Annotated in this window: 47 protein-coding genes (1 of these 47 running past the window's edge); 26 read left to right on the forward strand and 21 right to left on the reverse strand. The window is 63.9% G+C overall.

Going from position 1 to position 57,671, the window contains the following annotated elements; genetic code table 11:
• Nucleotides 1-136: 136 nt before the first annotated feature.
• The 7 genes from KUO17_RS09325 to KUO17_RS09355 all read right to left on the reverse strand — a co-directional run bounded on the left by KUO17_RS09325 (nt 137) and on the right by KUO17_RS09355 (nt 7,619).
• Nucleotides 137-994 (reverse strand): replication protein RepA, encoded by an 858-nt coding sequence (locus KUO17_RS09325; protein ID WP_097085889.1) that lies wholly within the window; start codon nt 992-994, stop codon nt 137-139.
• Between the two features lie 3 nt (nt 995-997).
• Complete coding sequence (locus KUO17_RS09330) at nt 998-1,228, reverse strand: helix-turn-helix transcriptional regulator (protein ID WP_024777066.1); 231 nt, start codon at nt 1,226-1,228, stop codon at nt 998-1,000.
• 304 nt (nt 1,229-1,532) lie between these two features.
• Nucleotides 1,533-2,741, reverse strand: coding sequence for a tyrosine-type recombinase/integrase (locus tag KUO17_RS09335; RefSeq protein ID WP_217975278.1), 1,209 nt, complete (start codon nt 2,739-2,741; stop codon nt 1,533-1,535).
• A 308-nt stretch (nt 2,742-3,049) separates the two neighbouring features.
• Nucleotides 3,050-4,627 carry a glutamine-hydrolyzing GMP synthase gene (gene guaA / locus KUO17_RS09340; RefSeq protein ID WP_217975212.1) on the reverse strand — a complete coding sequence of 526 codons (1,578 nt, stop codon included), beginning with the start codon at nt 4,625-4,627 and terminating at the stop codon, nt 3,050-3,052.
• Nucleotides 4,628-4,706: 79 nt separating this feature from the next.
• Nucleotides 4,707-6,176: an IMP dehydrogenase gene (gene guaB / locus KUO17_RS09345; RefSeq protein ID WP_217975213.1), complete on the reverse strand. Its 1,470-nt coding sequence runs from the start codon at nt 6,174-6,176 to the stop codon at nt 4,707-4,709.
• Between the two features lie 85 nt (nt 6,177-6,261).
• Entirely contained in the window at nt 6,262-6,819 is a 558-nt protein-coding gene (locus KUO17_RS09350) for a sugar ABC transporter ATPase (RefSeq protein WP_217975214.1), read from the reverse strand.
• A 17-nt stretch (nt 6,820-6,836) separates the two neighbouring features.
• Nucleotides 6,837-7,619: a sulfite exporter TauE/SafE family protein gene (locus KUO17_RS09355; RefSeq protein WP_217975215.1), complete on the reverse strand. Its 783-nt coding sequence runs from the start codon at nt 7,617-7,619 to the stop codon at nt 6,837-6,839.
• Between the two features lie 102 nt (nt 7,620-7,721).
• On the opposite strand from KUO17_RS09355, the gene KUO17_RS09360 reads away from it, so the two are divergent.
• From KUO17_RS09360 to KUO17_RS26890, 8 genes are all read left to right on the forward strand, one after another.
• Nucleotides 7,722-8,603: a LysR family transcriptional regulator gene (locus KUO17_RS09360; protein WP_217975216.1), complete on the forward strand. Its 882-nt coding sequence runs from the start codon at nt 7,722-7,724 to the stop codon at nt 8,601-8,603.
• A gap of 132 nt (nt 8,604-8,735) precedes the next feature.
• Nucleotides 8,736-10,115 (forward strand): exodeoxyribonuclease VII large subunit, encoded by a 1,380-nt coding sequence (xseA, locus tag KUO17_RS09365; protein WP_217975217.1) that lies wholly within the window; start codon nt 8,736-8,738, stop codon nt 10,113-10,115.
• A 3-nt stretch (nt 10,116-10,118) separates the two neighbouring features.
• A complete protein-coding gene (locus KUO17_RS09370; protein WP_217975219.1) occupies nt 10,119-10,943 on the forward strand; it encodes a M23 family metallopeptidase in 825 nt (274 codons plus the stop codon).
• A 311-nt stretch (nt 10,944-11,254) separates the two neighbouring features.
• Complete coding sequence (leuA, locus tag KUO17_RS09375; RefSeq protein ID WP_217975222.1) at nt 11,255-12,928, forward strand: 2-isopropylmalate synthase; 1,674 nt, start codon at nt 11,255-11,257, stop codon at nt 12,926-12,928.
• Nucleotides 12,929-13,062: 134 nt separating this feature from the next.
• Complete coding sequence (locus KUO17_RS09380; protein WP_217975224.1) at nt 13,063-14,568, forward strand: coiled-coil domain-containing protein; 1,506 nt, start codon at nt 13,063-13,065, stop codon at nt 14,566-14,568.
• A 96-nt stretch (nt 14,569-14,664) separates the two neighbouring features.
• Nucleotides 14,665-15,804, forward strand: coding sequence for a merozoite surface protein 3b (locus KUO17_RS09385; protein ID WP_217975226.1), 1,140 nt, complete (start codon nt 14,665-14,667; stop codon nt 15,802-15,804).
• Nucleotides 15,804-17,240 carry a DUF6384 family protein gene (locus KUO17_RS09390; RefSeq protein WP_217975228.1) on the forward strand — a complete coding sequence of 479 codons (1,437 nt, stop codon included), beginning with the start codon at nt 15,804-15,806 and terminating at the stop codon, nt 17,238-17,240. The genes KUO17_RS09385 and KUO17_RS09390 overlap by 1 nt, the downstream gene beginning before the upstream one ends.
• A gap of 4 nt (nt 17,241-17,244) precedes the next feature.
• Nucleotides 17,245-18,624 carry a coiled-coil domain-containing protein gene (locus KUO17_RS26890; RefSeq protein WP_217975286.1) on the forward strand — a complete coding sequence of 460 codons (1,380 nt, stop codon included), beginning with the start codon at nt 17,245-17,247 and terminating at the stop codon, nt 18,622-18,624.
• Between the two features lie 133 nt (nt 18,625-18,757).
• Here the strand turns inward: KUO17_RS26890 and KUO17_RS09400 are convergent, their stop codons facing one another.
• Genes KUO17_RS09400 through zwf form a run of 3 tightly spaced genes read right to left on the reverse strand, consistent with a single transcriptional unit; the run spans nt 18,758 to nt 21,616 of the window.
• Complete coding sequence (locus KUO17_RS09400; RefSeq protein ID WP_217975229.1) at nt 18,758-19,432, reverse strand: bifunctional 4-hydroxy-2-oxoglutarate aldolase/2-dehydro-3-deoxy-phosphogluconate aldolase; 675 nt, start codon at nt 19,430-19,432, stop codon at nt 18,758-18,760.
• A 17-nt stretch (nt 19,433-19,449) separates the two neighbouring features.
• Nucleotides 19,450-20,163, reverse strand: a complete 714-nt coding sequence (gene pgl / locus KUO17_RS09405) for a 6-phosphogluconolactonase (protein ID WP_217975230.1) — start codon at nt 20,161-20,163, stop codon at nt 19,450-19,452.
• On the reverse strand, nt 20,150-21,616 hold the full coding sequence (zwf, locus tag KUO17_RS09410) for a glucose-6-phosphate dehydrogenase (protein WP_217975231.1): 1,467 nt from the start codon (nt 21,614-21,616) through the stop codon (nt 20,150-20,152). Before zwf ends, pgl begins: the two co-directional genes overlap by 14 nt.
• A gap of 213 nt (nt 21,617-21,829) precedes the next feature.
• Here zwf and hexR point away from each other — a divergent pair, with 213 nt between their 5' ends.
• Complete coding sequence (gene hexR, locus KUO17_RS09415; protein WP_217975280.1) at nt 21,830-22,690, forward strand: DNA-binding transcriptional regulator HexR; 861 nt, start codon at nt 21,830-21,832, stop codon at nt 22,688-22,690.
• Here hexR and KUO17_RS09420 read toward each other — a convergent pair.
• From KUO17_RS09420 to edd, 10 genes are all read right to left on the reverse strand, one after another.
• Nucleotides 22,683-23,537 carry a D-hexose-6-phosphate mutarotase gene (locus KUO17_RS09420; RefSeq protein ID WP_217975232.1) on the reverse strand — a complete coding sequence of 285 codons (855 nt, stop codon included), beginning with the start codon at nt 23,535-23,537 and terminating at the stop codon, nt 22,683-22,685. The genes hexR and KUO17_RS09420 overlap by 8 nt on opposite strands.
• 154 nt (nt 23,538-23,691) lie before the next feature.
• Nucleotides 23,692-25,002, reverse strand: coding sequence for a carbohydrate porin (locus KUO17_RS09425; RefSeq protein WP_255263502.1), 1,311 nt, complete (start codon nt 25,000-25,002; stop codon nt 23,692-23,694).
• A gap of 89 nt (nt 25,003-25,091) precedes the next feature.
• The gene (locus KUO17_RS09430; protein WP_217975234.1) at nt 25,092-26,252 is read right to left on the reverse strand and encodes an ABC transporter ATP-binding protein; all 1,161 of its coding nucleotides are present in this window, start codon (nt 26,250-26,252) and stop codon (nt 25,092-25,094) included.
• A 3-nt stretch (nt 26,253-26,255) separates the two neighbouring features.
• Nucleotides 26,256-27,101: a carbohydrate ABC transporter permease gene (locus tag KUO17_RS09435; RefSeq protein WP_217975236.1), complete on the reverse strand. Its 846-nt coding sequence runs from the start codon at nt 27,099-27,101 to the stop codon at nt 26,256-26,258.
• A complete protein-coding gene (locus tag KUO17_RS09440; RefSeq protein WP_217975238.1) occupies nt 27,094-28,002 on the reverse strand; it encodes a carbohydrate ABC transporter permease in 909 nt (302 codons plus the stop codon). The genes KUO17_RS09435 and KUO17_RS09440 overlap by 8 nt, the downstream gene beginning before the upstream one ends.
• A 119-nt stretch (nt 28,003-28,121) precedes the next feature.
• Nucleotides 28,122-29,384 carry an ABC transporter substrate-binding protein gene (locus KUO17_RS09445; protein WP_217975240.1) on the reverse strand — a complete coding sequence of 421 codons (1,263 nt, stop codon included), beginning with the start codon at nt 29,382-29,384 and terminating at the stop codon, nt 28,122-28,124.
• A gap of 128 nt (nt 29,385-29,512) precedes the next feature.
• Entirely contained in the window at nt 29,513-30,925 is a 1,413-nt protein-coding gene (locus KUO17_RS09450) for an ATP-binding protein (RefSeq protein WP_217975282.1), read from the reverse strand.
• 19 nt (nt 30,926-30,944) lie between these two features.
• Nucleotides 30,945-31,661, reverse strand: a complete 717-nt coding sequence (locus tag KUO17_RS09455; protein WP_217975242.1) for a response regulator — start codon at nt 31,659-31,661, stop codon at nt 30,945-30,947.
• A 136-nt stretch (nt 31,662-31,797) separates the two neighbouring features.
• Nucleotides 31,798-32,760 (reverse strand): glucokinase, encoded by a 963-nt coding sequence (locus tag KUO17_RS09460; protein ID WP_217975244.1) that lies wholly within the window; start codon nt 32,758-32,760, stop codon nt 31,798-31,800.
• Nucleotides 32,757-34,583 carry a phosphogluconate dehydratase gene (edd, locus tag KUO17_RS09465; RefSeq protein ID WP_217975246.1) on the reverse strand — a complete coding sequence of 609 codons (1,827 nt, stop codon included), beginning with the start codon at nt 34,581-34,583 and terminating at the stop codon, nt 32,757-32,759. The genes KUO17_RS09460 and edd overlap by 4 nt, the downstream gene beginning before the upstream one ends.
• Nucleotides 34,584-34,848: 265 nt before the next feature.
• Here edd and gap point away from each other — a divergent pair, with 265 nt between their 5' ends.
• From gap to KUO17_RS09500, 7 genes are all read left to right on the forward strand, one after another.
• Nucleotides 34,849-35,850 (forward strand): type I glyceraldehyde-3-phosphate dehydrogenase, encoded by a 1,002-nt coding sequence (gap, locus tag KUO17_RS09470; RefSeq protein ID WP_217975248.1) that lies wholly within the window; start codon nt 34,849-34,851, stop codon nt 35,848-35,850.
• Between the two features lie 133 nt (nt 35,851-35,983).
• On the forward strand, nt 35,984-36,502 hold the full coding sequence (locus KUO17_RS09475) for an RNA polymerase sigma factor (RefSeq protein WP_217975249.1): 519 nt from the start codon (nt 35,984-35,986) through the stop codon (nt 36,500-36,502).
• Nucleotides 36,503-36,567: 65 nt separating this feature from the next.
• Nucleotides 36,568-37,530, forward strand: a complete 963-nt coding sequence (locus KUO17_RS09480; RefSeq protein ID WP_425274843.1) for a FecR family protein — start codon at nt 36,568-36,570, stop codon at nt 37,528-37,530.
• Nucleotides 37,531-37,648: 118 nt separating this feature from the next.
• A complete protein-coding gene (locus KUO17_RS09485; RefSeq protein WP_217975250.1) occupies nt 37,649-40,243 on the forward strand; it encodes a TonB-dependent receptor in 2,595 nt (864 codons plus the stop codon).
• A gap of 113 nt (nt 40,244-40,356) precedes the next feature.
• Entirely contained in the window at nt 40,357-40,965 is a 609-nt protein-coding gene (locus KUO17_RS09490) for a biliverdin-producing heme oxygenase (protein WP_217975251.1), read from the forward strand.
• Between the two features lie 55 nt (nt 40,966-41,020).
• Nucleotides 41,021-41,434 carry a YbaN family protein gene (locus KUO17_RS09495; RefSeq protein ID WP_217975252.1) on the forward strand — a complete coding sequence of 138 codons (414 nt, stop codon included), beginning with the start codon at nt 41,021-41,023 and terminating at the stop codon, nt 41,432-41,434.
• A 35-nt stretch (nt 41,435-41,469) separates the two neighbouring features.
• A complete protein-coding gene (locus KUO17_RS09500; RefSeq protein WP_217975253.1) occupies nt 41,470-42,828 on the forward strand; it encodes a CoA transferase in 1,359 nt (452 codons plus the stop codon).
• A gap of 118 nt (nt 42,829-42,946) precedes the next feature.
• Here KUO17_RS09500 and arcD (KUO17_RS09505) read toward each other — a convergent pair whose 3' ends face one another.
• The gene (gene arcD, locus KUO17_RS09505) at nt 42,947-44,374 is read right to left on the reverse strand and encodes an arginine-ornithine antiporter (RefSeq protein ID WP_217975254.1); all 1,428 of its coding nucleotides are present in this window, start codon (nt 44,372-44,374) and stop codon (nt 42,947-42,949) included.
• A gap of 442 nt (nt 44,375-44,816) precedes the next feature.
• On the opposite strand from arcD (KUO17_RS09505), the gene arcD (KUO17_RS09510) reads away from it, so the two are divergent.
• The 10 genes from arcD (KUO17_RS09510) to gcvT all read left to right on the forward strand — a co-directional run.
• The gene (gene arcD, locus KUO17_RS09510) at nt 44,817-46,244 is read left to right on the forward strand and encodes an arginine-ornithine antiporter (protein ID WP_217975256.1); all 1,428 of its coding nucleotides are present in this window, start codon (nt 44,817-44,819) and stop codon (nt 46,242-46,244) included.
• A 32-nt stretch (nt 46,245-46,276) separates the two neighbouring features.
• Entirely contained in the window at nt 46,277-47,533 is a 1,257-nt protein-coding gene (arcA, locus tag KUO17_RS09515; RefSeq protein ID WP_217975258.1) for an arginine deiminase, read from the forward strand.
• 69 nt (nt 47,534-47,602) lie between these two features.
• Nucleotides 47,603-48,613: an ornithine carbamoyltransferase gene (locus KUO17_RS09520; RefSeq protein WP_217975259.1), complete on the forward strand. Its 1,011-nt coding sequence runs from the start codon at nt 47,603-47,605 to the stop codon at nt 48,611-48,613.
• Nucleotides 48,614-48,665: 52 nt separating this feature from the next.
• A complete protein-coding gene (gene arcC / locus KUO17_RS09525; protein WP_217975260.1) occupies nt 48,666-49,595 on the forward strand; it encodes a carbamate kinase in 930 nt (309 codons plus the stop codon).
• 57 nt (nt 49,596-49,652) lie between these two features.
• Entirely contained in the window at nt 49,653-50,012 is a 360-nt protein-coding gene (locus tag KUO17_RS09530) for a DUF5064 family protein (protein WP_217975261.1), read from the forward strand.
• Between the two features lie 178 nt (nt 50,013-50,190).
• Nucleotides 50,191-51,699 (forward strand): sigma-54-dependent transcriptional regulator, encoded by a 1,509-nt coding sequence (locus KUO17_RS09535; protein WP_217975262.1) that lies wholly within the window; start codon nt 50,191-50,193, stop codon nt 51,697-51,699.
• A 275-nt stretch (nt 51,700-51,974) separates the two neighbouring features.
• On the forward strand, nt 51,975-52,358 hold the full coding sequence (gene gcvH, locus KUO17_RS09540) for a glycine cleavage system protein GcvH (RefSeq protein WP_217975263.1): 384 nt from the start codon (nt 51,975-51,977) through the stop codon (nt 52,356-52,358).
• A 9-nt stretch (nt 52,359-52,367) separates the two neighbouring features.
• On the forward strand, nt 52,368-55,223 hold the full coding sequence (gene gcvP, locus KUO17_RS09545) for an aminomethyl-transferring glycine dehydrogenase (protein WP_217975264.1): 2,856 nt from the start codon (nt 52,368-52,370) through the stop codon (nt 55,221-55,223).
• 110 nt (nt 55,224-55,333) lie between these two features.
• Nucleotides 55,334-56,710, forward strand: coding sequence for an L-serine ammonia-lyase (locus KUO17_RS09550; RefSeq protein WP_217975265.1), 1,377 nt, complete (start codon nt 55,334-55,336; stop codon nt 56,708-56,710).
• A gap of 29 nt (nt 56,711-56,739) precedes the next feature.
• On the forward strand, nt 56,740-57,671 hold the 5' portion of the coding sequence (gene gcvT / locus KUO17_RS09555; protein WP_217975266.1) for a glycine cleavage system aminomethyltransferase GcvT. The gene runs 193 nt beyond the window's last position; only the first 932 of its 1,125 coding nucleotides appear in the window; the start codon lies at nt 56,740-56,742; its stop codon lies off the right edge, out of view.

Consider the following 57,671-nt stretch of genomic DNA (forward strand, 5'->3'; position numbering starts at 1 on the left):
ACTTCGGCGGACGCTTACTGCAGTTACGCTAGCAGCGTGGGTACGTAGAAAAAAAGGGGCTCAGCTGTGAGCGTGAATTGGCGGGGATCAAAGGGTCCGATTTCGCGAGACGATTGAGGGAAACATAGAGGCAGCATCATTTGAGCGGGCCACCCTTATAGGGGATCGGCGGCGGCGATCCGACGAGAAGAAAACCTCCCCTAATTTGACTAACCTTGGCTTGCGGGTATACCGCAAGCACCTTGCGTAACGCCGGAACGAATTTCTTCTTAAAATCCTTATCAGGGTCCTTTCCAGTGTATTCCTGCGCAAACTGCTCGCGCAGGGGCTTCCAGTATAGCTTTGTCCCCCTGCCCTCGATCCGATGCAACCGGTGAGCCAGCCAAGAATATATGTCCAAGGCCAGCGCTGAGCCCTTGAGGGCAATTAGAGCTCGGTTATCTAGAGGTACGGCGCTATCAATAAGGGAATTGAAATACCCCTCGGAAAGCACCATCTTGCCGGGCCATAGTAGCCGCTGTTTACTATTGCGGTTCGCTATCCAGGCGTCAAATTGCTCGATGGGCTGGCCATTGTAGGTACGCCCCTTGAATCCGAGTTGCAAGCGGCACGCTGCTAGTGCGTGCATCTGTTTACGGAGAGTGGAGTAACGGCGCCCGTCATCGCCCATCCCCATCAGACGCAGGAACTCGGCCGCACTATCGCCTATCCTGATTTCACGCTCTTTGTTGCGCACGGCGATGGTAGACACCCAAGCTAGCGCAAGGCGGGGCATAGCGCCATAAGGGATAGGCTGCAATATCGGACCGTTACCTTCGTCTAGGTAGCCAGACTGTATGTTGACCCATGCCGCGCCGCTCTGGCGCATGAAAACCTGTCCTTCCACCTTGGAGCGGGGCAAGCCAACTTGGCAAAGTACTGCATGGGTAAAGGCTATGTCTTCAGGCGGGAAAGCCGCAATGTTGGCTGCAATGTTCAATAAATCAGTCGCCACAACTCAAGCTCCCATTCCGGGACGCGTGGCCGGGCCGGATTGCCTGCACGTATCAATCCATGTCTCGACCTCTTCCAAATCCCAAACGACCTTCCGGCTGCTAACGGCAATACGACGAGGGAATTTCCCCTGCTTTTCGAAGTTATAAATCGTCCGCTCACACAAGGGGATCATTGCCAGCAATTGCTTTTTGCTAATGAGCACTTTGCTCGACTTCCTCGATTCTTTTTCCACACCGAACTCCTCGTTTTGTCGCATTTGAGGTTCGATTATTGCCCCATATTTCCAGAGCACTCCACCCATATTTATGAATTTATTCCTTTCAAAATCAGTATCTTACTGTCCGACAAACGTATAGTTCCGGACAAAAGAGACAACGCGATGTCATTGTTCTTTCAGGAGTTTTTTCCGCCAGAAACCTCAAAAAAAATGTGTCCCACAAACGGGTAGTTTCCGGACAGAAAAAAAAAACACGAATGTGGTTTTTTGATAGAGAAAAATAGATCAGCTTCCGCTTATCCCCTCACGAAAAACGGAATCAACTCTCTGAACGCGTTTTTTTCAGCGTCCACTCGTCAATCATATCCGCCCAATCCTGCAACATCGCCCGACGCTGATCGCGGTATTCAGCCTTGTTGTAAACGGCGCGTACGCCCTTCTGCTCGTGTGCAAGGCACTTCTCAATCCAGTCTGAGTTGTAACCCGCCTCATGCAGCAGCGTGCTTGCTGTGCGCCTCAAATCATGCGGTCCGAACTTACTCAGTGTCTGCCCTTCTTTTTGCGCAAGCCGATAGGTCAGCGTCAGCACCTGATTGATCGTCGCGGTGCTCATTGGCAAATCGGAATCGTACCGAGAGGGAAAGACGTAATCCGAACCACCGGCAAACGTCTTCAGAGCAATGAAAAAATCCAGCGCCTGCTGAGATAAGAACACCAAATGGGGATTGCGCCGCTTCATCCGCTCTTTCGGAATGGTCCACAAGGCTTCGCTGAAATTGATCTCGTTCCAGGTAGCGTTGGTCAACTCACTTTTGCGGACCATGGTCAGCAATAACAGCTTAGCGGCCACCCTAACGGAGGAGGCGGTGCCGATGCGGTCCAGGTACTGATACATCAACGCGATTTCGTCAGGCCCCAAAGCACGGTCACGTGGCTCGAATTTAGCGATGCTTGCAGGACGAACCAGATCAGCCGGATTCTCGACCTTCTGGCCACGCTCTATCGCCCATCGGAATACCTGCATCACAATCTCGCGGGAGTGAACGGCCGTGGCGGGAGCTCCACGCTCCACAATTGCATCAGTCAGCGTTCGCAGATCCTTATGATTAATTTCCACCAGTTTCTGATTACCGAAGTGCGGCTTTAGCTCGCGCTCGTAAACCGATCGGCGCATGTCGCGCGTCGAGTCAGCCATCTGATACCCACGCAGCCATTTCTCAGCCCACGCATCAAACGTCTCTGCCCCTTTGGTGCGTGCCTTGGCACGGGCTTTCTCTTTGGCAGGTGACTTACCCGCCGAAACCATCTTTTTAGCCTCGCCCAGGCGCTCTCTGGCTTCCGCAAGTGTGATGCCACCCACGCCATAACGACCGAACGTTATGGTCTCCTGACGGCCATTGATTGAGTAGTTGTAACGAAATGAGATGGAACCGGCAGCAGTGACGGCCACGTACAGCCCGTCGCGGTCGTTCACCTTGTAGAGTTTTTCTTGCGGTTTGAGGTTACGCAGCTTGGTATCGGTCAGCATGGCAGTTACGGATTCCATGGAAAAAATACCATGTTCAGAAAAGCACTCATGCACCACGATAAAACCCAATGAAACCGGGCTGATGATGAGATTTGATACCATGCCCTTCCCTACTAGGTCGACATGGTATCGAGCACCGAACATGGCATTTAGCTCAGTCAATGCCCCGTACCATGCCATACAAACACGGTGCTTGGCGATGCACAAAGCTGCCAGAATTTGCCAGACCCAAAAAGCTAAAAGCCCGCAATTACGCGGGCTCCAGGGCATTTCTTGCTAGTTGGTGCCGGACAATGCCGGACGCCCAATCATTCCCACTCGATCGTCGCAGGCGGCTTGCTCGACACGTCGTAGGTAACGCGCGAGATGCCTTCGATCTCGTTGATGATGCGGCCGCTTACCGTTTCCAGCAATTCGTACGGCAGGTGCGCCCAACGCGCCGTCATGAAGTCGATGGTCTCGACCGCACGCAGCGCCACGACCCACGCGTAACGACGGCCATCACCGACCACGCCCACCGATTTCACCGGCTGGAACACCACGAAGGCCTGGCTGACCTTGTGGTACCAGTCGGCCTTGCGCAGCTCTTCGATGAAGATGTGGTCGGCACGACGCAGCAGGTCGGCGTATTCCTTCTTCACTTCACCCAGGATGCGCACACCCAGGCCCGGGCCCGGGAACGGGTGACGGTAGACCATGTCGTACGGCAGGCCCAGCTCCAGGCCCAGGCGACGCACTTCATCCTTGAACAGCTCACGCAGCGGCTCGACCAGCTTGAGGTTCATCTCCTCCGGCAGGCCACCCACGTTGTGGTGCGACTTGATCACGTGGGCCTTGCCGCTCTTGGCACCAGCCGACTCGATCACGTCCGGGTAGATGGTGCCCTGGGCCAGGTACTTGATGTTGTGCAGCTTGGTCGACTCGGCATCGAACACGTCGATGAAGGTACGGCCAATGATCTTGCGCTTCTTCTCCGGGTCGGCTTCGCCGGCCAGGTTGTTCAGGAACTGGTCTTCGGCGTTGGCGCGGATGACCTTGACGCCCATGTTCTCGGCGAACATGGCCATCACTTGCTCACCTTCGTGCAGGCGCAGCAGGCCGTTGTCGACGAACACGCAGGTCAGCTGGTCGCCAATGGCCTTGTGCAGCAGCGCCGCAACCACCGAGGAGTCGACGCCGCCCGACAGGCCGAGCAGCACGTTGTCGGTACCGACCTGGGCACGTACCTGGGCAATCGCGTCTTCGGCGATTTTCGACGGGGTCCACAGCGCTTCGCAGCCGCAGATGTCGAGGATGAAGCGCGACAGGATGCGACCGCCCTGCTTGGTGTGGGTCACTTCCGGGTGGAACTGCACGCCATAGTAGCCGCGGGCATCGTTGAACATGCCGGCGATCGGGCAGCTCGGAGTGCTGGCCAGGATGTGGAAGTCTTCAGGGATGCGGGTGACCTTGTCACCGTGGCTCATCCATACGTCCAGGCCGAATACGCCGTCAGCGTCGACGTGGTCTTCGATGCCGTCGAGCAGGCGGCTCTTGCCGACCACGTCGACACGGGCGTAGCCGAACTCGCGCAGCTCGGAACCTTCAACCTTGCCGCCCAGCTGCTCGGCCATGGTCTGCATGCCGTAGCAGATACCGAATACCGGTACGCCCAGGTCCCATACGGCCTGTGGCGCGCGCGGGCTGTCGGCTTCGTGCACCGACTCGGGGCCGCCGGCCAGGATGATGCCACGCGGGGCGAATTCGCGAATCGCCTCGTCGTCCATGTCGAACGGGTGCAGCTCGCAGTACACGCCGATTTCGCGCACGCGGCGGGCGATCAGCTGGGTGTACTGGGAACCGAAGTCGAGGATCAGGATACGGTGAGCGTGAATGTCGAGGGCCATGACTCAATCTCGTCAGTGGTAATCGGAAACGACGCGGGGCTGTCGTGAACAGCCCCGCTTACAGGTATTGCCAGGAGCATCAACCTACGCGGTAGTTTGGCGCTTCCTTGGTGATCTGCACGTCATGCACGTGGGACTCGGCCATGCCGGCACCGGTGATGCGCACGAATTCAGGCTTAGTGCGCATCTCTTCGATGTTGGCGCTGCCGGTGTAACCCATCGAGGAACGCAGGCCGCCCATCAGCTGGTGAATGATCGCGGTCAGGGTGCCCTTGTACGGCACGCGGCCTTCGATACCTTCCGGTACCAGCTTCTCGGCACCGGCCGAGGAGTCCTGGAAGTAACGGTCGGACGAGCCCTGGGCCTGGGACATGGCGCCCAGCGAACCCATGCCGCGGTAAGCCTTGTACGAACGACCCTGGAACAGCTCGATCTCGCCCGGGGCCTCTTCGGTACCGGCGAACATCGAGCCCATCATCACGGCGCTGGCGCCGGCGACGATGGCCTTGGACAGGTCACCGGAGAAGCGGATGCCACCGTCGGCGATCAGCGGTACGCCGGTGCCTTCCAGCGCGGCGGCCACATTGGCGATGGCGCTGATCTGCGGCACGCCGACACCGGCAACGATACGCGTGGTGCAGATCGAGCCAGGGCCGATACCGACCTTGACCGCATCGGCGCCGGCTTCGGCCAGGGCCTTGGCGGCAGCGCCGGTGGCGATGTTGCCGCCGATCACCTGCACCTCAGGGAAGTTCTGCTTGACCCAGCGCACGCGGTCGATCACGCCCTTGGAGTGACCGTGGGCGGTGTCGACCACCACCACGTCGACGCCGGCTGCAACCAGTGCCGCCACGCGGTCACCGGTGTCCTTGCCGGTACCGACCGCAGCACCGACGCGCAGGCGACCCTGGTCGTCCTTGCTGGCCAGCGGGTAGGCCTTGGCTTTTTCGATGTCGTTGACGGTCATCATGCCCTTGAGGGCGAACTTTTCGTCGACGATCAGCACGCGCTCGATGCGGTGCTTGTGCAGCAGCTCGCGGGCGTCGTTCTTGTCGGCGCCTTCCATGACCGTGACCAGACGCTCTTTGGGCGTCATCACTTCACGCACGGTGGCGTCGAGGCGGTTTTCGAAACGTACGTCGCGGGAGGTGACGATGCCGACCAGGTCGCCATCGTGCAGAACCGGCACACCGGAGATGTTGTGCAGACGGGTCAGTTCGAACAGGTCACGTACGGTGGCGTCGGCCTCGATGGTGATCGGGTCCTTGACCACGCCGGCTTCGAACTTCTTGACCTTGCGCACTTCGCCAGCTTGCTGCTCGATGGTCATGTTCTTGTGGATGATGCCGATGCCGCCTTCCTGAGCCATGGCAATGGCCAGACGGGCTTCGGTGACGGTGTCCATGGCGGCGGAAACCAGTGGAATATTCAGCTCGATGCCACGGGTCAAACGGGTCTTGAGACTGACTTCGTTGGGTAGCACCTCGGAATAACCAGGTACTAGAAGAATGTCGTCGAAGGTCAGGGCTTCTTGGCTGATACGCAGCATCGCGGGGGCTCCCGGGCGGGAAAAATGGAAGCGCGCCATTATACTCATGCGCGCCGTTTGACTCAATGTAAAGATGGGCCTTCGGTCAGTTGCCTTGCAGCTTGACCTGCACCACGGCCACCGGCTGGTCGAGCCAGTCGGCAAAGGCGTCGATGAAGGACTGCCTGAAAACCGCCTCGCTCCAGTTATTGAAGATGAACCCCAGGTTGGAAAAGGCACAGGGCTGCAGGAACAGGAAGCCGTTGATGTCGTCTTCATGGCCGCAGCGCGGGCAGGTGAAGTTGTCGCTGATGCCGGGCATCCACTCTTCCAGGCTGGCGAACAGCTCCACCCCGACTTCCTTGCGACATTCCGAGCAGCCGGCTTCTTCAAGAAAGCCTTCGGTGGGCGTATAGATGCAGCGCTTGTAGATGACCTCCAGGCCATTGACCGGCTGGCCATAGGGCAGCCGCTCTGGCCGCTCGACGACCTTGCGCGCGCCTTCGGCGATGGCATAGGCCATTCGGTTGCCGGTGCGCCCGCAGGTGCTGAGCTGCTCTTCGATCACCTTCTCGCGTACCAGCCAGCGCAGGATGGCGCGGGCGCGGGGCTCGTGCACCGGTACGGTGGAGAGCTTGGGGACGATGATGCTCTGGGTAGTCATGGCGGCGGCCGAACAGGTTAAAGCTGCCAGTTTACCTCACTCAGGTAGCGCCCGATCAGTGCGATGCCGCTGGCCAGCACCAGCCAGGTGACCAGGCGCACGAAGGCTTCGCGGGACATGTTCAGGGTCAGCCGGCGGCCAGCCCACAGCCCGGCGCCCATCATCGGCAGCAGGCACAGAGCAAGCAGCAACAGCGGCAGGTCGGCATACACCCCGGCGACCAGGAACAGGCTCAGGCGCACCACCGTGCTGCAGCTGATCAGCGCGCTCTGGGTGGCGCGAGCCTGGTCCTTGGAGTCGAGCCGGGCATTCAGGTAGAGGGCGTACAGAAAGCCGCCGCTGCCGAACAGCGCACCGAACAAGCCGCCCACGGTGCCCATCGGCACTGACCAGCCAGCAGCCAGATGCGCCGGCTTGACCTTCACCGCCAGGCTGTAGAGCGCGTAGGCCGTGATGAACAGCCCCATCAGCAACAGCAGCAGGTCGGACTTCAGGTTCAGCAGGAACACCACCCCCAGGGTGCAGCCGATGGCCATGAACGGCAACAGCCGCAACAGCTCGCCACGCACCACGGCCTTGCGTGCCGGCAGCCAGTTGCCGAAGGCGGCGACGAAGTCCAGCAGCACCAGCAGCGGGATGATGCGAGACAGCGGCATGAAATTGATCAGGATCGGGCCGGCCACCAGCGCGGTGCCGAAGCCGGCGATGCCGAACACGATATACGCCGCACCCACGCCGAGCAGGATGGGCAGCCACTGGGTAGCGGTGAAGGGCAATGGGTCGAGCAGGGTAGAAAGCATGCACTTGCCTCTGACGTTGGTGACAGCTGAACTTTAGCCATGGGTGAGCCATGCCGACTAATATGTAATTCAGCCACCAGCCATCTCGAAAAGGCATGACAGATGATTTCTACCCGCCAGTTGCGCTACTTCGTGGAAATTGCCGATTCGGGCAGTTTCAGCGCCGCCGCCGAGCGCCTGTGCGTGGCGCAGTCGGCACTGAGCCGCCAGATAAAGGAACTGGAGGGACAGCTGGACACCCCTCTGTTCGAGCGCACGGCGCGCCAACCACGCCTGACTGCCGCCGGGCTGGCCTTTCTGCCGCGGGCTCGCACCTTGCTTGGCGATCTCGACAAGGCCAGCCGCCTGGCCACTGAAATCGGCCAGGGCCTGCTCGGCAGCCTGCGCCTGAGCCACTCCAGCACCGTACCGCTGACCGGCGCCCTGCTCACCCGCCTGAGCGGTTACCTGCAGGACAACCCCGGTGTGTCCATGGAAATCGCCCAGGCGTCCTCGGAGGCGCAACTGGAAGAGCTGGCTGACGGGCGCCTGGAACTTGGGCTGCTGCGTCTGCCGGTGCTGCGTCAGCACGAAGGGGTGTGCGTGGCGCCCCTGTTCGAGGAGCCGCTGTTGCTGGCGGTGGCCGCCGAGCATCCGCTGGCCGATCAGGAGCGTGTGTACTTGAAGGAACTGCGCGACGAAGCGTTCATTTCCATCCCGCATCGCCAGCGCGGCGGGCTGAGCTACCTGTCGGCGCAGCTGTGCATGCGCGAAGGGTTCTTTCCCAGCGCCGCGCGGGTGGTGTCGCGCAAGACCACGCAGTTGCAGTTGATCCAGGCCGGGTTCGGCGTGGCGCTGCTGCCGCAGTGCATGCGCGATATTGCACCAGCGGGGCTGCGCTGGGTGGCGTTGGCCGATGAGGGGTGCACGAGCACGGTGGCGCTGGCCTATCGGCGCGATGCCGGGCCGTTGGTGCAGCAGGTGCTGGCGCATCTGCAAGGCTGAGGGCCCTTTCGCTGGCAAGCCAGCTCCCACAGGTGTTGTGGACACTACAAAACCCTGTGGGAGCTGGCTTGCCAGCGAAGAGACCAGAGAGGCCAATACAAAGCCAGCCAAAATCCCTTTATGATGCCCGGCATGATCAAAGACCCCTTCGAAAGACTCGGCCTGGACCGCGAAGTCCTTACCGTCAGCCAGCTCAACGGCCGCGCCCGCGTGCTGCTCGAGGACGTGTTCAGCAATATCTGGGTCGAAGGCGAAATCTCCAACCTCGCCCGCCCCGCCTCCGGCCACGTCTATTTCACCCTCAAGGACAGCGGCGCCCAGGTGCGCTGCGCCCTGTTTCGCAACAACGCCGCCCGCGTACGCCAGGCGCTGCGCGACGGCCTGGCAGTCAAAGTACGCGGCAAGGTCTCGCTGTTCGAAGGCCGTGGCGACTACCAACTGATCCTCGACACGGTGGAACCCGCCGGCGACGGTGCGCTGCGCCTGGCCTTCGATGCGCTCAAGGAAAAGCTTGGCAATGAAGGCCTGTTCAGCAGCGAAGGCAAGCGCGCCCTGCCCGCCCACCCGCAACGCATCGGTATCATCAGCTCGCCCACGGGCGCGGTGATCCGCGACATCATCAGCGTGTTCCGCCGCCGTGCGCCGCAGGTCGAACTGACCCTGATCCCCACCGCCGTGCAAGGCCGCGAAGCCATCAACCAGATCGTACGTGCCCTGCAGCGCGCCGACGCGCAAGGCTTCGACGCGCTGATCCTGGCGCGCGGCGGCGGCTCGCTGGAAGACCTCTGGTGCTTCAACGAAGAGGCCGTGGCCCGCGCCATCGCCGCCTGCGTCACGCCGATCGTCAGCGCCGTGGGCCATGAGACCGACGTGTCGATCAGCGACTTCGTCGCCGATGTACGCGCCCCCACGCCCTCGGCCGCCGCCGAACTGCTGGCACCCGACAGCAGCGACCTGCAACGGCGCCTCGAAAGCCTGCAACGCCGCCTGCTGCTGCGCATCCAGCATCGCCTGGCGCATGACCGCCTGCGCCTGGACAGCCTGGCCCGGCGCCTGCGCCACCCAGGCGAACGCCTGCGCCAACAGGCCCAGCGCCTCGACGACCTGGACATGCGCCTGCGCCGGGCTTTCGAGCAACGCCTGAACCAGCGCCGCGAGCGCCTGGCGCGCCTCGACACGCGCCTGGCCGCGCAGCACCCCGGCCGCGCCCTGACGCTGCTCAAGCAACGTCTGGACAACCTCGCCGAGCGCCTGCCTCGGGCCATGCGCCACACCCTCACCACCCGCCGCCAGCAACTCCAGGCACAGGTACAGACCCTGCAGGTGGTCAGCCCGCTGGCAACCCTCAGCCGCGGCTACAGCATCCTGCTCGACGAGCGCGGCCAGGCCATTCGCAGCGCCGCCCAGACCCGCAACGGCCAGCGCCTGACCGCCCGCCTGGGCGAAGGCGAGTTGCAGGTGCGGGTCGAGGACAACCACCTGACCCCGGTCACGCTTTCCCTACTGGACTGACACATGCCCCGACTGTTTGCCCCTCTGCTTGCACTCTGCCTGCTGTTCGCCAGCAGCGCCCACGCCAGCTACATCACCCGCCAGCTGAACAAGCCGGTGCCCGGTGGCGTGGCGGTGGTCAACCTCGGCCCGGCTGCCCAGGCCCCCAGCGCCCGTTTCGACGGCAAGCCGGTGCTGGTGGTGCGCGAACAGGACACATGGCTGGCCATCGTCGGCCTGCCGCTGACCCAGAAGCCCGGCACCGCCAGCCTCACCCAAGGCGGACGCACGCTGACCTTCACGGTCGGCAGCAAGAAGTACCCCGAACAGCGCATCACCCTGAAGAACCAGCGCCAGGTCAACCCGAACCCCGCCGACCTCAAGCGCATCGAAGGCGAGCTGGCCGAACAGCTCAAGGCCTACCGCAGCTTCAGCCCCACCCTGCCGAGCAACCTGATCCTCGACAAGCCGGTCAACGGCCCGCTGTCGAGCAAGTTCGGCGTGCGCCGCTTCTTCAACGGCGAAGAGCGCAACCCGCATGCCGGGCTGGACTTCGCCGTACCCGCCGGCACACCGATCAAGACCCCGGCCAACGGCAAGGTGATTCTGATCGGCAACTACTTCTTCAACGGCAACACGGTGTTCGTCGACCACGGCCAGGGCTTCATCAGCATGTTCTGCCACCTGTCGAAAATCGACGTGAAGCCAGGCCAGCAGTTGAGCCGCGGCGCCATTGTCGGGCGGGTCGGCTCCACGGGCCGGGCCACCGGGCCACACATGCACTGGAACGTCAGCCTGAACGACGCGCGGGTCGATCCGGCGATCTTCATCGGCGCCTTCCAGCCCTGAGGCCAGCCTTGCGCCAATCAAAAAGACCGCGCAACTGGCGCGGTCTTTTTGATTTGAGTCCGCTATAAAATCTCGCCCATCTGCACTTTTTAAGCATTCCTCTCAATTTTTTCTCAGTGCTTGCCATCTTTCACCCCACTGGTTAGGGTTGAGGCATGAAAACCATGCACACCCTCATTCTGCTTCGCCAACATCGCAGCCTTTGCCTGGTCAGTGCCCGACTACCAAGCTGAATCGCGTCGCCTCGCCCATTCATCTCTCGTGTACGTTCGGCGGGCCCTTTTCAAGGCCGCACACTAAGGATTGCTTTCATGACCATGCTCAAAGACCCTTCGAAAAAATACCGTGCCTTCGCTCAGGTCGACCTGCCTGACCGTACCTGGCCATCGAAGACCATCACCGCCGCGCCGATCTGGTGCAGCTCGGACCTGCGCGACGGCAACCAGTCGCTGATCGAGCCGATGGACGCGGTCAAGAAGCTGCGCTTCTGGAAGACCCTGGTCAGCGTGGGCGTGAAAGAAATCGAGGCCTCGTTCCCTTCGGCCTCGCAAACCGACTTCGACTTCGTGCGCACCCTGATCGAAGACGGCCACATCCCGGACGACACCACCATCCAGGTGCTGACCCAGGCCCGTGAAGACCTGATCGCGCGTACCTTCGAGTCGCTGCGCGGGGCCAAGAAGGCCATCGTGCACCTGTACAACGCCACCTCGCCGTCGTTCCGCAAGATCGTCTTCAACCAGGACAAACAAGGCGTAAAAGACATCGCGGTGAACGCGGCCAAGCTGTTCGTCAAGTACGCCGCCCAGCAGCCCGAGACCCACTGGACGTTCCAGTACTCGCCAGAGACCTTCAGCGCCACCGAGCTTGAGTTCGCCAAGGAAGTCTGCGACGCGGTGATCGAGGTGTGGAACCCGACCCCGGACCACAAGGTGATCCTCAACCTGCCGGCCACTGTCGAAGTGTCGACGCCGAACATCTATGCCGACCAGATCGAATGGTTCGGGCGCAACGTGTCGCGCCGGGACAGCGTGCTGATCAGCCTGCACACCCACAACGACCGTGGCACCGGCGTGGCCGCCACCGAACTGGGCCTGATGGCCGGTGCCGACCGTGTCGAAGGCTGCCTGTTCGGCAACGGCGAGCGTACCGGCAACGTCGACCTGGTGACCCTGGCGCTGAACCTCTACACCCAGGGTGTAGACCCCGAACTGGACTTCTCCGACATCGACGGCGTACGCAAGGTGGTCGAGGAGTGCAACCAGATCCCGGTGCACCCGCGTCACCCGTATGTGGGCGACCTGGTGCACACCGCGTTCTCCGGCTCGCACCAGGATGCGATCCGCAAGGGCTTCACCCAGCAGAAAGACGACACCCTGTGGGAAGTGCCGTACCTGCCGATCGACCCGGCCGACATCGGCCGCAGCTACGAGGCGGTGATTCGCGTCAACAGCCAGTCGGGCAAGGGCGGCATCACCTACCTGCTCGAACAGGAATACGGCATCAGCCTGCCGCGCCGCATGCAGATCGAGTTCAGCCAGGTGGTACAGGGCGAGACCGATCGCCTGGGCCTGGAAATGACCGCCCAGCAGATCTACAAGCTGTTGCAGAGCGAGTACCTGCAAGCCAACGCGCCATACGCACTGGTCAGCCATCGCCTGCAGGAAGAGAACGGCCACAGCGCGGTGGAAGTGGAAGTGGCGGGTGAAGGCGAGACCACCCTGCACTGGCGCGGCAAGGGCAATGGCGCCCTCGAAGCCCTGGTCGCCGGCCTGCCGGTAGCCGTGGAAATCATGGACTACAACGAGCACGCCATTGGTGCAGGCACCAACGCCAAGGCTGCGGCCTACATCGAGCTGCGCGTGGCCGGCGGGCGCCCTGTGCATGGCGTGGGTATCGATGAAAACATCACCACCGCCAGCTTCAAGGCGCTGTTCAGCGCACTGAACCGCTCGCTGAGCCAGCAGGCTGCCAAGGCTGCGTAAACGGTATGGCCTGGTTGCCCCACTGAAATGCCCGCCTCCTGGAGGCGGGCATTTTTGTGTGCGTGCGGTGAACGGCCGGTATACTCCCCCGCTTCGAACCCACTCTGCCGTTCAGAGCTCATGGAAGAACCCTGATGACCCCTGAGACCTTTATTCACTTTTTTGCCCACAACTCACGCGGCCATGAGTTGCTCAAGCAAAACAGCGAACACGCCCTGAACGCGGCAAAGCAGCATGAGCTGCAGCTGGAGCAGCAGATCATCAAGCGCCTGCGCGCAATTGCCTCGCTGCACCTGGTGCACAGCCCCGCGCTGGAGCAGAACGCACAGGCAGCACTGCAGGGGCGCCAGCAGGCCATCAGCACGCTGCAACAGGAACTGGACGTCTCGCAACAGGGTATCGCCCGACTGCTGGAGACCAAGGCGGCGCACCAGCAGCGCCTCGATAGCCTGGCGGCACAGATCAACCAGACCCTGGCTCAGGACCCTGAGCGTGCGCGCCTGGCGCTGGACCTGGAGCAGGCCGTTGCGGCCAACCAGGAAGCGGCGAGCGGCTATCTGGAGATCCGTCAGGAGTGCGCCGACAAACTGCCTGCGTTCGAGCAGAACCGGGTATACAGGTACCTGCGCGAGCGCCATTTCGCTACGCCGCAGTACCGCGCGTTCATGCTCGGCCGCCTGCTCGATGGCTGGCTGGCCAGGCAGGTCGACTACGCGGGCAACCGCGCAAACGAATTGCACCTGCAGAACATGCACACCTTCAACGAAGCCGCGCAGGCTGAACGCACTGCCCGGCTGGACACCCTCGCCGAGCAGGCCCAGGCATCACTGACACAAGCCCGAAGCCAGCCCGGCATCCAGCACCTGGAGGCTGAGATCCAACGCCTGCAGGCCGAGCGCGCCAGCCTGGAGCAACAGGTGCTCGCCACCAAGCGCCAGGCCAACGCGATCCAGCAGCAACTGGCCGAGTTCACCCTCAACCAGGACCCGTACTACCAGCGCGCCTGTGGCTGGGTAACCGATATGCTCAAGAGCAAGACGATCGATCAACTGCTCGAAGACGCGAAAAACACGCCGGACCCTGCCGACGACGAGCTTGCTCGCGAGCTGCAGGGGCTGTATCCGCAATTGACCGCTGCCACGCAGCGCCTGGCCGACGCCACGCAGGCCCATGCCCGCACCGAGGCCCGCTACCAGCAGGCCAAGACGCTGGAGCGTGCGCTGCGCGAAGACCTCAACCACTTCAAGTACAGCGACCACATTGACTACCAGGCGCTGATCAACGCGTTCATGGACGGCACCAGTACCCTGGAAGAAGTGCGGCGCTACATCCGCAACTTTGCCGAGCCCGCACGTGCCGAATCCAGCGCCGATGGCATTACCCTGATGGACGGCGTCTCGGTCCTGCTCAATGTCGCCAGCGTGATCATCACCGTTGGGGCAGAGGTGAGCAGCGCCAGTCGCAGTAGCGGCCAGAGCAGCAGTGGCCGCAAAAAAAGCGGCAGCAGTAGCAGCAATAGAAACAGTAGCAGTAGCAGTGGCAGTGGCAGTGGCAGTAGAAGCAGCAGTGGCAGTGCCGGCGGTTTCAGCACCAGCGGCAAGTCCGGCGGCGGAGGCTTTCGCACCACCGACAGCTTCTGACCCGAGCCAGCCACCCCGACACAAGCGGCGATATACTCGCCGCGCGCCCTACAGCCCCTGCGGCTGACCTCAATCAGCAAGTAGTAAGGACACACCATGAGCCAGTACCTAGAACGCGCACTCACCAGCCTGCGTACCATCGGCATCAACTTCATCCAGCCCGTTCAGGATGCCCCGGTGCTGGTACTGCTGGACCGCGTGGCCCAGTACGACACCACCAAGGTCACCTCCATCGCCACCGTGCTGCAGCAGTCCACCAGCTTCAACAGCATGGTGCGCGAGCAGATCGAAGGCATGGACATCTCCACGCGCTTCATGGACATCACCCAGAGCTTCACCTCCATCCGCGAAGACGCTGCCGCCATGGCCGGCTGGATGGACGACGGGCGCCTGGACGCGATGGAAAAGATCAAGCTGACCTGGATGAATGTGCGCCGTGGCTCGATCCCCAGCCGCTTTGCCGATATCCGCGAGAACTACCTGCAGGTGTGCAAATCGGCCAACGACCAGATCGCCCGCGAAACGGTGATCCTGGAGTCGTACATGGACTTTCGCATGGCCATGAAAGCGGCAGAGGTCGAGGCCCAGCAGGTCCTGGCCATTGCCGGTGCGGCGCTGGAACAGCGCACCCAGGCGCTGAACGCGGCCAATGAGCAGGTCGCCGCCGCCGAAGGCACCGAGCCCGCCGCCCGCGCCGCGCTGGAACTGAGCCGCGACGAAGCGGTGCGCGCCCTGCAGGACGAAGACAAGCGCTACCAGATCATCAAGGACATCGCCGACGACCTGCGGGTGGGCTACAACACTGCCGAGATGGTGTTTGCGCGCATCAACCAGGTACACGTGATCAAGGAGCGCCAATACCAGCGCATGGTGTCGTTCTTCTCCACCAATGAAGTGGTACTCACCGGCCTTGCCGTGTCGTTCACCGCCAACAGCGGCCTGGCCGAAGCCACCCACACGCTCAACGCGACCACCGAGGGCATCAGCAAAGGCCTGGAATCGCTGGGCAGCACCGGCAACCAGCAGCTCGAAGCGGCGGTCAAGGCCAGCTATGGCTCGACCATCAAGGTCGACTCGGTGCGCGCCCTGGCCGATGCCACGCTGTCGTTCCAGACCGACATGAAAGCCATGGCCGATACCTATCGCGCCGAATCGAGCAATGCCGCACGCGACATTGCCGACGCCGTCGAAGACGCCAAGCGCAAATTCGCCGCGCTGCTGACCAAGGCCGCCTGATGAGCACCGTTCCACTCTCCGAACAGCTCGGCGCCATGGCAGTGGTGGATCAGCTGCGCCACCAGCAGATGCAGGTGCAGGAGCACCTGAACCTGCCGCAGCGTCGCGCCGAAGTCGCCTCACGTATCCGCAGTTACTACCAGAGCCACGGCATCGCCTACGACGACGCCTTGATCGAACAGGGCGTGCGCGACTTCTTCGCGCGCCGCCTGAGCTTCGAAGCGCCGCCGCAGAGCAGCGTCGCACGCCTGACCAGCACGCTGCTGCTCAACCGCAAGAAAGGCGTGCGCATCCTGCAAGTGGTGGCCATTGCGCTGATCGCGGTGCAATGCACACGGGTGGTGAGCGACACCGCCAAGACCAGCACCGTGCAGGACAACGTACGTGGGTATGGCTACAGCGCTCAACGGGCGAGCACCGCGCTGGACGAGCAGCAGAGCCGTCTGGCCACGTTGCAGGAAAGCGTCGCGGCCTTTCCCGAGCCTGCCGCCAGCCGGTTGCTGAACAACGCGGCCGGGCTGCTCGCCCAAGCCCGCGAACTGCTTGCGCACCCGCCCTTCCCGCAACTGATCGACAGCGACAACCGTGACAGCGTGCAACAAGCGGTCGATACCTATGACAAGCATCGCAAGTCCGCCGACGTGGTGCTGGGCCACGGCCAGCAGGCGCTGACCGACGCCGAGGGCGTGCTTGACGCGCGCAAGCGGCTGCGGACGGTGATGCAGGACCCGGCCTACAGCGAAGGGGTCAAGCGCTACCCGGTACTGGCGCAACAGGCCGAGGTGGCCGACCAGGCCATCAACACCGCCGACACCAAGGGCATTGCCCTGGCCAAGCGCGAAGTCACCGAGCTGGAATATCAGCTCGAACGCATTCAGCAGGTGCAGCCTCTGATCCGTCAGTTGGCCGAGATGGACCAGCGTATCCGCGCGATGCGCCTGCCGCCTGCCGACCTGCGGGTGGTCAACGCGCAGTCGGCCCAGATCAGCAGCGCCCTGCAGAAACTTGACGTCAGCCAGGCCGAGCGCAACCTGTCGAGCCTGGACAGCATGCTCGACTTCGCCGAGCAGCCGCTGGAGCTGCGCGTGGTCGATCGCAGCGGCGTCAAGTCGGGCGTGGAACGCTGCTACGACGACGCGCTATGTGGCCAGGGCGGCGACAGCGCCCAAGGCAAAAGCTGGTACCTGGTGGTCGAAGCCGTCGACGCTGCGGGCAATGCCATTTCCGCCCCCGTGACCAGTTCGGAAACCGGCGAATCGCGCTGGGCCTCGTATTTTGGCGTGCGCGTCAGCCAGGCCGAGTACCTGAAGATCAAGGAAGACAAGCTCAGCGATGGCCACATCGATGACCGTGACATGGGCAGCAAGCCAGCGAACACGCTGAGCCTGCAATTCAACAAACGTGTCGCCAAGCCCGACATGATCCTGAACTGGTGACCCCATGAAACCGAGCATACTCATCGGCATTGTCGCCAGTAACTCTCGCAGCTACGAGCAAGTGCTGCGCAGTGCCGAGCAGGACCTGGCTGACGCCACCGAGCGGCAGATGCGCCTGGAGCAGGACATTCTCACGCGCCTGCGCAGCATCGCTACCCTGCAACTGGAGCACGCCCCTTCACTGCAGCAGGAAGTGGTACAGGCGCTGCAGGAGCGCCAGCAGGCTCAGGCGCAACTGCGCCAGCAATTGCTGGAGGTCGAGCGGGGGATCGCCCAGTCGATGCAGACCTCGCACAGCCTGCAGGAGCAGCTGGACGCCCTCGACCAGCAGGCCCGGGAGCAACTGGCGCAAGACCCTGTCTACGTCGACCTGATGCAGCAACTGGAACAGGCCACCGCGGCCAACCAGGAAGCACTGACCGGCTATGCCGAGATTCGTCAGGAATGTGCCGACAAGTTGCCGCTGTTCCGGCGCAACCCGATCTACTATTTCCTGCGTGATCGTGATTTCGGCACCGAGCAATACCGTCATGGCCCGATCAGTCGCTGGCTCGACGCCTGGCTGGCCCGGCAGGTCAATTATGCCGGCAACCGCAGCAACGAGCTGAGCCTGCTGAACATGCAGCAGCGCAACGAAGCGTTGCAGGCCGAGCGCGATGCGCAGATCGCCGCGCTCAGTGAAACCACCGGAGCACAGTTGGCCGACGCCCAGCGCCAGGCGGGTATGGCGCCACTGCTTGAAGAGCAGAAGGCGCTGTACAAGCATCAGGTGGGCACCAAGCAACAGGCCAACGATATCCATCAGCAGTTGCAGGCCTTCACCCAGAACCAGGACCCGCACTACCTGCGTGCACGTCAATGGATCACCGACCAGTTGCAGGCCAAGAGTATCGAACAGCTGCTTGAGGACGTGAAGAAAACCCCGAGCACGGCAGACGACCAGATTGCCGCGCAGTTGCAGACGCTGTATCCGCAGGTGAGCGGTGTCGAGCAGACGCTGGTCGAGGCGCGCAAGACCCACACGCTGGCGCAGGAGGCCTACGACCGCGCCAAGGAACTGGAGCGTTCGCTGCGTACCGATTTTTACCGGGACAATGGGTATCAGTATCGGACGTCGCTGGGGATCGAGCGTTTGCTGGCCGATTACATGGTGCGCGATGTCACCTTGGGGTACATCGTGGGGACTATTCGTGAGCACCGGGAACTGGTGCCACGGGTGGCTGTGTCTTCCAGCAGTTCCTACAGCAGCAGAGACAGCAGTTGGTCGTCCAGCTCCAGCAGTTCCAGCAGTTCCAGCAGTTCGAGTAGTTCGAGCAGTGGTGGTGGTTACTCCAGTTCAGGGAGTAGTGGTGGCGGTGGTTTCAGTACCTCGGACAGTTTCTGACTCCCCCCGCCGGGGGGGACCTTCTGGTTACTTTCAAAATCTAGAACCAAAGCCAGCGCGTTATCCACAACCCAAAAAAAAAGGTGCGCCGACCAAGCGCACCCTAAAGCCGTACAGCACACAACGAATTGCGTCAGTCGAGCAGCGCCAGCGCCTCGGCACTGCACGCCCGCACCTTGTCCCACTCACCGTTCTTGATCCAGCCACTGTCGAGCATCCAGGTCCCACCCACGCACATGACGTTGGCCAACGCCATGTATTGCTTGACGTTACCCGGGTTGACCCCACCTGTCGGGCAGAAGCGCACCTCGCCAAACGGCCCGCCAAATGCCTTGATCGCCGCCGCCCCACCACTGATCTCAGCCGGGAACAATTTGAAACGGCGATAGCCCAGGGCATACCCCATCATGATTTCCGACGCACTGCTGATACCCGGCAGCAACGCCAACGGGCTGTCGACGCCCGCCTCCAGGATGTCCTGGGTGCACCCCGGCGTGACCACAAACTGGGCGCCCGCCTGCTCGACCGCCGCCAGCATCTTGCGGTCCAGCACGGTGCCCGCACCCACGCACAGCTCCGGACGCTGCTCACGCAACAGACGAATGGCGGTCAGGCCATGCGCGGAACGCAAGGTGACTTCGAGGGTCTTCAAGCCACCGGCAGCCAACGCATCGGCCAACGGCAGGATGTCCTGCTCGCGGGCAATGGTGATCACCGGCAAAATCCGCGCCTGGCCACAGATCCGGTCGATCAAGGCTGTCTTGTCGGCCATGGACAGTCCCGGCTGTGAAGGTTGAAGGGTTGTCATAACGGCGGATCCTTGGCTCATGGGCACCAGTAAATTTCCAGAGGGTCTTGCAAAAACGCACGAATCGGCATCTCGGCCAGTTCATCACCCGACAGCGCGGCGCGCAGGGTAGCGAGTTTCCCCGGCCCCTGCACCGACAACAATGTCGCACCAGCCGCCGCCAGCACACGCCGGGTCAGGCTCAGACGCTGGTGCGGCACGCTCGGCGCCAGCATCGGCAGCACCCGACGCGTGCCATCAGCCGCCAGGCCTTCGGTCAGATTCGGGCTGGCCGGGAACAGCGAGGCGGTATGCCCGTCGTCGCCCATGCCCAACACCAGTACATCGATGCGCGGCAATTCGGCCAGGGCCTGGTCAGCCTCCAGTGCAGCCGCTTCCAGGGTTGCGGCAGGCCGGTACAAACCGATGAAGCGCGCCTTGGCCACCTCGCCCTGCAACAGGTGCTGGCGCAGCAGGCCGGCGTTGCTGTCGGCATGCTCGACCGGCACCCAACGCTCATCGGCCAGGCTGATGACCACCCTGGACCAGTCCAGCGGCTGCGCAGCCAGGCGCTGGAAGAACACCACCGGGCTACGCCCGCCCGATACCACCAGGGTCGCCACGCCGCGCGCGGTGATCGCCGTGCGCAGGCGCTCGGCCACATCGCGCGCCAGGCCCTCGGCCAGCAGCGCCGGGCTGGCAAAGTCATGCGCCGTCACATTCGCCGGCAGTTGCAGTTCAGATATCGCCATACCATGCCCTCCCATCGCGGGTAATCAGTGCTATCGAGCTCATTGGCCCCCAGGTGCCCGCCGCGTACGGCTTGGGCGCCTCGCCCGACTGTTTCCAGCCGGCGATCAACTGGTCGCACCATTTCCACGCGTATTCGATTTCGTCCTTGCGCACAAACAGGTTCTGGTTGCCACGCATCACTTCCAGCAACAGGCGCTCGTACGCATCGGGGATACGCGCACTGCTCCAGGTGTCGGAAAAATTCAGTTGCAGCGGGCCGCTGCGCAGTTGCATGCCTTTGTCCAGGCCCTGCTCCTTGGTCATCACCCGCAGCGAAATGCCCTCGTCCGGCTGCAGGCGGATGATCAGCTTGTTGCCGATCTGCAGACGCTGTTCGGCCGCGAAAATGTAGTGCTGCGGCTGCTTGAAATGGATCACGATCTGCGACAGCTTGTGCGGCATGCGCTTGCCGGTGCGCAGGTAGAACGGCACCCCCGCCCAGCGCCAGTTGCGAATGTCGGCGCGCAGTGCGACGAAGGTTTCGGTATCACTCTGGGTATTGGAGTTGTCTTCCTCCAGGTAACCGGGCACCGCACGCCCTTCGCTGTAGCCGGCAATGTACTGGCCGCGCACCACCTGGGTGCCCAGGCCTTCACCGCTGATCGGCGCCAGCGCCTTGAGCACCTTGACCTTCTCGTCGCGGATGCTGTCGGCCGAGAGGTCGCTGGGCGGGTCCATGGCAATCAGGCACAGTAACTGCAGCAGGTGGTTCTGGATCATGTCGCGCAGTTGCCCGGCCTTGTCGAAATAGCCCCAGCGACCCTCGATGCCGACTTTCTCGGCCACCGTGATCTCCACATGAGAGATGAAGTTCTGGTTCCACTGGGTTTCGAACAGGCTGTTGGCAAAGCGCAGGGCTATGAGGTTCTGCACCGTCTCCTTGCCCAGGTAGTGGTCGATACGGTACACGCGGTTTTCCGGGAAATACTGCGCCACCGCATCGTTGACCCGGCGCGACGACTCCAGGTCGTGGCCGATGGGCTTTTCCAGCACCACCCGGGTGCGTTCGCTCAGGCCGACCTTGTCGAGGTTTTCGCAGATGCCGCCGTACACCGCCGCCGCCGTGGCAAAGTAGGCGATCAACGGCGCGCCGGGCTCTACCTGTTCGGCCAGCGCCTGATAGTCCTGCACCTGGAGGAAATCCACATGCAGGTAGCTCAGGCGCGCCAGAAACCGCTGCAGGGCCAGGGCCTCGATCTCTGCGCCGACGTGCTGGTGCAGGTGCGCCTCGATCGTCGCCAGGTGTTCCTGCACGCTACCCACCTCGCGCGCCAGCGCCAGCACACGGGTCTGCTCGTGCAGCAGGCCGGCGCGATCGAGCTGATACAGCGCCGGAAACAGCTTGCGCAACGCCAGGTCGCCCAGGGCGCCAAACAGGGCAAAGGTGCAAGGTTCAACGGTGATCGAAGCCATGATGTTGGTTCTTTTATCAAGTTGACGTAGAAATACCGGTTTCAACCGCAGTTTTCAAGGGCTAATGTAGTAAAACTAACAACATATTGCCCCGTACACAGAATCAAGTGGTGCACCAACCGTGCCATCAGTACGATAGGCCACCGCATAAAACGCCGTCTGCCCATGGCAACCGGCGGCCTCCCCGACCCAAGGACATTCCCCATGGACCGCGTGCGAAACCTCCTGGAGCAGATCCAGGGCCGCCTCGACGAGCTGAACAAGGCTGAGCGCAAAGTCGCCGAAGTCATCCTGCTCAACCCGCAGCAAGCCACCCGCTTCAGCATCGCGGCGCTGGCCCAGGCCGCCAAGGTCAGCGAACCGACCGTCAATCGCTTCTGCCGCTCGTTCGGCGTCAGCGGCTACCCCGAGCTCAAGCTGCAACTGGCGCAGAGCCTGGCCAGCGGCGCGGCCTACGTGAGCCGGGCCGTGGAAGCCGACGATGACCCGGCCTCCTACACCCAGAAGATCTTCGGCAGTGCCATCGCCTCGCTCGACAGTGCCTGCCAGCAGCTCGACCCGCAACTGGTCAGCCGCGCCGTCGACATGCTGATCCAGGCGCGCCAGATCCATTTCTTCGGGCTGGGCGCCTCGGCGCCGGTAGCCCTGGACGCGCAGCACAAGTTCTTCCGCTTCAACCTGGCGGTGTCGGCGCATGCCGACGTGCTGATGCAACGCATGCTGGCCTCGGTGGCGCACACCGGCGAGCTGTTCGTGATCATCTCCTACACCGGGCGTACCCGCGAACTGGTGGAGGTGGCACGCCTGGCCCGTGAAAACGGCGCTTCGGTACTCGGCCTGACCGCCGCCGACTCGCCGCTGGCCAAGGCCAGCAGCCTGAGCCTGAACATCCCGCTGCCCGAAGACACCGACATCTACATGCCGATGACCTCGCGCATCATCCAGCTCACCGTGCTCGACGTGCTGGCCACCGGCATGACCCTGCGCCGCGGCGTGGATTTCCAGCCGCACCTGCGCAAGATCAAGGAAAGCCTCAACGCCAGCCGCTACCCGATCGACGACGAACTCAATTGAGCGAGTGCGCCTGCAGATGCAGGTGCGCGCGCTCTCCCGGTGCCAGGCTGAGACTGTCACTGCTGCCGCTGGCAGCTTCCACGCAGATGAAGCCCTGGGTCTCGCTGCCACTGACGCCCATCAATGGCCGACTGCCCGGATGCCACACCACGGTGTCGTCGCTGTCACCGGTATCGATGCACAACTGACGCTGCCAGGCCGGGTCATTCACCTGCAGGGTCGCGGCATTCTGAAACACCCGCTGGCACCCGCCCTGCACTTTCAAGGCGCCCTTCTGCTGGCAGGCCTGACGGCTCAAATGGTCGTAACCCTTAGCATTCTCTAGCCCAGATAGCGCTATCTCAGAAACGTCACTAATACGCCAGTAGGCCAGCAGAGCATGACTCAACTGGCAAGGCAGGCTGTCCTGATGCTCGGTGCTCAGTTGCAGTTCCATGCGCTGGCCGAGGTTGGCCACCAGGTCGACCTGCCAGTCGCACAGTTGCAGGCGCCATTTGAGGGTCACGCCCTCATCGCTTTCGCTGCTGTCGATCAGCTTCCAGTCGAGCAGGCGCGCCCAGCCATGGGCCGGCCACATGTCTTCGCTGGGGTGACGGCCATACCACGGCCAGCACACCGGCACGCCGCCGCGGATCGCGCCGACTTGCGGCCACTGGGCAGCGCACCACAGCCACGGGCGTTCACCGCTGGGCTGGAAGTGCAACAGTTGCGCGCCCTGGCGGCTGAACACCGCCTGGCATTGAGGGTGATCGATGATCAGCACATCGCGCTGCTGGTAACGCTCCCACTCGAAGGTCGGCCGCGGCCGCTGCGAGGTGAAGAAGCGTTGAAGCGGGTGCTCGGGCATGTTTCAGGACTCTTGTTGTTAGTGAGGGCCTATTCGCTGGCAAGCCAGCGCCCACAGGGTTTGTGAGCACCGCAGAACCCTGTGGGAGCTGGCTTGCCAGCGAACGACCGCGCAAGCGGTCGCCGAATATGGCGTAAATTTACAACATATTCCCTCAGAACGACGACTGAATCTTCAACCCGGCGACGACCGCGTTGTCCACCTCGCTCACCCCGCCCGGGTGGCGGATGTATTGCAGGTTGGGGCGTACCGTCAGCCAGCGGGTCACATGCACGCCGTAATACAGCTCGGCGTTGTATTCAGTCTGCTGGATCGGTACGAAGCCCATGTTGTCGTAATCGTCGATGCCGCTGACGCCGTTGAGCTGCTGCGCACGCTTCTTCACGTCATCGTTGACGTGAATCCGCGCCACGCCAAAGCCGATATCATCCTTGGGCCGCGAATCAAAGGCGCCCTTGTACACCAGGCCCACCTGCTGATAGTTGTCGACCACGTTGGTGGCCTTGTCGTGCACGGTGAAGTTGGCGAACAGGCTCAGCCCACGGCTGGCATCGCCGTTATGCGCGGTGACCTGCTGCTGTGCCACCACCCACCAGCCATGCTTGCTGGAGTGCGACTTGAAGGCATCGCCGGTCAGCCCCTGGGCCTGGCCATTGACGTCCTCGTAGATGTCATCGGCCTTGGCTGTGCTGTAGTAGTAACCCAGACGGTACTCGCCCGGCAGGTCGTTGACCTTGGGCGACCACACCAGCTCCACCGGCAGGATCATGCCCTTGGTGCCGCTGCCGCTGAGCTTGAAGCCGTTGCCGGTCTCCAGGTTGGACGGGTTCTGCTCGAACACCCCGACCTGCGCGAAGAACTCCGGCGTGAGGTTGTACTTGGCGCGAAACGCCCACTGGCTGACCGGCCAGTTGTACCAGATGCTGCCTACCCAGTTGCCCACCTGCGAGCCGCAGAAGGCCAGGTTCTGGAAGTCGCAGGGAAAGCTGTTGAACTCCTCGCCCGGGCCGAAGCGGCCGGCCTTGAGGTCGAGCTTGCCGTCGAAATACTGCTGCTTGACCCACAGTTGCGTCAGGCGCCAGGTCTGGCCGCGCCCCCACACCTCTTGCACCGAGCTGAACTGCCCGGCGCGCGGGTCGCTGATGCGGTCGTTGGACAGGTTGCGCCCGCTGCGCTCGGTGATCGCCAGCTTGAACTCGGCGTCGTCCCAGCCCAGCACCTTCTGCAGGTCGAGCTTCACACCCAGGGCGAACTGGTCGCTGTAGCGTGCGGTCTTGTCGTTGTTGTAGCCGCCATCGAGGTTGCCGGCGACTTCACCCACGTAGTCCAGCGAGAAGTCGTAGCCCTTCTCCAGCAGCTCGGTGCGCGTGCCGCCCCAGTCGCCGCTCATCCATTTGGACTCAGGGTCGAAGGCGCCGGCAGCCTGCGCCCCACAACTGACCCCGAAGGCCGCCAGCAGGATCATGCAGCCCCGAGGCAAAATGCGTTTGAAATGCTCCATCCCTTGTTTCCTCGTTTATTGTTGTCGATGGTGTTGATGCGCTACAGCGAATTTCAGCGCCCCTTGAAGTGGGCGATGTTGTCCTGGCTGACCGTTTCAACCGGCGTCCCCACGCGCCCGAGGCGCTCACCCGTGGCCGCATCGAACAGCAGCACCCGCGCCGGATCGAACTGCAGCGTCAGGGTCTCGCCCACCTGCGGCGCGAACTCCGGCGCCAGGCGGCAGCACACCTTGGTCTGGTTGAGGGTGACGAACACCAGGGTGTCGGGGCCGGTGGGCTCGGTGATCTGCACCTGGGCGCGAATGCTGGGCAGGCCATTGCCCTCGCTGGCGGCCAGGCTGATCTGCTCGGGGCGAATGCCCAGGATCACCTCGCGATCCTCCAGCCCCGCCTCACCGATGCCCAGCGGCAGCTCGCAACGCGCCTGACCACTGTCGAGCAACGCCAGCAGGCGGCCCTCCTTGCGCTGCAGGCGCAGGGGGATGAAGTTCATCGGCGGCGAGCCGATGAAGCTCGCCACGAACAGGTTGGCCGGGTCGTTGTAGATCTGCTGCGGGGTGCCGAACTGCTGGATCAGCCCGTCCTTCATCACCGCCACCTTGTCGCCCAGGGTCATGGCCTCGATCTGGTCATGGGTGACATACACGGTGGTGGTCTTGAGGCGCTGGTGCATCAGCTTGATCTCGGTGCGCATCTCCACCCGCAGCTTGGCGTCGAGGTTGGACAGCGGCTCGTCGAACAGGTAGATCTTGGGCCGGCGCGCCAGTGCCCGGCCCATGGCCACGCGCTGCTGCTGGCCACCGGACAGTTGGCCGGGCTTGCGCGCCAGCAGGTGCTCGATCTGCAGCAGCCTGGCGACCCGCGCCACCTCTTCATCGATGGCCGCCGGGGCCATCTTGCGGATCTTCAGCCCGAAGGCGATGTTGTCGCGCACGTTCATGGTGGGGTACAGCGCGTACGACTGGAACACCATGGCGATGTCGCGATCCTTGGGGCTCATGCCGCTGATGTCGGCGTCGTCCACCAGGATCGCCCCGCCGCTGATCTGCTCGAGGCCCGCGATGCAGTTCATCAGGGTCGACTTGCCGCAGCCCGAAGGCCCGACCAGGATCAGGAACTCGCCCGAGCCGATCTTCAGTTCGATGTTCTTCAAGGTGTCCGGCAAGCCACTGCCGTAGGTCTTGTTGACGTTGCGCAATTCAAGCGTTGCCATGTTTCACCCCTTGACCGCGCCGGCCGTGAGCCCGCGCAGGAAATACTTGCCAGCCAGCACATAGACCAACAGGGTCGGTAACCCGGCGATCATCGCCGCCGCCATGTCGACGTTGTATTCCTTGACCCCGGTACTGGTGTTGACCAGGTTGTTCAGGGCCACGGTGATCGGTTGTGCGTCGCCGCTGGCGAACACCACACCGAACAGAAAGTCGTTCCAGATCTGGGTGAACTGCCAGATCAGGCACACCATGATGATCGGGATCGACATGGGCAGCAGGATGCGCCCGAAGATGGTGAAGAACCCCGCGCCATCCAGGCGCGCCGCCTGCACCAGGGCCTGCGGCACACTGGTGTAGTAGTTGCGGAAAAACAGCGTGGTGAAGGCCAGGCCGTAGACGATGTGCATCAGTACAAGGCCGGTGGTGGTGCTGGCGATGCCCAGCTTGCCAAGGGTGAACGAGGCCGGCAGCAGCACGGTCTGGAACGGCAGGAAACAGCCGAACAGCAGCAGCCCGAAGAACAGCTGCGAGCCGCGAAAGCGCCACATCGACAGCACGTAGCCGTTGAGCGCGCCCAGCAGGGTGGAGATCACCACCGCCGGCACGGTGATCTTCACCGAGTTCCAGAAGTAGCCGCCGACCGCGTCCCAGGCCTTGATCCAGCCGATGCCGGTGATCACCTCGGGCCAGCTCAGCAGGTTGCCGGTGCGGATATCGTCGGGGCTCTTGAAGCTGGTCAGCAGCATCACGATCAGCGGCACCAGGTACAGCGCGCATGCGCCGATCAGGGTGGTGTAGATGGCCAGGCGGCCGAGGCTCAGGCGCCGGGGTACCAATGTGTTACTCATGGCGCTTGCCCCTCAGTTCCGAATACAGGTAAGGCACCAGGATCGACAGGATCGCGCCCAGCATCAGGATTGCGCTGGCCGAGCCCATGCCCATCTGGCCGCGGCTGAAGGTGAACGAATACATGAACATCGCCGGCAGGTCGGAGGCGTAGCCCGGGCCGCCGGCGGTCATCGCCGCCACCAGGTCGAAGCTCTTGATCGCGATATGCGCCAGGATCATCAGCGCACTGAAGAACACCGGGCGCAGGCTCGGCAGCACGATGCGCAGGTAGATCGTCGGCAGGCTCGCGCCATCCACCTGGGCAGCACGAATGATCGACTGGTCGACCCCGCGCAGGCCGGCCAGGAACAGCGCCATGACAAAACCCGAGGCCTGCCATACGGCGGCGATCACCAGGCAATAGACGACGCGGTCGGGGTCTACCAGCCAGTCCAGGCGAAAGCCTTCCCAGCCCCAGTCGCGCAACATCTTGTCCAGGCCCAGGCCCGGGTTGAGCAGCCACTTCCAGGCGGTGCCGGTGACGATCATCGACAGCGCCATGGGGTAGAGGTAGACCGTGCGGATAAAGCCTTCGCGGCGGATGCGCTGGTCGAGCAGCACCGCCAGCAGCACGCCGACCACCAGGCTGATGCCGATGAACAGGCCGCCGAACAGCAGCAGGTTCTTGCTGGCGACCCACCAGCGGTCGTTTTCCATCAGGCGTGCGTATTGCGCCAGGCCCACCCATTTGTAGCTGGGCATGAAGCTTGAGTTGGTGAACGACAGGACGAAGGTCCACAGGATGTAGCCATAGAAGCCTACCAGCACGATCAGCATGCTCGGCGCCAGTACCAGTTTGGGTAGCCAGCGCTGCAGTGCGTCGAGGGGTGAGGCCTTGTTGAGGACGGCAACGGTGCTCATCGGAAGGATCTCGGTTGGAGGTGCGGTGCTGCGCACCGCTTCGCTGGCAAGCCAGCTCCCACAGGGTTCTGCGGCGTTCAGGAAAACCTGTGGGAGCCCACAGGTCAGGGTTCAGCGAATCATTTGGCCGACTTGATCGCCGAATTCAGCTGCTTGACCGCCGTGGCCGGGTCGGCCTTCGGGTCATTGAGGAAATTGCTCACCACATCGAAGATGGCGCCCTGTACCGCCAGGCTCGTGGCCATGTTGTGCGCCATGCTCGGCTGCAGGCCGTCACCCTTCTCGGCCTCCTTGAAGTCCACCGCCGACTTCTGCGTGCACGCATCGAACGGGCTCATGTCCATGTCCTGGCGCACCGGCAGCGACCCCTTGTTCTGGTTGAACACGGTCTGGAACTGCGGCTCCAGCGCCACCTTGGCCAGGTCGTTCTGGGCCTTGATGTCGTTTTCGTTCTTGAGCCTGAACATCGCCAGCGAATCGATGTTGTAGGCAAAGCTGCCCTGGGTGCCCGGGAACGCCACGCACTGGTAGTCCTTGCCGGCCACCTTGCCCGCCGCGGTCCACTCGCTCTTGGCCCAGTCACCCATGATCTGCATGCCGGCCTTGCCGTTGATCACCTCGGCCGCCGCGATATTCCAGTCACGCCCGGCACGGTTGGGGTCCATGTAGGTAGCCAGACGCTGCAGGGTCTTGAACGCCTCGAGCATCTGCGCGCCGGTCAGGGTCTTTTCATCCAGCTCGACGAACGCGGCGTGGTAGCCCTTGGGCCCGAGGATGCTCAGCACCAGGTCTTCGAACACGGTGCTGTCCTGCCACGGCTGGCCGCCATGGGCCAGCGGCACGAAACCGGCGGCCTTGAGCTTGTCGGCAGCAGCGAACAGTTCATCGAGGGTGGTCGGCACCTTGGCCCCGGCCTTGTCGAACACCTGCGGGTTGATCCACAGCCAGTTGACCCGGTGGATGTTCACCGGCACCGCTACGTAGTGGCCGTCGTACTTCATGATGTCGGCGACTTTTTTCGGCAGCAAGGTATCCCAGTTGTTGGCCTTGGCGACATCGTCCAGCTCGGTCAGCAGGCCCAGCGCGCCCCAGTCCTGAATGTCGGGCCCCTTGACCTGCGCAGCGGCTGGCGGGTTGCCCGCGACCGCACGGCTCTTGAGCACGGTCATCGCCGCCGCACCGCCGCCACCGGCCACGGCGTTGTCTTTCCAGATGAAGCCGTCTTTTTCGATCTGCTGCTTGAGGGTGTCCACCGCCGCCTTTTCACCCCCCGAGGTCCACCAGTGCGTGACTTCGACCGTACCGGTATCGGCAGCCAGGGCGCTCAGGGGCAGCAGGGTAGCGAGGGAGACAAGGGCGGCGAGGCGATTGATCGCATTCATCGAGAGGAACCTTTTCTTGTTGTTATGCAGGTGCAAGTCATGTTGCTTGCGCTTGCATCGAAGTCTAAACAGCCCGCGGCAGGGTGGAAGTAACGAAGGGATGCGCGAATGTCACCGCGCGGTGACATTCACACGCGCGGCAGGCTCAGGGTCACGCGCAAGCCGCCTTCGCGCAGGTTGCGCAGGCTGACCTCGCCGCCGTGGCTGTGGGCGATGTTGCGCGCGATGCCCAGCCCCAGGCCATAGCCCTGCCGCTGCCCGGCCAGGCGAAAGTGCGGCTCGAACACCTGTTCCTGACGCTGCTCCGGCACGCCGGGGCCTTCGTCATCCACTTGCAGCACGAAGCCTGCGGGACTGTCCAGAATGCGCAGGTGCGCGCGCTCGCCGTACTTGAGCGCGTTGTCGATCAGGTTGCCGATGCAGCGCTTGAGTGCCAGCGGCTTGCCCGGATACGCCGCCTGGGCGCGGCCCTGCACGGTGATGCGGCCACTGGCCAGGTACGGCTCGACCAGGCAATCGAGCACCTGGTTGAGGTCGATGGGTTCGATGTTCTCGTGGATATCGGTGTCCTTCACGCATTGCAGGGCACCCTTGACCAGCAGTTCCAGCTCGTCCAGGTCGCGACCGAACTTGTGCTGCACCTGCTCGTCCTCCAGCAGTTCCACCCGCAGGCGCAACCGCGTGATGGGCGTGCGCAGGTCATGCGAGATGGCACTGAACAGCTGGCTGCGCTCGGTCAGGTAGCGGCTGATGCGCTCGCGCATGGCATTGAACGCACGCCCCACCTCGACCACTTCGCTGCCGCCACCCTCAGCCACCGGCGGCACATCGGCGCCCAGCGACATTTCCCGTGCGGCCCGCGCCAGGCGCTTGAGCGGGCGGCTTTGCCAATGCACCAGCAAGCCGATGAACAGCAGCAGGAAGAAACTGGTCAGGGCAATGAACCACACCTGCTGGCGCGGCAGGCCTTCGGCCTCAAGGCTGGTGTAGGGCTCGGGCAACAGCGAGGCGATGTACAGCCACTCGTCTTCGTCCAGGCGGATCTGGGTCACCAGCACCGGCGGGTTGACCGGCTCCAGGGTCAGCGAATAGTGCGCCCAGGAGCGCGGCAACTCGTCGAGTTTCAGACCACTGTTGAAGATGCGCAGCTGTTCGGGGCTGACGAACTCCACCGAGATCTGCATCTGCTCGCCCAGGCGCTGGTGCAGCACCTGCTCGAAGGCCTCGATCACCGCCTGCTTGCGCGGGGTGACCGGCAGCACCTGCATGTCCAGCGGGCGGTCGTTGAGCGAGACCACGAAGCGCGTGCCACCCATGCTGCGCAACTGGTCCAGCACCAGGGGTCGATACGCCAGCGGCAGCGAGCGAAAGTAGCTGACGCTGGCGGTCATCGAATGGGCCAGGCTGCGCGCGCTGGCCACCAGCCCTTCGAGCTGGCTGGCGCGCAGTTGCGACAGCCAGATCACACTCGACAGGCCCTGTGCCAGCGTCACCACCAGCAAGGTCAGCAGCAGCATGCGCCCCAGCAGCGAGCGCGGCAGCGGCAGACGCCAGCGCCGCTCAGTGCGCGGGCGCAACGCAGGCTGCCAGCAGGTAGCCGCTGCCGCGTACGGTACGGATCAGGCGCGGGGGCTTGTCGGTGTCGCGCAGGCGCTGGCGCAGGCGGCTGACCGCCATGTCGACGATGCGGTCCAGCGGCATCGGCTCGCGACCACGGGTGGCGTTGCCGATAGTGTCGCGATCGAGGATCTGTTGCGGGTGATCGAGGAACAGCTTGAGCAGGGCGAAGTCGGCGCCAGAGAGGATCACCTCCTCGCCGTCGCGGTGGAACAGGCGGTGGCTGACCGTGTCCAGGCGCCACTCGTCGAACAGCAGCACATCGCCGCCAGCGCGCTCCTGCACGAAGCCTGCGCGGCGCAGCAGCGCCTTGATGCGTGCCAGCAGTTCGCGGGGGCTGAAGGGTTTGCCCAGGTAGTCGTCGGCGCCCAGTTCAAGGCCGATGACGCGGTCGGTCTCGTCGGAGCTGGCGGTCAGCATGATGATCGGCACCTGCGCCTGGCGCGGGTGCTGACGCACCCAGCGGCACAGGCTGAAGCCATCTTCGTCAGGCAGCATCACATCGAGGATCACCAGGTCCGCACCGTGTTCGTCCAGCGCCTGGCGAAAGCCCTGGCCATCGGCCACGGCCTGCACCTGGAAACCGCATTTGCTCAGGTAGGCCTGCAGCAGTTCACGGATGTCCTGGTCGTCATCGACCAGCAGTATCGACTTGCTCACGGTTTGGGTCCTTGTGTGTATCACCTTCAGAGTGGCTGTGCGTCCTTCGCCGGCAAGCCAGCTCCCACAGGGAGATCACCGCTCGTGAGCCTTGCCGGGAACCTGTGGGAGCTGGCTTGCCAGCGAACAGGCCCCTTCAGTCACCACAAAGGGCCTGCTGCAACGCCACCCCTGCCCCTTCCAGCCCGCTATACTCCGCTGTCACCAGCCACACCGGCACCCCTTCAAAGTAGGCGCTCATGCAGCCCTTGTCGGCAAAACTCGCGGCAAATCCGCTGCGCAGGAACAGCTCGGCAAACCGCGGGATCACCCCGCCGACGATAAACACCCCGCCGCGCCCACCCAGGGTCAGCACATTGTTGCCCGCCACCCGCCCCAGCAAGCGACAGAACTGCTCGATCACCGCCAGCGCCACCGGATCGCCCGCCAGGGCCGCCTCGGTGATCTCTGCCGGGGTGCTCAACGTGGCCGCCTGCCCATCCAGCACACAGATGGCCTGGTACAGGCGCAACAAGCCACCGCCACTGAGCACGGTCTCGGCACTTACATGCCCGGTATCGAGGGCAATCTGCTGACGAATCGCCGCCTCGCGCTCGGTGCCCACCGGCAGGTCCACATGCCCGCCCTCGCCCGGCAGGGCCAACCAGCGCTCCTCGCCCAGCTTGAGCAGGGTGCCCACGCCCAGCCCCGTACCCGGCCCGATCACCACCGCCGGGCGGCTCGGGTCCGGCGTACCGGCGCACACGCTGCGCACCTCGTCGGGCTGCAGGCGGGTCATGCCCAGGGCCATGGCGGTAAAGTCGTTGATCAACAGCAGTTGCTCGACCTGCACATTGGCGCAGAACGCCTTGCGGCTCAGGCGCCAGTGGCTGTTGGTAAAACGGAACTCGTCGCCGCTGACCGGCCCGGCCACCGCCAGGCACACCGCCGCCAGCTCACCCTTGGCCAGGCCCTGCGCGCTCAGGTAGGCGCTGATGGCCTGCTCGGGGCTGGTGTAGTCGGCCGTGGGGAACACCTGCACGTTGTGCAGCCGGTTGTCCTTCCACAGCGCGAAGCGTGCGTTGGTACCGCCGATATCCCCTACCAGGGCTGTTTTCACTTGAAGTTCTCCAATGCCGAGGTGAAGGCGCTGGCGCCCTGTTCGGCCGAGCTCAACGCCACCCGCAGGAAGCCAAACAGTTCACGCCCACAGCCCAGGTCGTTGCCCAGCGGCGGCGCCGGCAGCTCACGGGCGGCCAGCTCATCGGGCTCCACGCGCACCAGCAGCGTGCCCTTGGCGCCGTCCACCCGCACGATATCACCATCGCGCACCCGCGCCAGCGGACCGCCATCGAAGGCTTCCGGGCACACATGGATCGCCGCCGGAATCTTGCCCGAGGCCCCCGACATGCGCCCGTCGGTGACCAGCGCCACCTTGAAGCCACGGTCCTGCAACACACCAAGGAACGGCGTCATCTTGTGCAGCTCGGGCATGCCATTGCAACGCGGGCCCTGAAAGCGCACCACGGCAACAAAGTCACGTTCCAGCTCACCCGCCTGGAAGGCGTCGGCCAGTGCCTGCTGGTCATGGAACACCCGCGCCGGCGCTTCCACCACCTGGTGTTCGGCGGCCACGGCCGAGACCTTCATCACCCCGCGCCCCAGGTTGCCTTCCATCACGCGCAGGCCGCCTTCGGCCGAGAACGGGTTGGACACCGGACGCAGGATCGCCTCGTCCAGGCTGGCCTGGGGGCCTTCGCGCCAGACCAGCTTGCCGTCCTCCAGGAACGGCTCCTGGGTGTAGCGACGCAGGCCACGCCCGGCCACGGTGTTCACATCCTCGTGCAGCAGCCCGGCGTCGAGCAGCTCGCGGATCAGGAAGGCCATGCCGCCCGCCGCCTGGAAGTGGTTGATGTCGGCCTTGCCGTTGGGGTACACGTGCGACAGCGTCGGCACCACCTCGGACAGATCGGCCATGTCCTGCCAGGTCAGCTGGATACCGGCCGCCTGGGCAATCGCCGGCATGTGCAGGGTGTGGTTGGTGGAGCCACCGGTGGCGTGCAGCGCCACGATGGAGTTGACCAGTACCTTCTCGTCAACGATTTCACCAATCGGCATGAAGTTGCCATTGGCCTTGGTCAGGCGCGTGACCTGGTGCGCGGCCTCCACGGTCAGCGCATCGCGCAGCGGCGTGTAGGGGTTGACGAACGAGGCGCCAGGCAGGTGCAGGCCCATCACTTCCATCAGCAACTGGTTGGTGTTGGCAGTGCCGTAGAAGGTGCAGGTGCCGGGGCTGTGGTAGGACTTCATCTCCGATTCCAGCAGCTCTTCACGGCTGGCCTTGCCCTCGGCATAGCGCTGGCGCACGTCGGCCTTCTGCTTGTTGGAAATACCCGACGGCATCGGCCCGCCCGGCACGAACAGCATCGGCAGGTGGCCGAAGCGCAGCGCGCCCATCATCAGGCCGGGCACGATCTTGTCGCAGATGCCCAGCATCAATGCCGCGTCGAACATGTTGTGCGACAGTGCGATGGCAGTGGACATGGCGATCACCTCGCGGCTGGCGATGCCCAGCTCCATGCCGGGTTCGCCCTGGGTGACGCCGTCGCACATGGCCGGCACGCCGCCGGCGAACTGGCCGACCGAGCCGATGTCGCGCAGGGCCTGCTTGATCTGCTCAGGGTAGTGCTCATAGGGCTGATGCGCCGACAGCATGTCGTTGTAGGCCGAGACGATGGCCACGTTGGCGGCGTTCATCATGCGCAGGGTTTGCTTGTCTTCAGTGCCGCAGCCCGCCACGCCATGGGCGAAGTTGGCGCATTGCAGCTTGGCGCGCATGGGGCCGTCACTGGCCGCGCCGCGAATCAGTTGCAGGTAGCGTTCACGGGTGGGACGGCTACGGGCGATCAGCCGTTCGGTGACCTCAAGAATGCGCGGATGCATGTACTGGACTCCAGGCTAAGGGGGCAGCGACCTCTGCGGCAGTTTCCCTTACAAACGATTGCGGCCTAGGCTCAAGGCAAGGGGGCGATCGTCGAAGAAAAACGGCTTGGCCGGTCACTCGTTGTAGATTGAACAAAATACTGCCAGCAAAAAGGCTTGTTTTCTATTTTTTTACGAATAATCTTGTAATTCCAACAACAAAATCAGATTTTGTGATGCTCAAGCTCCGTTCAAGGGCATCACCCGGTCTGCCAGAGGTAGCTCCATGACGCTTCGTATCGCAATCAATGGCTTTGGCCGCATCGGCCGCAACATTCTTCGCGCACTGTATACCCAAGGCTACCGTCAGGACCTGCAGGTCGTCGCCATCAACGACCTGGGCGACAGCGCGATCAATGCCCATCTGCTCAAGTACGACAGCGTCCACGGGCTGTTCGATGCCAGTGTCGAGTCCGATGGCGAAAGCCTGACGGTCAACGGTGACCGTATTGCGGTCAGCGCCATCCGCAACCCGGCCGAGCTGCCGTGGAAAGCCCTGGCGATCGACGTGGTGTTCGAATGCACCGGCCTGTTCACCGAGCGCAGCAAGGCCGCTGCCCATCTTACTGCCGGGGCACGCAAAGTCATCATCTCGGCGCCGGGCAAAGGGGTGGACGCCACCGTGGTGTACGGGGTCAACCACGATATCCTGCGCCCGTCGCACCAGATCATCTCCAGCGCCTCGTGCACCACCAACTGCCTGGCACCCGTGGCCCAGGTGCTGCACCGCGAGCTGGGCATCGAGCAAGGCCTGATGACCACCATCCACGCCTACACCAACGACCAGAGCCTGACCGACGTGTACCACAGCGATCCGTACCGTGCGCGGGCGGCCACCCAGTCGATGATCCCGAGCAAGACCGGTGCTGCCGAGGCGGTGGGGCTGGTGCTGCCGGAGCTGGCCGGCAAGCTCACCGGCATGGCCGTACGGGTGCCGGTGATCAACGTGTCGCTGGTGGACCTGACCGTGAACCTGGCGCGCGAAGCCAGCGTCGAGGAGGTCAATGCGCTGATGAAAGAGGCCAGTCGGCATTCCAAGATCCTCGGTTACAACACCCTGCCGCTGGTGTCGTGCGACTTCAACCACAACCCGCTTTCGTCGATTTTCGATGCCAATCACACCAAGGTCGCCGGCAAGATGCTCAAGGTCATGGCCTGGTACGACAACGAGTGGGGCTTCTCCAACCGGATGCTGGATAACTGCCTGGCGCTTTGTAACGCGCAGTAATAGATCAGTGACCTGACCTGACGCCTTCGCTGGCAAACCCGCGAAGGCAATCTCAAGCACAAGCAGATCAGTCCTTGCCAACAGCATTGATGATAAGCATTATCATTCGCTGAAATCCTGGTCAGGTGCCGCTGTGAGTCAGTCCCGCTTCAATTCCCTCTTTCTCGCCCAGCGGGTCACGCTGCTGCGCACCTTGCAGCGCATGGTCGACAACCCCAGCACCGCCGAAGACCTGCTTCAGGAAACCTACCTGCGGGTCACCCGTGCGCTGGGCGAACGCCCCATCGAACACCTCGAGCCGTTCGTGTTCCAGACGGCGCGCAACCTGGCCCTGGACCACCTGCGTGCACGCCGGGTGCAGGCGCGCACCCTGCTCGACGATGTGCCCGACGACGTGCTGCACAACGTCGCCGCCGCCCACAGCAGCGCCGAAGACGCCGCGCATGCCGACCAGTTGCTGCGTCGCCTGAGCGCCTCGCTCGGCCAGCTCAGCACGCGCCAGCAGCGCATCTTCATCCTCAGCCGGCTGCACGGCGCCAGCTACCTGGAAATCGCCGAGCAACTGAACGTCTCCGCCAGCACGGTTCAGAAGGAACTGAAACTGATCATGGCCATCTGCGTAGGGGTGGCCGATCGTCTCAATCGCGATTGAGCCGGCTTGCCTCACATGCCGATACACTTGATCATTGCCCGCAACAAGACTGCCAAGGACCCGCTGTGACCGACCGTGCCCCTCATCGCCCTGCGCCGCCCGACCCGGCTGCCCGCGACAGCGCCATGGACCAGGCGCTGGACTGGTTGATCCGGCTGCAGTGCGCCACCCCCGAAGACACCCGCGCCTTCGAAGCCTGGCTCGAAGCCGACCCGGCGAACGCCCCGGCCTATGTGCGCGCCGAAGCGCTGTGGCACGGCGACAGCGTACGCGAGGCTGCGCAAGTGTTGCAGCAGCATCAACGCCCTGCGCGCCTGGCCCGCCTGCGCCCGCACTGGAAACCGCTGGCGGCGGCGGCCGTCCTGCTGATGGGGGTATTCACCGTCGGCAACCTGCCCCTGCGCCTGCAGGCCGACCACCTCACCGTGGTCGGCGAGCGCCAGCGCCTGGAGCTGAAGGACGGCTCCAAGGTGCTGCTCAACACCAATTCGGCGTTTTCCAGCGACATCAACGAGCGCCAGCGCGTCGCGCAGCTGTTCCAGGGCGAAGCCTATTTCCAAGTGCCCGGCGGCCAGGCCCAGCCCTTCGAACTGCGCGCCGGACCGTTGCGCGCCAGCGTGCGCGACACCGACTTCGCGGTGCGCTACCTCGACGGCCAGGCACAGGTGCGCGTGCAGCGCGGTGACGTCGACCTGCTGGCCAGCAGCGACCAGCGTATCCGCCTCAGCGCCGGCGACAGCATCAGCGTCGGCCCGGACGGCTTTGGCCAGCGCGAACGCCTCGACCTGCAGAAGGACCTGGCCTGGGTGCACGGCCGGCTGGTGTTCGAGAACTGCCCGCTGAGCCAGGTACTGGCCGAGCTGGGGCGCTACTACCCGGGCTGGATCATCAGCACCGACGAGCGCCTGCAGAACGTCGCCGTCACCGGCAACTATCGCCTCGACCAGCCGCTGGAGGCCGTACGCTCGCTGGCGCACATCACCTCCGCACGCCTGCACGAGTACCCGCCGCTGGTGATTCTGAACTGATTCGAAAGTTTTTTTACGCGATGCCCTGGGGTCACACGTCTCGTTATAGCCAATGCAACTGATTCTTATTTTTGAATCGGGTGCACCTATAACATTTGCGCGACAGGGAGCGCTTTCGATGTCCAGAGGTTTCACTCGCCGGTCTTCAGTCACCCCCCGCCCAGCCCGCGTGCCGCGTTGCACGCTGTCACTGCTGACCGTGGCCCTGCTTGCCAGCGGCGCCTGCAGCCTGCCGGCGCTGGCCGCCGAACCGGCCCAGGCCAGCGCCCCGCGCATGGGTGACTACCGCTTCGCCATCGCCCAGCAGCCGCTGGTGTCGGCGCTCAACGCGTTCAGTGTCGTGACTGGCTGGCAGGTCGGCCTCTCGGCCGAACTGGCCGAGGGTGTGGCCTCGCCTGGCGTGCAGGGCGCGATGAGCCCGGAAAAAGCCCTGCAGCAGATGCTTGCCGGCACCCAGCTGAGCTACCGCAAGCTCGGCGCCGGCAACGTGGTGATCGAGCGCCCGGTGTCCAGCGCCATCACCCTGCAACAGGTGACCGTGAGCGCCACGCGCACCGCCCAGAACGTGAGCCAGGTACCCAGCACCGTCAGCGTGCAGACCCGCGAGCAACTGGACCGCAACAACGTCAACAGCATCAAGGAACTGGTGCGCTACGAGCCGGGCGTGTCGGTCAGCGGCGTAGGCCAGCGCAGCGGCCTGAACGGCTACAACATCCGCGGCATCGATGGCGAGCGGGTACTGACGCAGATCGACGGCGTGTCGATCCCCGACAGCTATTTCTACGGCCCCTATGCCCAGACCCAGCGCAACTACGTCGACCCTGAGATCATCAAGCGCGTGGAGATCCTGCGCGGCCCGGCCTCGGTGCTGTACGGCAGCAACGCGATCGGCGGCGCGGTCAGCTATTTCACCCTCGACCCGGACGACATCATCAAGCCCGGCATGGACCTGGGTGCACGCCTGAAGACCGGCTACAGCTCGGCCGACGAAAGCTGGCTGACCTCGGCCACCGTGGCCGGGCGCCACGGTGAGTTCGACGGCCTGCTGCACCTGAGCCAGCGCAATGGCCATGAAACCGAGTCGTACGGCGGCCACAGCGGCGACGGGCTGGAACGCACCGAGGCCAACCCGCAGGATGCACGCACCACCAACGTGCTGGCCAAGCTGGGCTGGAACTACGCCGACGATGCGCGGCTGGGGCTGACCTACGAGCGCTACAAGGACGACCGCGACCAGAACATCCTGAGCGCCGTGGGCGGGCCGTTCATTCCGGGCTTCGGGGCCTTGAACGCCTACCGTGCGCGCACTGGCAACGACACCGTGACCCGCGAGCGCTTTGGCCTGAATCACGAGTTCGGCCTGGACAGCCTGCTGGCCGACAACATGAAGTGGAGCCTGAACTACCAGGTCGGCAAGACCGATCAGCGCACCGATGAGCTCTATGTCAGCGCCGGGCGGGAAGTCGCCCGAGATCGCAAGACGCTCTATCAGGACCGCCAGTGGGTATTCGATGCCCAGTTCGACAAAGCCTTCGCCGTTGGCAGCACCGAGCACCTGCTGACCTATGGCACCACACTCAAGCAGCAGAAGGTCACTGGCTCGCGCAGCGGCACCGCCACCTGCCTGAATGCGGGGGGCACCTGCCTTGCCATCGGCGATGCCAGCTCGCGCGATGCCCAGGTCAAGGTCAGCGACTTCCCGGACCCGACCATCAACACCTACAGCCTGTTTGCACAGGACGAGATCCGCTGGAACGACTGGACCTTCCTGCCGGGCGCGCGCTACGACTACACCCAGTTGAAGCCGCACCTGAGCGACGAGTTTCTGGCCACCCTGCCGACCGGCCCCACTACCACGGTCAACGACAAGCAGAAGAACTGGCACCGCCTCTCGCCCAAGCTGGGCGTGACCTATGCGTTCGATGAGCACTACACCTGGTACGGACAGTACGCCGAGGGCTTCCGCACGCCGACCGCCAAGGCGCTGTACGGTCGTTTCGAAAACCTCGCCGGCGGCTACGTGGTCGAGCCCAACCCCGACCTGGAGCCCGAGAAGAGCAAGAGCTACGAAACCGGCCTGCGCGGCAACTTCGACGCGGGCAACTTCGCCGTCGCGGTGTTCTACAACAAGTACAGCGACTTCATCAACGAAGATGCACTGGTCAACGGCACCGACGCCATGGACTTCCGTGCCGAGAACATCAAGCACGCCACCATCAAGGGCGCCGAGTTCAAGGGCCGCCTGAACCTCGATCACTTCGGCGCGCCACACGGCCTGTACACCCAGGGTTCGGTGGCCTATGCCCAGGGCCGCAACAACGACACCGGCGAACCCTTGAACAGCGTCAACCCGCTGACCGGGGTGTTCGGCCTGGGTTATGAGCAGGACAGCTATGGCGGCCTGTTGAGCTGGACCCTGGTCAAGCGCAAGACGCGTGTCGACGACAGCCAGTTCAAGGCGCCCGATGGGGCCAGCAGCCAGTTCCGCACCCCGGGCTTGGGCATGCTCGACCTGAGCGGATTCTACAAGGTCAGCGACGACGTCACGATCAATGCCGGCCTGTACAACCTGACCGACAAGAAGTACTGGCTGTGGGACGACGTGCGCGGCTACGACGGTGTCGGCGAGGCCTCGGTGACCCAGCCGGCCAACATGGACCGCCTGACGATGCCGGGCCGCCACTTCGCGATCAACCTGGTCTGGGACATCTGACCTGCGACGGGGCTGCACGCCAGCCCTGTTTTTTTACTGTTTCCGCGCGCCTCAACCGTCTAGTTACATAAGACCCGGTTACTTACGACGCCCTCATTCCTCAAGGATGCACCATGACCGCTACCGCCGAACGCCCCGCCCTGCGCTCGCAGCGCCTCAACCAGCTGACCCACGCACCGCACAGCGAACTCGACGCGCTGGTCAAATCCCATGCCCCGTTCGAAACCCGCGAAAGCTTCGCCCGCTTCGTGCTCGCCCAATACCTGTTCCAGTCCGAGCTCCAGGCCCTGTACACCGACCCGCAACTGATCGCCATCGTGCCCGACCTCGCCGAACGCTGCCGTGCCGAGCAGGCCCGCCTCGACCTCGTCGACCTCGACACCGGCGTGCCCGCCGCCTTTCCAGGCGCGGTGGAAAACCCCAGCCTGGGCGCTGCAATGGGCTGGATATTCGTCTCCGAAGGCTCCAAACTCGGCGCCGCGTTCCTGATCAAGCGTGCCGTCGGCCTGGGCCTGTCGGACAGCTTCGGTGCCCGCCACCTGGGCGAGCCGGCCGGTGGCCGTGCCGAAGGCTGGAAGCAGTTCACCCGCACCCTGGACGGCCTTGAACTGAGCGCCGAAGAAGAAGCCGCCGCCGAACAGGGCGCCGTGGCCGCCTTCGAACGCTTCACCGCGTTGCTCAAACACGCCTACGCCACCGCGCCGAAGGCCGAGCTGGCCTGAAGCCGTGCCCGGCCATTGCAGTGGCCGGGCCCACCCCATGCAGTCAATGGACCCCATGAGCCGCCCATCCGCCTCCAAACTGTCCCGCGTGCTGTATGGCCTGCTCGCCTACGTGAGCCTGGGGATCGGCCTGGTGGCCATCGTGATCCCCGGCCTGCCCACCACCGAATTCATCCTGCTCGCCGCCTGGGCTGCTACCCGCAGCTCGCCACGCCTGAGCGCCTGGCTGGAAAACCACCGATTGTTCGGCCCGATCCTGCTCAACTGGCGCAACGGCAAGGTGATCCAGCGCCGTGCCAAGGTCAGCGCCACCCTCAGCATGCTGCTGTGCGCCGGCCTGATGCTGGTGTTTCTCGGCCCACGCTGGCCGGTGTTCCTCGCCATCGGCGGGATGACCCTTGGCAACCTGTGGATCTGGTCGCGCCCCGAGCGCTTGCGCGGCGCGCAAGGTTTGACCAATCCGCCCTGATGGTCTGCAATGGCCCTGCACCCGGAGGGCCGACCATGAATGACCTGCTTTACAGCATTACCCAAGCGCTGGGCTTGCCCGCAAGCGCAGCGCAACACCTGCACCTGCACGCTGCCGGCGCCCTGCCCTCGACCTTTGCAGTGACCGAACTGGCCAGCGCCAGCATCGGCGCCGCAGGCCTGGCGATCGCCCAGTTGCTCGCGGGGCAGACCGGCCTGCAGCCGGCCGTGCATGTCGACCGGCGGCTGAGCTCGATGTGGTTTGCCACCAGCATCCGGCCGCTGGGCTGGAGCCTGCCGCCGCTGTGGGACGCCGTGGCCGGTGACTACCCGACCCGCGATGGCTGGATCCGCCTGCACACCAATGCCGCCCACCACCGCGCCGCCGCCGAACAGGTGCTGGGCGTGGCGGCCGACCGCGAACAGATGGCGCGCAAGGTCGCGCAGTGGGACGCAGGTGCGCTGGAAAGTGCCGTGGTCCACGCCGGTGGCTGCGCCGCGCAGATGCGCAGCTGGCAACAGTGGTCGGCCCACCCCCAGGGCCTGGCGGTGAATGCCGAGCCGCTGGTACTGCGCCAGCAGCATGCGCCCCAGGCCCCCCAGGTGTGGACCGGTACTGCGGCGCGCCCGCTGGCCGGAGTCAAGGTGCTGGACCTGACCCGCATACTCGCCGGCCCCACGGCCAGCCGCCTGCTGGCCGGATTTGGCGCCGAGGTGCTGCGCCTCGACCCGCCAGGCTGGGACGAGCCTGCGGTGGTCGCCGAAGTCACCCTGGGCAAGCGCTGTGCACGCCTGGACCTGCGTTCGGCAGCGGACCGCGGGGTATTCGAGGGTTTGCTGGCACAGGCCGACATCCTGCTGCACGGCTACCGCGCCGATGCGCTGGAGCAGCTGGGCTATGGCGCGCACCAGCGCCGCGAGCTCAACCCGGGGCTGATCGATGTGAGCCTCAATGCCTATGGCTGGAGCGGCCCGTGGCAGCAACGGCGCGGTTTTGACAGCCTGGTGCAGATGAGCTGCGGCATCGCCCGCGAAGGCATGCGCTGGCAACAGGGCGAGCGTCCGGTGCCATTGCCGGTACAGGCGCTGGACCATGCCACCGGCTACCTGATGGCGGCCGCCGCGATCACTGCACTGGATACGCGCCTGCGCAGCGGCTGCGGCAGTTCGGCGCGCCTGTCACTGGCGCGCACGGCCAGGTTGCTGGTGGACCAGGGGACGCTGGTGGAGGATTTGCCGTTGGCGGCAGAGACCGCCCAGGACCGTGCCGAGCACCTGGAGCAGACGCCATGGGGGCCGGCGCAACGGATCAAGGCGCCGTTGCGGGTGGAGGGTACAGCGCTGGAGTGGGCGCGCGGGGCATGCGCGCTGGGATCGGCCAAGCCACAGTGGTGACACCTCTGGCCTCTTCGCTGGCAAGCCAGCTCCCACAGGTACATCACTGTCTTCAAGAACAGTGGAGAACCTGTGGGAGCTGGCTTGCCAGCGCAGAGGCCGGTACAGGCACCCACACTCAGAGGCTCAGTACCCCGCTGTACAGCCCGTACGCCGCCAGCCCCGCTCCCACCAGCACCGCCGCGAATATCAGCGTTTCCCACCCGCTAAACAACGCCAGGCCCTGCTCGCGCTTGGCCCGGTAGAACAGCAGCACCCCCGGCGCATACAGCAAGGCCGACAACAGCAGGTACTTGAGCCCGCCGGCGTACAGCAGCCACACCGCATACACCAGCGCCACCCCTGCCACCAGCAGGTCCTTGCGCCGCATCCCCGCGTGCCCGGCATAGGTCTCGCCACGCAGCGCCAGCAGAAACGCGTAGGCCGCCGACCACAGGTACGGCACCAGGATCATCGACGAGGCCAGGTAGATCAGGCTGGTATAGGTGCCGGCCGAAAACAGCGTGATCAGCAGGAACAGCTGGATCATGCCGTTGGTCATCCACAGCGCATTGGCCGGCACATGATTGGCGTTCTCGCGGGTCAGGAAGCGCGGCATGGTCTTGTCCCGTGCCGTGGCGAACAGAATCTCCGCACACAGCAGCGCCCACGACAGCAGCGCGCCCAGCAACGACACCGCCAACCCCAGGCTGATCAGCAACGCTCCCCAGGGCCCGACGATATGCTCCATCACCGAGGCCAGCGACGGGTTCTGCAGCCCGGCCAGCTCCGGCTGGGTCATCACCCCCAGTGACAGCACGTTGACCAGCACCAGCAGCGCCAGCACCCCGAGAAACCCGATCACCGTGGCCTTGCCCACGTCCGAACGCCTGGCCGCACGCCCCGAGTACACGCTGGCCCCCTCGATGCCGATGAACACGAACACCGTCACCAGCATCATGTTGCGCACCTGGTCGAGCACCCCGCCAAAGGTCGGATTGCTCCGCCCCCAGATATCACGGGTAAAGATATCGGCGCGAAAGGCGATGGCGGCAATCACGATGAACATCACCAGCGGCACGATCTTGGCCACGGTGGTGACCAGGTTGATGAACGCCGCCTCCTTGATGCCACGCAACACCAGAAAGTGCACTGCCCACAGCAGCAGCGAGGCACAGGCGATGGCGATCGGCGTATTGCCCTCGCCAAACACCGGAAAGTAGAAACCCAATGTGCTGAACAGCAGCACGAAGTAGCCGACGTTGCCCAGCCAGGCACTGATCCAGTAGCCCCAGGCCGAGGAAAAGCCCATGTACTCGCCAAACCCCGCCTTGGCATACGCGTACACCCCCGAATCCAGCTCGGGCTTGCGGTTGGCCAGGGTCTGGAACACGAAGGCCAGCGCGAGCATGCCGATCGCGGTGATCCCCCAGCCAATCAGTACCGCGCCGACATCCGCGCGCGCCGCCATGTTCTGTGGCAAGGAAAAGATCCCGCCCCCGATCATGGAACCCACCACCAGCGCGATCAGTGCGCCGAGGCGCAGTTTGTGTCCTGACTCGGCCATCCCAATCCCCTTTTCAGCGCACACTTGTAACCCCAGCCTTACACACTAGCCCAACTAATAAGTCTGTGCCGCACGTTTATAGTTAATTGCTTTCAAACACCAAACTTTCATAACAAGTCTGTCTATACACGACGAACTAAATGGTGAGTTTTGCGCACCCCTTCTACTTCATCAAGTAAATAAGAATTTTTCTCGGAAAAAATTTGCCAACCCCGTAAAAGCAGCTAGCGTCAATTCTCGCAACCTTTCAGAGCAGAAGCTCTAGAAGAGGCTGGAGGTGACAGCACGCAAGGCTCCTGCGATAGCAGCACAATATCGCGAGGCGGCTCTTTATGTCATTCACGCGACAATGGAATGTGCCCATGAACTGACCTGAATCAGCTCTTGTTCTGCTTGCTGGATTTATTCTGGCGTCTCTCTTCTCCTGGAATGGAGTTATCCAATGTCAGACTCTCCCGGAAAACTACGGCTGGGTGCGCTCGTTGCACTTGTGGTGGGTTCCATGATCGGTGGCGGGATCTTTTCGCTGCCGCAAAACATGGCCGCCAGCGCCGATGTCGGCGCCGTACTGATTGGCTGGGGTATCACCGCCATCGGCATGCTGACCCTGGCCTTCGTGTTCCAGACCCTGGCCAATCGCAAGCCCGACCTGGACGGCGGGGTATATGCCTACGCCAAGGCGGGTTTCGGCGACTACATGGGCTTTTCGTCGGCCTGGGGCTACTGGATCAGTGCCTGGCTGGGCAACGTCGGCTACTTCGTGCTGCTGTTCAGTACCCTGGGCTACTTCTTCCCGATCTTCGGTGAAGGCAACACCCCGGCGGCCATCATCGGTGCCTCGGTGCTGCTGTGGGGCGTGCACTTTCTGGTGCTGCGCGGCATCAAGGAAGCGGCCTTCATCAACCTGGTCACCACCGTGGCCAAGGTCGTGCCGCTGGCGCTGTTCATCCTGATCACCCTGTTCGCCTTCAAGCTGGACATCTTCACCGCCGACATCTGGGGCAGCATGAACCCGGACCTGGGCAGCGTGATGAACCAGGTGCGCAACATGATGCTGGTCACCGTGTGGGTGTTCATCGGCATCGAAGGCGCGAGCATCTTCTCGGCCCGCGCCGAAAAACGCTCGGACGTGGGCAAGGCCACCGTCATCGGCTTCATCACCGTGCTGCTGTTCCTGGTGCTGGTCAACGTGCTGTCGCTGGGCATCATGACCCAGCCGGAACTGGCCAAGCTGCAGAACCCGTCGATGGCCGCGGTGCTGGAGCACGTGGTGGGCCACTGGGGCGCTGTGCTGATCAGTGTGGGCCTGATCGTCTCGCTGCTGGGGGCACTGCTGTCGTGGGTGCTGCTGTGCGCGGAGATCATGTTCGCGGCGGCCAAGGACCACACCATGCCGGAGTTCCTGCGCCGCGAAAACGCCAACCACGTACCGGCCAACGCGCTGTGGCTGACCAACGCCATGGTGCAGATCTTCCTGGTGATCACGCTGTTTTCGGCCAGTACCTACCTCTCGCTGATCTACCTCGCCACCTCGATGATCCTGGTGCCCTACCTGTGGTCGGCGGCCTACGCGTTCCTGCTGGCGCTGCGCAGCGAAACCTATGAGCAGGCCCTGGCCGAGCGCAAGAAAGACCTGATCATCGGAGGCATCGCGCTGATCTACGCCCTCTGGCTGCTGTATGCCGGCGGCGTGAAGTACCTGCTGCTCTCGGCCCTGCTGTACGCGCCTGGGGTGATCCTGTTCGCCAAGGCCAAGCGTGAAATGGGCCAACCGATTTTTACCCACGTGGAGAAGCTGATCTTCGCCGCCGTGGTCATAGGCGCCCTGGTGGCTGCCTATGGCCTGTACGACGGTTTCCTGACCCTGTAACCCCCGTATTCGCAACTTGGAGGCAATGAACCATGTCCACGGATAAAGTTAAGTACGGCGTACATTCCGAAGCCGGCAAACTGCGCAAAGTGATGGTGTGCTCCCCGGGTCTTGCGCACCAGCGCCTGACCCCGAGCAACTGCGACGAGCTGCTGTTCGATGACGTCATCTGGGTCAACCAGGCCAAGCGCGACCACTTCGACTTCGTCACCAAGATGCGTGAGCGCGGTATCGAAGTGCTGGAGATGCACAACCTGCTGACCGAGACCATCCAGAACCCCGAAGCCCTGAAGTGGATCCTGGACCGCAAGATCACCCCCGACACCGTCGGCGTGGGCCTGACCAACGAAGTGCGCAGCTGGCTCGAAGGCCTGGAGCCGCGCAAGCTGGCGGAGTTCCTGATCGGCGGCGTGGCCGGTGAAGACCTGCCTGAAAGCGAAGGCGCCAGCGTGATCAAGATGTACCGCGACTACCTGGGCCACTCCAGCTTCCTGCTGCCACCGCTGCCCAACACCCAGTTCACCCGCGACACCACCTGCTGGATCTACGGTGGCGTGACGCTCAACCCGATGTACTGGCCGGCACGTCGCCAGGAAACCCTGCTGACCACCGCCATCTACAAGTTCCACCCCGCGTTCGCCAACGCCGACTTCGAGGTCTGGTACGGCGACCCCGACACCGAGCACGGCAATGCCACCCTGGAAGGCGGCGACGTGATGCCGATCGGCAACGGCGTGGTACTGATCGGCATGGGCGAGCGCACCTCGCGCCAGGCCATCGGCCAGTTGGCACAGTCGTTGTTCGCCAAGGGCGCAGTCGAGAAAGTGGTCGTGGCCGGCCTGCCGAAATCCCGCGCCGCGATGCACCTGGACACCGTGTTCAGCTTCTGCGACCGCGACCTGGTCACGGTCTTCCCCGAAGTGGTCAAGGAAATCGTGCCGTTCGTGATTCGCGCCGACAGCAGCAAGCCCTATGGCATGGACGTGCGCCGCGAGAACAAGTCGTTCCTCGACGTGGTCGCCGAATCGCTCAACCTCAAGCAACTGCGCGTGGTTGAAACCGGCGGCAACAGCTTCGCCGCCGAGCGCGAGCAGTGGGACGACGGCAACAACGTGGTGGCGCTGGAGCCGGGCGTGGTCATCGGCTACGACCGCAACACCTACACCAACACCCTGCTGCGCAAGGCCGGTGTCGAGGTGATCACCATCAGTGCCGGCGAACTGGGGCGCGGGCGTGGCGGCGGCCACTGCATGACCTGCCCGATCGTCCGCGACCCTATCGACTACTGAAACGACCATCACCCGGCCGCGCCCACAAGGCGCCGGCCGGGCCGATCACCGCACCCAAGGAGCATCCTCATGGCGTTCAACATTCACAACCGCAACCTGCTGAGCCTGGAACACCACACCCCGCGCGAGCTGCGCTACCTGCTGGACCTGTCCCGCGACCTGAAGCGCGCCAAGTACACCGGCACCGAGCAGCAGCACCTCAAGGGCAACAACATTGCGCTGATCTTCGAGAAAACCTCGACCCGCACCCGTTGCGCCTTCGAAGTGGCCGCCTATGACCAGGGCGCCAACGTCACCTACATCGACCCCAACTCCTCGCAGATCGGCCACAAGGAGAGCATGAAGGACACCGCCCGCGTGCTCGGGCGCATGTACGACGCCATCGAGTACCGAGGCTTCAAGCAGGAGATCGTCGAAGAGCTGGCCAAGTTCGCCGGCGTGCCGGTGTTCAACGGCCTGACCGACGAGTACCACCCCACCCAGATGATCGCCGACGTGCTGACCATGCGCGAGCATGCCGACAAGCCGATCCACGACATCAGCTACGCCTACCTGGGCGACGCGCGCAACAACATGGGCAACTCGCTGCTGCTGATCGGCGCCAAGCTGGGCATGGACGTGCGCATCTGCGCGCCCAAGGCGCTGTGGCCGCATGACGACCTGGTGGCACGCTGCAAGCAGTACGCAGAGGAAAGCGGTGCGCGCATCACCCTGACCGAAGACCCGAAAGCTGCGGTCAAGGGCGTCGACTTCATCCACACCGACGTGTGGGTCTCGATGGGCGAGCCGGTCGAAGCCTGGGGCGAACGCATCCAGCAACTGCTGCCCTACCAGGTCAACGCCGACCTGATGAAGGCCACCGGCAACCCGCGCACCAAGTTCATGCACTGCCTGCCGGCGTTCCACAACAGCGACACCAAGGTCGGCAAGCAGATTGCCGAACAGTACCCGCACCTGGCCAACGGCATCGAAGTGACCGATGACGTGTTCGAGTCGCCGGCGTGCATCGCCTTCGAGCAGGCGGAAAACCGCATGCACACGATCAAGGCGATCCTGGTGTCGACCCTGGCCGACCTGTAATCCCGACAGGCGCCGGCATGGCCGGCGCCTGTCTACACCAAAGGACATCATCATGCGTATCGTTGTTGCATTGGGCGGCAACGCCCTGCTGCGCCGTGGCGAACCGCTGACCGCGGACAATCAGCGCGCCAACATCCGCGTTGCCGCCGAGCAGATCGCCAAGATCCACCCCGGCAACGAGCTGGTCATTGCCCATGGCAACGGCCCCCAGGTCGGCCTGCTGTCGCTGCAGGCGCAATCCTACAAGCCCGAAGAAGCCTACCCGCTGGACGTGCTCGGTGCCGAAACCGAAGGCATGATCGGCTACATCATCGAGCAGGAGCTGGGCAACCTGCTGGACTTCGAGGTGCCCTTCGCCACCCTGCTCACCCAGGTTGAAGTGGACGCCAACGACCCAGCCTTCAAAGACCCGACCAAGTTCATCGGCCCGGTCTACAGCAAGGAAGAAGCCGAGCGTCTGGCCAAGGAAAAAGGCTGGGTGGTCAAGGCCGACGGCGACAAGTATCGCCGCGTGGTGGCCAGCCCCAAACCCAAGCGCATCTTCGAGATCCGCCCGATCAAATGGCTGCTGGAAAAGAGCAGTATCGTGATCTGTGCCGGGGGTGGCGGCATCCCGACCCTGTACGATGCCGACCGCAAGCTCAAAGGCGTCGAGGCGGTGATCGACAAGGACCTGTGCTCGGCGCTGCTGGCCGAACAGCTGGACGCCGACCTGCTGGTGATCGCCACCGATGTGAACGCGGCCTACGTCGACTTCAACACGCCGAGCCAGAAAGCCATCGCCCAGGCTCATCCGGACGAACTGGAGCGCCTGGGCTTCGCGGCCGGCTCCATGGGCCCGAAAGTACAGGCCGCGTGCGACTTTGCGCGCCACACCGGCAAGGTCGCGGTGATCGGCTCGCTGGCTGATATCGAAGAGATTGTAAAAGGTACGGCAGGCACGCGCGTGAGCACCGCCAAGCCAGGAATCGACTACCGTTGATGCAGTTTGGGCGGATCTGCAGGTCCGCCCGTTTCAACCTTCCAGAGGAGCCCGCCCATGGCCACTTTCACTCCCGGTCATTTGCACATCGAGCGCCATGCGCTGACCAAGGACGACCACAGCTACAACCTTTGCATCGACTACGAAGTCGTCCAGGACCCCAAGGAAGGGAAAGGCATGCAGTTCACCATGCATGGCTCGATCGAGGGCAAAGACCTCAAGGAGGTCTTCTTTCTGCCCAAGGATCAGGCGTTCGACTTTGCCCGCTCTGCTACGAACATTGCTCACAAGTACGGTATGCCCAAGACAGCCAGCATCGGTTCGATGCACAAGGTCTACGACCAGATGTTCGAGGATGTGCGCGCACAGCTCGACGTGAAGTCGGGTGACCCGGTCAAGCCCGAACACCTCGGCTAGCAGGGCTGGCCCCTTCGCTGGCAAGCCAGCTCCCACAGGGTTTTGCAAACACCACACAACCCTGTGGGAGCTGGCTTGCCAGCGAAGGGGCCAGATCAGCCGATAGCAGACCCGCGATTCGACCGCAAAGCACTCGCCAAGGCATACTTGCCACCCCGGCAAGCCAGAACCTCCCCCCATGCGTATCCACGTCAGCTTCATCGACCGCGTCGGCATCACCCAGGAAGTGCTGGCCCTGCTCGGCGCCCGTCACCTCAACCTGGACGCCGTGGAGATGGTGCCGCCCAACGTCTACATCGACGCCCCCACCCTGAGCCCCGACGTGCTCGAAGAACTCCACGACGCGCTGTTCAACGTGCACGGCGTGCAAAGCGTGAAAGTCGTCGACATCCTCCCCGGCCAGCGCCGCCACCTGCAGCTCGATGCCCTGCTCGCCGCCATGAGCGACCCGGTGCTGGCACTGGACGGCGCCGGCCACGTGCTGCTGGCCAACCCCGCGCTGATCGCGCTGTGCGGCCAGGAGCCGGAAGGTCGCTCGGTAGGTGAGCTGTTCGGTGATCCACAGTTGCTCGATGCGCTGATCGAGCAGGGCTTTCACCTGCCGCTGCGCGAGGTCACCCTCAATGGCCAGACCCTGCTGCTGGACGCCACCCCGATCACCAATGCCGGTGCCCTGCTGACCCTGTACCAGGCCAACCGCATCGGTGAACGCCTGTCGGCCCTGCACCATGACCACGCCGAAGGCTTCGACGCCCTGCTTGGCGACTCGCCGCCGATCCGTACCCTCAAGGCCCGTGCGCTGCGTGTCGCGGCCCTCGACGCGCCGCTGCTGATCCATGGCGAGACGGGCACCGGCAAGGAACTGGTGGCCCGCGCCTGCCACGCCATCAGCAGCCGCCACAGTGCGCCTTTCCTGGCATTGAACTGCGCGGCGTTGCCGGAGAACCTGGCCGAGAGTGAACTGTTCGGCTATGCCCCCGGCGCCTTCACCGGTGCGCAGCGCGGCGGCAAGCCGGGCCTGATGGAACTGGCCAACCAGGGCACGGTATTTCTCGATGAAATCGGCGAAATGTCGCCCTACCTGCAAGCCAAGCTGCTGCGTTTTCTCAATGACGGCAGTTTTCGCCGGGTGGGAGGCGATCGCGAGGTCAAGGTCAACGTGCGCATCCTCAGCGCCACCCACCGTGACCTGGAAAAAATGGTCGCCGAGGGCACCTTTCGCGAAGACCTGTTCTACCGCCTGAACGTGCTCAACCTGGAAGTGCCGCCGCTGCGCGAGCGTGGCCAGGACATCCTGATGCTGGCGCGTGCGTTCATGCAGCACGCCTGCACGCAGATCCAGCGCCCGCTGTGCCGGCTGGCGCCCGGTACCTACCCGGCGCTGCTGGGCAACCGCTGGCCAGGCAATGTGCGCCAGTTGCAGAACGTGATCTTTCGCGCGGCCGCCATCTGCGAGAGCAGCCTGGTGGACATCGGCGACCTGGACATCGCCGGTACGTCGGTGGCGCGTGAACACGATGGTGAAGTGGCCAGCCTGGAGCAGGCGGTGGAGGCGTTCGAGCGCAACCTGCTGGAAAAGCTCTATGTCAGTTACCCCTCCACTCGCCAACTGGCCAGCCGGCTGCAGACCTCCCACACCGCCATTGCTCATCGTTTGCGCAAGTACGGCATCCCCGACAAGGGCTGAAAGCGACCTCTAGCGTACTGAAAACGCTACAGCGTATCGATTTCGATACACGCCATTTTCACAGCTCAGGTGCAAGGTTTTGATCCCTGTGGGCTTTTTCAGCGCACACCAGGTGTAACGATTTCGCTACACACGGGTATCAAGATCGATTCAAGTATTATTTAAGAAATTGATTTATAAGAACTTTTATTAAATGGCCACGAAATTGCTAGGGAGATAGCAGATTCAGGCTTTGCCGCACGCGGCAAGCCGTCCCGCATCCCTGAGGAGTTTCCATGAGCGAGTTGCGTTTTACCGAAGATCACGAATGGCTGCGTGCCGAAGCCGATGGCAGCGTCACGGTCGGGATCACCGCCTTCGCCCAGAATGCGCTGGGTGACGTGGTGTATGTGCAACTGCCGGAACTGCAAACCTACGATGCCGGCGCCGAAGCGTCCACCGTCGAATCGGTAAAGGCCGCCAGCGGCGTGTACATGCCCCTGACCGGCGAGGTGGTAGCGGTCAACGAACTGCTGCAGGACAGCCCCGAGCGGGTCAACGAAGACCCGCTGGGCGAAGGCTGGTTCTTCCGTTTCATCCCGGCCGACGCCGGCGCGGTTGCGCAACTGCTCGACCAGGATGCCTACGACCGCCTGATCAAAGCCAACGCTGACGCCTGAGGAACCACCATGACCATCAACCTCGGCACTGCCAACCAATTCATCGCCCGCCATATCGGCCCACGCGAGGCGGACGAGCACGCGATGCTCGCCACCCTCGGCTTCGACTCGCTGGAGGCCATGAGCGCCGCCGTGATCCCCGACAGCATCAAGGGCACCAGTGTGCTGGGCCTGGGCGACGGGCAGAGCGAAGCCGATGCGCTGGCCTCGCTCAAGGCCATCGCCGGCAACAACCAGCTGTTCAAGAGCTTCATCGGCCAGGGTTACTACAACACCCACACGCCGGCGCCGATCCTGCGCAACCTGCTGGAAAACCCGGCCTGGTACACCGCCTACACCCCCTACCAGCCCGAGATCTCCCAGGGCCGCCTGGAAGCGCTGCTGAACTTTCAGACCCTGATCAGCGACCTCAGCGGCCTGCCGATCGCCAACGCCTCCCTGCTCGACGAAGCCACCGCCGCCGCCGAAGCCATGACCTTCTGCAAGCGCCTGAGCAAGAACAAGGGCAGCCACGCCTTCTTCGCCTCCGTGCATTGCCACCCGCAGACCCTCGACGTGCTGCGCACCCGCGCCGAGCCACTGGGTATCGAGGTGGTGGTGGGCGACGAGCGCGAACTGGGCGACGTCAGCACCTTCTTCGGCGCGCTGCTGCAATACCCGGCCAGCAACGGTGAGGTGTTCGACTACCGCGAACTGGTCGAACGCCTGCACGCCGCCAATGCCCTGGTGGCTGTGGCCGCCGATCTGCTGGCGCTGACCCTACTGACCCCGCCGGGCGAATTCGGCGCGGACGTGGCCATCGGCAGTGCGCAGCGTTTCGGCGTACCCCTGGGCTTTGGCGGCCCGCACGCGGCGTACTTCGCCACCCGTGACGCATTCAAGCGCGACATGCCCGGCCGCCTGGTCGGCGTATCGATCGACCGCTTCGGCAAGACCGCACTGCGCCTGGCCATGCAGACCCGCGAGCAGCATATCCGCCGCGAGAAGGCCACCAGCAACATCTGCACCGCGCAGGTACTGCTGGCCAACATCGCCAGCATGTACGCCGTATACCACGGCCCGCAGGGCCTCAAGCAGATCGCCCAGCGCACCCACCAGCTGACCGCGATCCTGGCCAGCGGCCTCAAGGCGCTGGGCGTCAGTGTGCAGACCGCCGCCTTCTTCGACACCCTGACCCTGGCCACCGGCAGCGCCACCGCCGCCCTGCATGAGCAGGCCCGCGCGCGCCAGCTCAACCTGCGCCATATCGACACCGCGCACCTGGGCCTGTCGCTGGACGAGACCAGCACCCCGGCCGATGTCGAGGCCCTGTGGCAGCTGTTCGCCAACGGCCAGGCCGTACCCGGCTTCAGCGCCCTGGCCGCCAGCACGCCTGCGCAGTTGCCGGCCGCCCTGCTGCGCCAGTCGGCGATTCTCGAGCACCCGGTGTTCAACCGCTACCACAGCGAAACCGAGCTGATGCGCTACCTGCGCAAACTGGCCGACAAGGACCTGGCGCTGGACCGCACCATGATCCCGCTGGGCTCGTGCACCATGAAGCTCAACGCCGCCAGCGAGATGATCCCGGTGACCTGGGCCGAGTTCGGCAACCTGCACCCGTTCGCACCAGCCGAACAGAGCCAGGGTTACCAGCAACTGACCGACGAGCTGCAAGCCATGCTGTGCGCGGCCACAGGCTACGACGCCGTGTCGCTGCAACCCAATGCCGGCTCCCAGGGCGAATACGCCGGCCTGCTGGCCATTCGTGCCTACCACCAGAGCCGTGACGACGCGCGCCGCGACATCTGCCTGATCCCCTCGTCGGCCCACGGCACCAACCCGGCCACCGCCCACATGGCCGGCATGCGCGTGGTGGTCACCGCCTGTGATGCGCGCGGCAACGTCGACATCGACGACCTGCGGGCCAAGGCCATCGAGCACCGCGAGCACCTGGCGGCCCTGATGATCACCTACCCCTCCACCCACGGCGTGTTCGAGGAAGCGATCGGCGAGATCTGCGCGATCATCCACGACAACGGCGGCCAGGTGTACATCGACGGCGCCAACATGAACGCCATGGTCGGCCTGTGCGCACCGGGCAAGTTCGGCGGCGACGTGTCGCACCTGAACCTGCACAAGACCTTCTGCATCCCGCATGGTGGCGGCGGCCCGGGCGTCGGCCCGATCGGCGTCAAGGCGCACCTGGCGCCGTTCCTGCCAGGCCATGCGCAGCTCGAGCAGAAGCAGGGCGCAGTGTGCGCAGCGCCGTTCGGCAGTGCCAGCATCCTGCCGATCACCTGGATGTACATTCGCATGATGGGTGGCGCCGGCCTCAAGCGTGCCTCGCAGATGGCGATCCTCAACGCCAACTACATCGCCCGTCGCCTGGAAGAGCACTATCCTGTGTTGTACACCGGCAGCAACGGTCTGGTAGCGCATGAGTGCATTCTCGACCTGCGCCCACTCAAGGACAGCAGCGGCATCAGCGTCGACGACGTGGCCAAGCGCCTGATCGACTTCGGTTTCCATGCACCGACCATGTCGTTCCCGGTGGCCGGCACCTTGATGATCGAGCCGACCGAGAGCGAGGCCAAGGAAGAACTGGACCGTTTCTGCAACGCCATGATCTGCATTCGCGAGGAGATTCGCGCGGTGGAAAACGGCAGCCTGGACAAGGACGACAACCCGCTCAAGAACGCCCCGCACACCGCCGCCGAACTGGCAGGCGAATGGACCCACGGCTATAGCCGGCAGCAGGCGGTGTACCCGCTGGCATCGCTGGTGGAGGCCAAGTACTGGCCGCCTGTGGGGCGTGTCGACAACGTGTTTGGCGATCGCAACCTGGTGTGCGCCTGCCCGTCGATCGAGAGCTATCAGGACGCCTGAGTCCGGCTCTCGGGCCCCTTCGCTGGCAAGCCAGCTCCCACAGGCTCACCTTGATCCTTGTGGGAGCTGGCTTGCCAGCGAAGCTTTTCATCTGATTCGAGGGTACGACCATGTCACTGAGCGTCTTCGACCTGTTCAAGATCGGCATCGGCCCCTCCAGTTCCCACACCGTCGGCCCGATGCGCGCCGCCGCGCGGTTCGCCGAGGGCCTGCGCCGCGACGACCTGCTGGCCAGCACCGCCAGCGTCAAGGTCGAGCTGTACGGCTCGCTCGGCGCCACCGGCAAGGGCCACGGCAGCGACAAGGCGGTGTTGCTCGGCCTCGAAGGCGAGCACCCCGACAGTGTCGACACCGACGCCATCCCGGCGCGCCTGCAGGCCATCCGCAGCAGCGGGCAGCTCGACCTGCTGGGCCAACACACCATCGGCTTCAACGAAAAACATCACCTGGCGATGATCCGCAAACCGCTGGCGTTCCACCCCAACGGCATGATCTTTCGCGCCTTCGACAGCGCCGGCCTGCAGGTGCGCAGCCGCGAGTACTATTCGGTGGGCGGCGGTTTCGTGGTCGACGAAGGCGCAGCCGGCGCCGACCGCATCGTCGAAGACAGCACCGTGCTGCCCTACCCCTTCAAGACCGCCAGGCAACTGCTCGGCCACTGCACCACGCACAGCCTGAGCATCAGCCAGGTGATGCTGGCCAACGAAGCCGCCTGGCGCCCGGAGGCCGAGACCCGCAGCGGCCTGCTGAAGATCTGGCAGGTGATGCAGGACTGCGTCGCGGCGGGCTGTCGCAACGAAGGCATCCTGCCCGGCGGGCTCAAGGTCAAGCGTCGCGCTGCCGCCCTCTACCGCCAGCTGTGCGCCAATCCCGAGGCCAGCCTGCGCGACGCGCTGTCGGTGCTGGACTGGGTCAACCTGTATGCCCTGGCGGTCAACGAAGAAAACGCCTACGGCGGACGCGTGGTCACCGCGCCCACCAATGGCGCGGCCGGCATCGTGCCGGCCGTGCTGCACTACTACATGCGCTTCATCACCGGTGCCAACGAGGACGGCGTGGTGCGCTTTCTGCTCACCGCCGCCGCCATCGGCATCCTGTACAAGGAAAACGCCTCGATTTCCGGCGCCGAAGTGGGCTGCCAGGGTGAGGTCGGGGTGGCCTGCTCAATGGCCGCCGGCGCCCTGTGCGAAGTCATGGGGGGCACCGTGCAGCAGGTGGAAAACGCCGCCGAGATCGGCATGGAACATAACCTGGGCCTGACCTGCGACCCGATCGGCGGGCTGGTGCAGGTGCCCTGTATCGAGCGCAATGCAATGGGTTCGGTCAAGGCGATCAATGCAGTGCGCATGGCCCTGCGCGGCGACGGCCAGCACTTCGTCTCGCTCGACAAGGTCATCCGCACCATGCGCCAGACCGGCGCCGACATGAAAAGCAAATACAAGGAGACCGCCCGCGGCGGTCTGGCCGTCAACATCATCGAGTGCTGACCACCTCAAGCCTCTACAAGGAGTCATCAATGACCACCGAAACACTGCTGCACACCCCGCTGCACGCCTTGCACCTGGAACTGGGCGCACGCATGGTTCCGTTCGCCGGCTACGACATGCCGGTGCAGTACCCGCTGGGGGTGATGAAGGAGCACCTGCACACCCGTGAGCAGGCCGGATTGTTCGATGTGTCGCACATGGGCCAGATTCGCCTGGTCGGTGCCGGCGCGGCAAAGGCCCTGGAAACCCTGGTACCGGTCGACATCATCGACCTGCCGGTGGGCATGCAGCGCTATGCGATGTTCACCAACGAACAGGGCGGCATCCTCGATGACCTGATGGTCGCCAACCTGGGCAACGACGAACTGTTCCTGGTGGTCAACGCCGCCTGCAAGGACCAGGACCTGGCCCACCTGCGCCAGCACATCGGCGCGCAATGCACGATCGAGCCGCTGTTCGAGGCACGTGCCCTGCTGGCACTGCAAGGCCCGGCGGCGGTCAAGGTGCTGGAGCGCCTGGCCCCCGACGTGGCCGGCATGACCTTCATGCAGTTCAAGCCGGTGCAACTGCTGGGCGCGGACTGCTACGTGAGCCGCTCGGGCTACACCGGTGAAGACGGCTTCGAGATCAGTGTGCCGAGCGCCAGTGCCGAGGCCCTTGCGCGTCGCCTGCTGGCAGAACCTGAAGTGGCCGCCATCGGCCTGGGGGCACGCGACTCGCTGCGCCTGGAGGCCGGCCTGTGCCTGTACGGGCATGACATGAACGCCAGTACCACCCCTGTCCAAGCCAGCCTGCTGTGGGCCATGTCCAAGGTACGTCGTGCCGATGGCACGCGTGCAGGTGGCTTCCCGGGTGCCGAGGCGATCTTCGCCGATCAGCAGCAAGGTGTTGCGCGCAAACGCGTCGGCCTGCTGCCGCAGGAGCGCACCCCGGTGCGTGAGGACGCCGAGATCGTCGACCA

Source organism: Pseudomonas aegrilactucae (genome assembly GCF_019168305.1).
Taxonomy (GTDB): Bacteria; Pseudomonadota; Gammaproteobacteria; order Pseudomonadales; family Pseudomonadaceae; genus Aquipseudomonas; species Aquipseudomonas aegrilactucae.

Bases quoted from the DNA above. Each gene is read 5' to 3' on its own strand.
- KUO17_RS09335 (WP_217975278.1), bottom strand. From the start codon at position 2,741: ATGCTGACCGATACCAAGCTGCGTAACCTCAAACCGCAAGAAAAACTC.
- guaA (WP_217975212.1), bottom strand. From the start codon at position 4,627: ATGGCCCTCGACATTCACGCTCACCGTATCCTGATCCTCGACTTCGGT.
- guaB (WP_217975213.1), bottom strand. From the start codon at position 6,176: ATGCTGCGTATCAGCCAAGAAGCCCTGACCTTCGACGACATTCTTCTA.
- KUO17_RS09350 (WP_217975214.1), bottom strand. From the start codon at position 6,819: ATGACTACCCAGAGCATCATCGTCCCCAAGCTCTCCACCGTACCGGTG.
- KUO17_RS09355 (WP_217975215.1), bottom strand. From the start codon at position 7,619: ATGCTTTCTACCCTGCTCGACCCATTGCCCTTCACCGCTACCCAGTGG.
- KUO17_RS09360 (WP_217975216.1), top strand. From the start codon at position 7,722: ATGATTTCTACCCGCCAGTTGCGCTACTTCGTGGAAATTGCCGATTCG.
- xseA (WP_217975217.1), top strand. From the start codon at position 8,736: ATGATCAAAGACCCCTTCGAAAGACTCGGCCTGGACCGCGAAGTCCTT.
- KUO17_RS09370 (WP_217975219.1), top strand. From the start codon at position 10,119: ATGCCCCGACTGTTTGCCCCTCTGCTTGCACTCTGCCTGCTGTTCGCC.
- leuA (WP_217975222.1), top strand. From the start codon at position 11,255: ATGACCATGCTCAAAGACCCTTCGAAAAAATACCGTGCCTTCGCTCAG.
- KUO17_RS09380 (WP_217975224.1), top strand. From the start codon at position 13,063: ATGACCCCTGAGACCTTTATTCACTTTTTTGCCCACAACTCACGCGGC.
- KUO17_RS09385 (WP_217975226.1), top strand. From the start codon at position 14,665: ATGAGCCAGTACCTAGAACGCGCACTCACCAGCCTGCGTACCATCGGC.
- KUO17_RS09390 (WP_217975228.1), top strand. From the start codon at position 15,804: ATGAGCACCGTTCCACTCTCCGAACAGCTCGGCGCCATGGCAGTGGTG.
- KUO17_RS26890 (WP_217975286.1), top strand. From the start codon at position 17,245: ATGAAACCGAGCATACTCATCGGCATTGTCGCCAGTAACTCTCGCAGC.
- KUO17_RS09400 (WP_217975229.1), bottom strand. From the start codon at position 19,432: ATGACAACCCTTCAACCTTCACAGCCGGGACTGTCCATGGCCGACAAG.
- pgl (WP_217975230.1), bottom strand. From the start codon at position 20,163: ATGGCGATATCTGAACTGCAACTGCCGGCGAATGTGACGGCGCATGAC.
- zwf (WP_217975231.1), bottom strand. From the start codon at position 21,616: ATGGCTTCGATCACCGTTGAACCTTGCACCTTTGCCCTGTTTGGCGCC.
- KUO17_RS09420 (WP_217975232.1), bottom strand. From the start codon at position 23,537: ATGCCCGAGCACCCGCTTCAACGCTTCTTCACCTCGCAGCGGCCGCGG.
- KUO17_RS09425 (WP_255263502.1), bottom strand. From the start codon at position 25,002: ATGATCCTGCTGGCGGCCTTCGGGGTCAGTTGTGGGGCGCAGGCTGCC.
- KUO17_RS09430 (WP_217975234.1), bottom strand. From the start codon at position 26,252: ATGGCAACGCTTGAATTGCGCAACGTCAACAAGACCTACGGCAGTGGC.
- KUO17_RS09435 (WP_217975236.1), bottom strand. From the start codon at position 27,101: ATGAGTAACACATTGGTACCCCGGCGCCTGAGCCTCGGCCGCCTGGCC.
- KUO17_RS09440 (WP_217975238.1), bottom strand. From the start codon at position 28,002: ATGAGCACCGTTGCCGTCCTCAACAAGGCCTCACCCCTCGACGCACTG.
- KUO17_RS09445 (WP_217975240.1), bottom strand. From the start codon at position 29,384: ATGAATGCGATCAATCGCCTCGCCGCCCTTGTCTCCCTCGCTACCCTG.
- edd (WP_217975246.1), bottom strand. From the start codon at position 34,583: ATGCATCCGCGCATTCTTGAGGTCACCGAACGGCTGATCGCCCGTAGC.
- gap (WP_217975248.1), top strand. From the start codon at position 34,849: ATGACGCTTCGTATCGCAATCAATGGCTTTGGCCGCATCGGCCGCAAC.
- KUO17_RS09485 (WP_217975250.1), top strand. From the start codon at position 37,649: ATGTCCAGAGGTTTCACTCGCCGGTCTTCAGTCACCCCCCGCCCAGCC.
- KUO17_RS09490 (WP_217975251.1), top strand. From the start codon at position 40,357: ATGACCGCTACCGCCGAACGCCCCGCCCTGCGCTCGCAGCGCCTCAAC.
- KUO17_RS09495 (WP_217975252.1), top strand. From the start codon at position 41,021: ATGAGCCGCCCATCCGCCTCCAAACTGTCCCGCGTGCTGTATGGCCTG.
- KUO17_RS09500 (WP_217975253.1), top strand. From the start codon at position 41,470: ATGAATGACCTGCTTTACAGCATTACCCAAGCGCTGGGCTTGCCCGCA.
- arcD (WP_217975254.1), bottom strand. From the start codon at position 44,374: ATGGCCGAGTCAGGACACAAACTGCGCCTCGGCGCACTGATCGCGCTG.
- arcD (WP_217975256.1), top strand. From the start codon at position 44,817: ATGTCAGACTCTCCCGGAAAACTACGGCTGGGTGCGCTCGTTGCACTT.
- arcA (WP_217975258.1), top strand. From the start codon at position 46,277: ATGTCCACGGATAAAGTTAAGTACGGCGTACATTCCGAAGCCGGCAAA.
- KUO17_RS09520 (WP_217975259.1), top strand. From the start codon at position 47,603: ATGGCGTTCAACATTCACAACCGCAACCTGCTGAGCCTGGAACACCAC.
- arcC (WP_217975260.1), top strand. From the start codon at position 48,666: ATGCGTATCGTTGTTGCATTGGGCGGCAACGCCCTGCTGCGCCGTGGC.
- KUO17_RS09530 (WP_217975261.1), top strand. From the start codon at position 49,653: ATGGCCACTTTCACTCCCGGTCATTTGCACATCGAGCGCCATGCGCTG.
- KUO17_RS09535 (WP_217975262.1), top strand. From the start codon at position 50,191: ATGCGTATCCACGTCAGCTTCATCGACCGCGTCGGCATCACCCAGGAA.
- gcvH (WP_217975263.1), top strand. From the start codon at position 51,975: ATGAGCGAGTTGCGTTTTACCGAAGATCACGAATGGCTGCGTGCCGAA.
- gcvP (WP_217975264.1), top strand. From the start codon at position 52,368: ATGACCATCAACCTCGGCACTGCCAACCAATTCATCGCCCGCCATATC.
- KUO17_RS09550 (WP_217975265.1), top strand. From the start codon at position 55,334: ATGTCACTGAGCGTCTTCGACCTGTTCAAGATCGGCATCGGCCCCTCC.